Here is a 55,454-nt window from a genome sequence, read left to right as displayed (position 1 = left end):
GGCATCGTGCACTATGTTGGTGACAAGGCCACGCACCCCGGCTTCAGCCTGCCCCTGTTCGGTGCGGCGCTGACGGTCGGCATCGCGCTGATCACCCAGATGGGGGAGCAGGCGGACTACCTGCGGTTCATGCCGGTGCGCACGCCGGCCAACGCGCGGCGCTGGTGGTTCGGCGTGCTGGCCGGCGGGCCGGGCTGGGTGGTGCTGGGCGTGGTCAAGATGCTGGGCGGGGCGCTGCTGGCGTACCTCGCGATCAGCCACATGGTGCCCAAGGAGCGCGCGGTGGACCCGAACCAGATGTACCTGGCGGCCTACGAGTACGTGTTCCCGCACCTCGGCTGGGCGGTGGCGGCCACCGCCGTGTTCGTGGTCGTCTCGCAGCTCAAGATCAACGTGACGAACGCCTACGCCGGCTCGCTGGCCTGGTCCAACTTCTTCTCGCGCGTCACCCACAGCCACCCGGGGCGCGTGGTCTGGGTGCTGTTCAACACGCTGATCGCGTTCATGCTGATGGAGATGAACGTGTTCCAGGCGCTGGGCGAGGTGCTGGGCCTGTACTCCAACCTGGCCATCGCCTGGATCATGGCCGTGGTGGCGGACCTGGTCGTCAACAAGCCGCTGGGCCTGTCGCCGCCGGGCATCGAGTTCAAGCGCGCCCACCTGTACGACATCAACCCGGTGGGCGTGGGCGCGATGGCGTTGGCCTCGCTGCTGTCGATCACCGCCTACCTGGGCGCGTTCGGGCCGCTGGCGCAGGCATTCTCGGCGCTGATCGCGATGGGCACGGCCTTCGCGGCGGCGCCGCTGATCGCCTGGTGCACGCGCGGGCGCTACTACATCGCCCGCCAGGCGCAGGCCGGGCCGGCGCCCGCGCTGCAGCGCTGCGTGATCTGCGAGCGCGACTACGAGGGCCCGGACATGGCCCACTGCCCGGCCTACCAGGGCCCGATCTGCTCGCTGTGCTGCACGCTGGACGCGCGCTGCGGCGACCTGTGCAAGCCGCAGGCCGCGCTGGCCTGGCAGTGGTCGGCCGCGCTGCGCTGGCTGTTGCCGCGGCGCATCTGGCCCTACCTGGACACGGGCCTCGCCCACTTCCTGCTGCTGATGCTGGCGGTGGTGCCGGCGCTGGCGGCGGTGTTCGGCGTGCTCTACAGCCAGGAGACGGCGGCCGCCGGCACCGGCGGCGCCGAGGCGCTGCTGCGCTCGGGCTTCCTCAAGGCCTACCTGGCGCTGCTGCTGGCGGCCGGCATCGTGGCCTGGTGGTTCGTGCTGGCGCACAAGAGCCGCCAGGTCGCGCAGGAGGAATCGAACCGCCAGACCCACCTGCTGATGCGCGAGATCGCGCTGCACCGCGAGACCGACGCCGCGCTGCAGCGCGCGCGCCAGGTCGCCGAGGACGCGCGCCGCCAGGCCGACCAGGCCAACCAGGCCAAGAGCCGCTACATCAGCGCCATCAGCCACGAGCTGCGCACGCCGCTCAACAGCATCCTGGGCTACGCCCAGCTGATGGGCGAGGACGCCGCCGTGCCGCCGCACCGGCGCCATGCGGTGCAGGTCATCCAGCGCGGCGGCGAGCACCTGCTGCAGCTCATCGACGGCACGCTGGACGTGGCGCGCATCGAGGCCGGCCGGCTCACGCTGAACATCCGGCCCATGGCCTTCGCCGACGCGGTGCACGAGGTCGCCGCGATGTTCGAGCTGCAGGCCGCCGCGCGCGGCCTGGCCTTCCACTTCGAGCCCGAGGGCCAGCTGCCCGAGTTCGTGCGCGCCGACGAGCAGCGCGTGCGCCAGATCCTGATCAACCTGCTTGGCAACGCCATCAAGTTCACGGCCGCCGGCCACGTGCGCCTGCGCGTGCGCTACCAGCGCGAGATGGCCACGCTGGAGATCGCCGACAGCGGCCCCGGCATCGCGCCGCAGGCGCTGGAGCGCATCTTCGAACCCTTCGCGCGCGCCGGCGCGCCGGGCCAGCCGGCCGCCGGCGGCGCCGGCCTGGGCCTGACGATCGCCAAGATGCTGACCGACCTGATGGGCGGCGAGCTGACCGCCGCCAGCACCCTGGGCCAGGGCTCCACGTTCAAGGTGCGTCTGTTCCTGCCCGAGCTGTACGGTGCCGCCGCGCGCCCGGCCGCTGGCGCCGCGCCGGTGCGGCGCGGCTACGCCGGCGAGCGCCGCCGCGTCCTGGTCGTCGACAACGAGGAGGCCGACCGCGAGCTGCTGGTGCACCTGCTGGAGCCGCTGGGCTTCGCGCTGCGCACGGCGGCCAGCGGCCACGACTGCCTGGACCTGCTGGTCGCCGGCTACCGCCCGCACGCCATCCTGATGGACCTGGCCATGCCCGGCATCGACGGCTGGGAGACCATCCGCCGCGTGCGCGCGCTGCTGCCCGGCGCGGCGGTCCAGCCGCGCATCGCCATCGTCTCGGCCAACGCCTTCGACAAGGGGCTGGAGAACGACGCCGGCATCCGGCCGGAGGACTTCATGGTCAAGCCGGTGCGCTTCGCCGAACTGCTGGACTGGCTGGGCCGCCAGCTCGGCCTGCAGTGGCTGGAGGCGCCGCCGCCCGCGCCGCCGGCGCCTTCGCCCCCGCCGGATGCGCTGGCCCGCCCCGACGCCGCCGGCCTGGAGGCGCTGCGCCGGGCCGTGGACCTGGGCTTTCCGCGCGGCGTGCTGAACGCGCTGGACGCGATCGAGCGCAGCCAGCCCGAATGCGCCGCCTTCGTGCAGCCGCTGCGCGCGCTGGCCCGACAATTCGACTTCGAGGCCATGAGCCGCCTGCTTGCCGACGCCGATGCCCGCCGACCCGCTTGACCAGACCCTGGACCGCGCCAACAGCGACGTGGTGCTGATCGTCGACGACGTGCCCGACAACCTGGCCATGCTGCACGACGCGCTGGACGAATCCGGCTACGCCGTGCTGGTCGCCACCAGCGGCGAGATGGCGCTGCAGCGCGCGGCCCAGGCCGTGCCCGACGTGGTGCTGCTGGACGCGATGATGCCGGGCATGGACGGCTTCGAGGTCGCGCGGCGGCTGAAGGCCGCGCCGGCCACGGCCCACATCCCCGTGATCTTCATGACCGGCCTGACGGAGACCGAGCACCTCGTCGCCGCGCTGGCGTGCGGCGGCGTGGACTACGTGACCAAGCCGATCCGCCCGAAGGAGGTGCTGGCCCGCATGCAGGTGCACCTGGCCAGCGCGCGCGAGCGCCGCCAGGCCCGCAACGCGCTGGACGCCTTCGGCTACGCCAGCATCACGGTGCGTGCCAGCGACGGCCGGCTGATGTGGCAGACCGCGCTGGCGCGCGAGCTGCTGCAGCGCTACTGCGGCGGCCCGGTGCCGGCCGGCGGCGGCAGCCTGGCGCCGGTGGTGGTGCTGGACTGGCTGCGCGCCCACCTGGCCGCGGCGCAGCAGCAGATCGAGCCGCCGCCGCTGGCCATCGAGCACGGCGCGCGCCGCCTGACGCTGCGGCTGCACCAGCAGACCGGCGACGGCGAGGGCGAAGGCGGCGGCGACTGGCTGATCGTGATGCGCGAGGAATCGGACGCCGCCGTGATCGAGGCGCTGTCGCTCTCGCTCGCCCTGACCGCGCGCGAGGCCGAGGTGCTGTACTGGCTGGTCAAGGGCAAGACCAACAAGGACATCGGCGACATCCTGGGCGCCAGCCCCGCCACCGTGAAGAAGCACCTGGAGCGCGTCTACGTCAAGCTCGGCGTGGAGACGCGCACGGCCGCGGCCACGGTGGCGATGCAGCGGGTGCGGCCGCTGCAGCCGCAGTTCCGGGCCTGAAGCGCGGCTACGACGGCGCGCGCGCGGCGGACTCGCCCCACCAGCGCCGCGCGGCGACGACCACCGGCCCGACCATCGCCAGCGCGCACAGGTAGCCGTAGGCGCGCTGGCCGGGTTCCAGCAGGCCGGCCAGCCGCGCCGGCAGCCCGGGCGTGTCGCCCTGCGGCAGCGCGGCCAGCAGCTGGCCCAGGCCGCCCAGCGCCAGCTGGATGGCCAGCAGGCACAGCAGCAGCGACGACAGCCGGAACAGCGCCAGCAGCGGCACGCGCGAGGCGATGCTGCGGAACGCCAGCGCCACCAGCGCGGCTGCGGCCAGCCCCAGCACCGCGCCCGCGGCGAGCCGCGGCAGGCTTTCGGCCGCGGCGGCGGCGTGCAGGAAGATACCGATCTCCAGCGTCTCGCGCAGCGCCGCCAGCGCCAGGAACACGGCGACGATGGCCGGCGCGGCGGGCGAATCGATCGCGTCCTGCAGCCAGCGCCCCACGTGGTGGTCGATCGACAGCCGCGAGGACAGCATCGCGCTGGCCATGCCCAGCACGGACAGGCCCAGCGCCACCGACAGCACGGCCTGGGTGCGCGTGCTCCAGGAGAACGCGGCCAGCGCCACCGCCAGGGCGGCGCCCAGCACCACGCCGGCCGCCGTGCCGCCGCGCAGCCAGGGCAGCAGGTCGTGCCGCCGCGCGCGCACCAGGCAGGCCCGGGCCGTCCAGGCGATCAGCATCAGTTCGGCGCATTCGCGCAGCACCAGGAAAGCGGGCTCAAGCATGGCGGCGTGCCGGCTCCTCGAATGAAAACGATTCCCAGGAAGTGTATCTGCCGCTCTGCGACACTCGCCCGTTCCTCCGTTGCAACCGCATGCCCGTGAACGATCAGGAAATCTTCGGTGTCATCGACCGCGCGGTCGACAACTTCAACGGCAATCTCGACGAGCTGGAGAGCGCCATCGGCATGCTGATCGTCGGCCGGCAGTACGGCTGGCGCGTGATCATGCTGATCCACAGCCCCGGCACCGTGCGCAAGTACTGCAAGATCCTGAACATCAAGCACCTGCGCGAGCTGCTGCCCGAGGTCGGCGTGCTGGCGCACCGCTCCAACGCCTGGCGCCTGGTCGAGGGGACCGAGAACTTCTGGAAGGCCGTGCGGGGCCAGATCCGCGGCATCCGCACCACGCGCGCCGAGAAGTCCTGACCGGTAGCACTCCAAAGGCCACTCGGGAAGACGAACACCGCGGAATCACGGCTGTTCATCGGGCACATCAGTAGTACTTGACAGTACTACTGATGTGCCCCTACATTGGCGCCCGTCTGAAAATCGTTCTCATTCGAGGTGCCGGTTCGCGGCGCCTCGGACGGGGACGCAGAACGCTGGCGCGGACGACGCGCCGTCCGATTCCCTCCTTCCTTTCGCCGCGTCACCCATGCCTCACCTGCAGCACGTTCCCGTGTCCCGCACGGCCTTGCGCCGACGTCCCGCCGCGCTCGCCGCGCAGTTGCTGCTCGCGGCCGGCGGCCTGGCGCTGCCGCCGTCCTCGGCGCTGGCGCAGGCCGGCGCATCGCTGCCGGCCGTGACGGTCAAGGAAGAGCTCGACAAGGGCTACGCGGCCACGCGCAGCACCACCGCCACCAAGACCGACACGCCGCTGATCGACACGCCGCAGTCGATCTCCGTCGTCACGCAGGAGCAGATCCGCGACCAGGGTTCGCAGGGCCTGGCCGAGGCGCTGCGCTACGTGCCCGGCGTCGGCTTCGCGCAGGGCGAGGGCAACCGCGAGACGCCGATCTTCCGCGGCATCGTCACGACGGCGGACTTCTACATCGACGGCGTGCGCGACGACGTCCAGTACTACCGCGACCTGTACAACATCGAGCGCGTGGAGGTCTTCCGCGGCCCCAACGCCATGATCTTCGGCCGCGGTGCCACCGGAGGCCTGATCAACCGCGTTTCCAAACAGGCCCACTGGACGCCGCGGATCGGCGGCTCCGTGACGCTGGGTTCGGACAGCAACAAGCGCATCGCGGTCGACCTGAACCGGCCGATCGGAGAGAACCTCGCGTTCCGGCTGAACGCCATGCACGAGGACTCGGACAGCTACCGCGACAGCGTCTGGCTGCGCCGCACGGGCGTCAATCCCACGCTGTCGTGGAAGGCCACGAACCGCACGCTGGTGACGGCCGGCTACGAGCATTTCCGCGACGACCGCATCGCCGACCGCGGCATCCCTTCGTTCCAGGGCCGGCCGGTGCGGACCGACGCCTCGACCTTCTTCGGTAATGCGTCCGGCAGCCCGACCTGGTCGCGCCTGGACGCCTTCAACCTGGCGGTCGAGCATGAGTTCGGCGGCGGCGCGGTGCTGCGCAACCGCCTGCGCGTGGCGGACCAGGACAAGTTCTACCAGAACGTATTCCCGGGTGCCGTCGACGCGACCGGCACCACCGTCACGATCGCCGCCTACAACAATGCGACCACGCGCAAGAGCGTGTTCAACCAGACCGACCTGACCTACAACCTGAGCGCCGGCGTCGTCAAGCACAAGCTGCTGGGTGGCGTGGAGCTGGGCCGCCAGGAGACCACGAACTTCCGCGAGACCGGGTATTTCCCCGGTGGCCTGACCAGCGTCGGCGTGCCGCTGGCGAACCCGGTGACGAACCTGCCCATCACGTTCCGGCAGAGCGCCACGGATACCGACAACGAGGGCACCGCCAAGGTCGCGGCGTTCTACCTGCAGGACCAGATCGAGCTCGGCCCGCAGTGGCAGATCATCGGCGGCGTGCGCGTCGACCATTTCTCGGCCGACGTCACCAACCGCCGCAACGGCCAGCGCTTCGAGTCTTCCGACAACCTCGTGTCGCCGCGCCTGGGCGTGATCTACAAGCCCCAGCCGAACCTGTCGCTGTACGCGAACTACAGCATCGCCCACCAGCCGCGCGCGGGCGAGCAGCTGGCGTCGCTGTCGGTGACCAACGCCGCGCTGGCGCCCGAGAAGTTCAAGAACTACGAACTGGGCGCCAAGTGGGAGGTGCGTCCCGACCTGGCGGTGACCGCCGCGCTGTTCCGGCTCGACCGGTCCAACGTCGTGATCCTCGACCCGACCGATCCGACCAACACGCGCACCATCCTCAGCGACGGCCAGCGCACCGAGGGCGTCGAGCTCGGCGTCAGCGGCAAGGTCACCGCGGCCTGGTCGGTGGCTGGCGGCTACACCTACAGCGATGCCCGGTTCATGGGCCGGACCGCGGCCACGTTGCGCCCGGACGGCGCCGTGGCGCTGGTGCCACGGCACACCTTCGCGCTGTGGAACCGCTACGACGTCACGCCGGCCTGGGGATTCGGCCTGGGCGTGATCCACCGCAGCAAATCGTTCGCGGCCAACGAGCTGGCCGTCGCCGCCTCCAACGTCGCGCTGGCGGGCTACACGCGCTTCGACGCCGCGGTGTTCTTCCAGGTCGACAAGAACCTGAGCCTGCAGCTCAACGTCGAGAACCTGTTCGACAAGGCGTACTACGCGAACGCGCACAGCAACACCAACATCACGCCCGGCTCGCCGCGCGCCTTCCGCGTGGCGCTGAACGCGGCGTTCTGACCGTGTCCGGCGAAGCCATGTCGCTCGCGGGCGCCAGAGCCACGCTGGACCAGGCGCAGCTGCGCGCGACGCGCTGCCGGCTGGCCGTGCTGCAGGTGTTCCACGCGGCGCCGCAGCAGCGGCTGACCGTGGACGCGATCGCCGAGCAGCTGCTGCTGCAGGGCGCCTGGATCAGCGTGCCCAGCATCTACAAGACCGTGCGCGGCCTGGTGGCGCGGCAGGTGCTGGAGAAGGACTGGCACGACAGCGGCCGCAGCGTGTTCTGGCTGCGCGGGCACGGCGCCGCGCAGGAGCACCAGATCGCGTGCCGCTGCTGCCAGCGCAGCATCGCCGTGCGCGACGCCGAGCTGGCGCGCGTGGTCGGCCGGATCTGCGACGCGCACGGCCTGCGCCTGGGCGCGGCGGCGCTGCGCATCCAGGTCATCTGCGCCGCCTGCCAGGACGACCCCGGCGCACGGCGCCGCATGGCGCCGTGCGCGTCGATCCATCGTTCATCCTTTGTCCCGGAGATGCCATGAGAATCCCGTTCGTCCCGACCACCCTGGCCGCCTTGCTGCTGGCCGGTACCGCCGCGGCCCAGACGCCCGAGCTGAACCTGTACTCGGCGCGCCACTACAGCACCGACGAGGCGCTGTACGCCGACTTCACCAAGGCCACCGGCATCCGGATCAACCGCATCGATTCGGACGACGCCGGCCTGGTCGCGCGGCTGAAGTCCGAAGGCGCCGCGTCGCCGGCCGACGTGATCCTGCTGGTCGACGCCGCGCGGCTGCACCGGCTGGAGCGCGACGGCCTGTTCCAGCCGATCCGCTCGGCCAGGCTGGAGGAGGCGATCCCGCCCACGCTGCGCAGCCTGCCGGCGGCCGATGGCGGGCTGTCGTGGTTCGGCTTCTCGACGCGGGCGCGCGTCATCGTCTACGACAAGGCCGGCGTCAAGCCCGAGGACGTGGACCGGTACGAGAAGCTGGCCGATCCGCGCAACAAGGGCCGCGTCTGCATCCGCTCCGGCTCGCACCCATACAACCTCAGCCTGTTCAGCGCCGTCACGCAGCACCTGGGCGAGGCCGGGGCCGAGGCCTGGCTCAAGGGGCTGCAGGCCAACCTGGCGCGGCCGCCCAAGGGCGGGGACACCGACCAGATCCGCGGCGTCGCGTCCGGCGAATGCCAGATCGCCGTCAGCAACAGCTACTACGTGGCGCGCCTGATGCGTTCGGACAAGCCCGAGGACAAGGCCGTGGCGGACAAGGTGGCCGTGTCGTTCCCGAACCAGGACAGCTGGGGCACGCACGTCAACATCGCCGGCGGCGGCGTGGCGCGCCATGCCAAGAACCGCGCCAACGCGATCGCCTTCCTCGAATACCTGGCGACGCCGCAGGCGCAGGCCCACTTCGCCAACGGCAACAACGAGTGGCCGGCCGCCAGGGGCATCCGCGTGGACAACCCGGCGCTGCAGGCCATGAGCCCGAACGGCTTCAAGTCCGAGACCATCCCGGTGGCGACCGTGGCCGAGCGCCAGCCGCAGGTGCAGCAACTGCTGGACCGGGTCGGCTTCCCGTAATCGGCGCCGGCCGGCCTGCGCGGGGCCGGCAGCGTTTCAGCGCGCGGACAGCAGCGGCGCGAGTTGCGCCGCCGGCTGCGGCCGGCCGTACAGGTAGCCCTGGGCGCAGTCGCAGCCGCAGCCGGCCAGGAAGCGGGCCTGGGCCTCGTTCTCCACGCCCTCGGCGACCACGCGCAGGTCCAGCCCGCGCGCCAGCGCCACGGTGGCGTGGACGATGGCCGCGTCGTGCCGCGCCTCGGGCAGGGCGGCGACGAAGCTGCGGTCGATCTTCAGCTCGCTGAGCGGGAAGTGCTTCAGGTGCGCCAGCGAGGAGCAGCCGGTGCCGAAGTCGTCCAGCGACAGCGCGATGCCCAGCGCCTGCAGCTCCTGCAGCAGCGCGATCACGTGCTCGCCCTGGGCCATGGCGGTGGTCTCGGTGATCTCCAGCCGCAGCAGCCGCGGCGCGATGCCGGTCTCGCGCAGGGCCTGCCGCACCACCTGCGCCAGGTCGGTGGTCATGCACTGGCGGGCCGAGACGTTGACGGCCACCGGCACCGGTTGCAGCCCGGCGGCCTGCCAGGCGGCGACCTGGCGCGCGGCCTCGCGCACGGCCCAGGCGCCCATGTCGATGATCAGGCCGGATTCCTCGGCCACCGGCAGGAACTCGGCCGGCGGCAGCAGCGCGGCCGGCGTGCGCTGCCAGCGCATCAGCGCCTCCATGCCGACCAGCCGGCCCGAGCCGAGCGCGACCTGCGGCTGGTAGTGCAGCACCAGCTGCGCGTTCTGCAGCGCCTGGCGCAGGTCCACCTCCAGCGCCAGCCGGTCGTGCATGCGCGCGTTGATGTCGTCCGCCCAGATGTGGAAGCTGGCCTTGGGCTGGCTCTTGGCGCGGTACATGGCCATGTCGGCCTTGGACAGCAGGTCCTCGGCCTCGGTGCCGTCGCGCGGCACCAGCACCACGCCCACGCTGCCGGAGCTGGGCAGGCGGCGGTGGTTGAATTCGGCGCCCAGCGCGATGTCCCAGGACAGCGCGTCGACGATCTTGGCCGCGGCCATGGCCGCGCCCTCCGGGCCGCCGATGTCCTCCAGGATCAGCACGAACTCGTCGCCGCCCCAGCGCGCCACGGTGTCGGTGTCGCGGCACAGGTCGCGCAGCCGCTGCCCCATCACGCGCAGCACCTCGTCGCCGGCGCGGTGGCCCAGCGTGTCGTTGATGTGCTTGAAGCGGTCCAGGTCGACGAACAGGATGGCCGCCATGCTGCGCTGGCGCTGCACGCGCGAGAGCGCCAGCTGCAGCCGCTCCTGCAGCAGCACGCGGTTGGGCAGGCCGGTCAGCGCGTCGTGGGTGGCGGCGTGCTCGCGCTCGCGGGTGGCGGCCAGCGCGGCCGTCATGTCGTTGAACACCAGCACCGCGCCTTCGATGCCGCCGGACGGCCCGCGCAGCGGGTTGGCCGTGGCGCGCAGGCTGCGCAGGCCGCCCGGGGCCCGCAGGTACAGCAGTTCGCGCAGGTGCACGCTGACGCCACGGCCCAGGCAGGCGTCGACGGCCGTGCGCAGCGCCTCGTGGCTGTCGCTCTGCAGCGGGTAGGCCTGCAGCGGCCGGCCCTGCAGCAGCTGCGGCGCGGCCTGCAGTTGCGCGGTGGGGTTGGCGAAGCGCACGGTCCGGTGCTGCGCGTCGATGGTGATCACGGCGTCGTCGATGGCGCGCAGCGCGGCCTGCGCGTGCTGGCGCGAGCGTTGCAGCTGGCGCTGCACGGCGCGCAGCTTGGCTGCCTCGCGCACCGTCAGCGCCACGGCCAGCGTGGCCACGGCCAGGCCCGGCGGCAGCCAGCGCTGGTACTGCAGCAGTGCGGCGCTGAGCAGCAGCGGCGCGGCCAGCACGGCGAGGCCGGCCAGCGCCCGCCCGGGCAGCGGCAGCGCGTGGCTATGCCGCGCCGTGGCCAGGCAGGCCGCGCAGACCAGGCTGGTCAGCAGCAGCGCCGTGGCCAGCGACCAGGGCGGGGCCAGCCGCGTGATCAGGCTGCCGTGCTGCAGCGCGTCCAGCACCTGGGCGTGGAACAGCACGGCCGGCATCGGCGCGTGCGGGGCCTGCGCCAGCGGCGTGGCCAGCATGGCGCCCAGGCCGCCGGCGGTGGCGCCGATGAACACCGCGCGCCCGCGCGCCTGCGCCAGCAGCGCCGGGTCGGCCAGCGCCGCCGCGAACGACACCACCGGCACGCCGGCGGTGCGCGGCACGAAGGCCTCGCCCTGGCGGATCCAGGCGTCGTCGCCGCCGGCGCGCGGGGCCATGCCGGCGGCCACCTCGAGCTGGGAGCGGCCGGTGCCGGCCAGCTCGTGCACGGCCAGCGCCAGCGCCGGCACGTCGGCGCGGCCGGGGCCGGCGTACAGGTACTGGCTGCGCGACTGGCCGTCCAGGTCGGTCTCCACGTCCACGTGGCCAAGCCAGGCCTGCGGCGCCGGGCCGGCCAGCCGCGGGCCCAGCAGCTCGGCGCCGATGCGGCCGTCGGCCCGCCGCGCGGGCGCGACGGCCAGCGCCACGCGGCCGTGGCGTGCCAGCGCCGCGGCCAGCGCCGCGTCGCCGGCCGGGTCGCGCTGGTCGGGTTCGGCGAACAGCACGGCGATGCCGACGGCACCGGCGCCGGCATCGCGCAGCGCATCGACCATGCGCGCATGCAGCGTGCGCGGCCAGGGCCAGGCGCCCAGGCGCTCCAGGCTGTCGTCGTCCACCGCGACGACGACCGGCGCCTGCGTGTCGGCGCTGCGCTGCGGCAGCATCAGGTCGTAGGCCAGCAGGTCCAGCCGCTGCAGCCACTGCGGCTGCATCCAGGCCAGCAGCAGCGCGGTGCCCACGCCGACGCACCACCAGCCGGCCCGCTCCAATGCCTGCCGCAGCCGCGCACCGAGGGTCGACGGGGCGGGCTCGCGCGGCGGGAAGAGGGCGTCGGTGCTCAAGCGGTCCGGCGATCGCCGTTTACAGGAACAGCAGCGGCAGCAGCAACAGCAGGCGGGGCCATGTCGGCGTGGGCGGCGCCTCGACGGTGAAGGATTGCGGCGCGCCCCAGGGTTCCGGCGCATCGGCGCTGCCGATCCGCTGCACCCGCGCCAGGTAGCGGCCGGGTGCCAGCGCGGGCAGCGCGGCCTGCGCGTCCCCGGTGCGCTGCTCCAGCAGCGGCGCGGCGAACGAGGCATCCTGCGCCAGCTGCAGCCGGTAGCCGGCGGCGCCGGCCTGCGGGCTCCAGCTCAGCACCAGCCGTCCGTCCTGCGCCGGCGCCGCGAGCTGGGGCACCGGGCCCGGCTCGGTGCGCCGGAAGGCCTGCAGCTCGCCGAACGGGCCCTGGCTTCCGTCGGCGTCGATGCGCGCCACGCGCCAGCGGTAGTGCCCGGGCGGCAGCGCGCGGTCGGCGGGCAGGCTGGCGCTGGCGACCTGCTGGTCCAGCCAGGGCGCGCCGTCCTGGTCCAGCAACTGCAGGTGGTAGCTGCCGCCCGGGGCGTCGGCCTCGGTCCAGCGGAACAGCGGCTGCGCCTCGGTGACGGTGGCGCCGGGCGGCGGCTCGATCTGCATCGGCGGTGGCGGCCGCGCGTGGATGCGCAGCGGCCGCTCGGCGGCCAGGCCCTCCAGGCCCTGCGCGTCGATGGCGCGCAGGCGCAGCACGTAGCGGCCGTCGGCCAGGTGCTCGCCCAGCCGCAGCCGCGGTGCGTTCGACTGCTCGTCCAGCTGCGTCGACGCGAAGCCGGCGTCGCTGGCCAGCTGGGCGCGGTAGCCGCTGGCCCGAGGCAGGCCCTGGAACGCCAGCTCCGTCGGCAGGTGCTGCACCGTGTCCGGCAGCTGCGACAGGTCCGGCGCCGGCAGCAGCGGCACCGGCGTGGCGGGCGCCTGGCCGGCCTGGACGGTGCTGCCGTGGCCGGCCACGGCGAGCACGGCGCCGGCCGGGGTGCTCAGCCGTACCGCGCCGGACAGCGTCTCGGCGTGCGTCACGGTATCGCGGCCGGTGCCCTGGCTCTGCACGCGAAAGCGCGTGCCGCGCACGGCCGCGACCGCGGCCGGGGTGTGGATCTCGAAGCGCCGGCCCGGCGCGGCGGCCGGCGCCACGTCGTTCTCGACGCGGCCGCGCAGCAGCTCCAGCGAGACCGCCGAATTGCCGTCCAGCACGCGCCGGGTGGCGGCGTGGATCTGCAGCTCCGAGTCGCGCAGCAGCAGCACGCGGGCGCCGTCCTCGAAGCCGATGCTGGCGCTGTCGTGCGGGCCGGTCTGCAGCCGCGCCGGCGGCTGCAGGCGGTCGCCGGCGGCCAGGGGGCGCCAGCGGCCGTTGCCGCCGCGCACGCGCGCCGCGCCCTCGGTCGCCACCACCTCCAGAGCGGCCGGCACGCGGCGCAGCCATGCCTGCGGCAGGCGCAGCCGGGTGCCGGGCTGCAGGTGGTGCGGATCGGCGATGCCCTCGCGCTGCACCAGCTGCCAGGCCAGCGACGGCCGCACCAGGTAGCGCTGCGCGATGTTCCAGGGATGGTCGCCGGGCTGGACCACGTAGACCAGGTCCGCCGCGGCGGCCGGCCCGGCGAGCATGGCGAGGCCCAGCAAAACGCCCGCCGTGCGGGACAGACAGGGCGGGCGTGTGCGCATGGTCGTCGGGGACAGAGCGTATTCGTAGGATCGATTCTAAAGAGGATTGAGCGAATCAAAGCGCATTCATGTAGCGGATACCGCGCAAGTGGGCGACCGCCCGGCGGCTGCGCGCCCGCCCCGGCGCCGCCCGCGTACGCCACCTGGCGTATAGGCCCCGGCGGGGCTTGTTCCTAGGATCGATCCCGACCTCAGACGGCGTCCGCAGCGCGGCGCCGCCGGACCCAGCGATCCACCAACCACCGGGAGTTCTTCGACATGCAACCTCGCTTCACCCTGAAGGCCGCCGCCGCGGCCATCGTCCTGGCCGGCATGGCCGGCAGCCTGCCCGCCTTCGCCCAGTCCACCATCAAGGTCGGCGTGCTGCACGCCCTGTCGGGCACGATGGCCATCTCCGAGACGGCGCTGAAGGATATGGCGCTGATGACCATCGAGGAGATCAACGCCAAGGGCGGCGTGCTGGGCAAGAAGCTCGAGCCGGTGGTGATCGACACCGCCTCCAACTGGCCGCTGGCGGCCGAGAAGGCCAAGCAGCTGATCACCCAGGACAAGGTGGCCGTGACCTTCGGCTGCTGGACCTCGGTGTGCCGCAAGTCGGTGCTGCCGGTCTACGAGGAGAACAACGCGCTGCTGTACTACCCGGTGCAGTACGAGGGCGAGGAACTGTCCAAGAACGTGTTCTACACCGGCGCCGCGCCGAACCAGCAGGCCATCCCCGCGGTGGAATACCTGATGGGCAAGGAAGGCGGCAATGCCAAGCGCTGGGTGCTGCTGGGCACGGACTACGTGTACCCGCGCACGGCCAACAAGATCCTGCGCGCGTTCCTGAAGTCCAAGGGCGTGGCCGACGCCGACATCATGGAGACCTACACCCCGTTCGGCCACAGCGACTACCAGACCATCGTCGCCGACATCAAGAAGTTCAGCCAGGGCGGCAAGACGGCGGTAGTCTCCACCATCAACGGCGACTCCAACGTGCCCTTCTACAAGGAACTGGGCAACGCCGGCCTGAAGGCCAAGGACGTGCCGGTGGTGGCCTTCAGCGTCGGCGAGGAAGAGCTGCGCGGCCTCGATCCCAAGCCGCTGGTCGGCCACCTGGCCTCGTGGAACTACTTCATGAGCGTGAAGAACCCCACCAACACCGCCTGGATCAAGCAGTGGACCGAGTACGCCAAGGCCAAGAAGCTGCCCGGCCAGTCCACCAAGCCGCTGACCAACGACCCGATGGAGGCCACCTACGTCGGCATCCACATGTGGAAGCAGGCGGTGGAGAAGGCCAAGTCCACCGACGCCGACCAGGTCATCGCCGCCATGGCCGGCCAGACCTTCGACGCGCCCAGCGGCTTCACGCTGACCATGGATCCCAAGAACCACCACCTGCACAAGCCGGTGCTGATCGGCGAGATCCGCCCGGACGGCCAGTTCAACGTGGTCTGGCGCACCAAGGCCCCGATCAAGGCCCAGCCCTGGAGCCCGTACATCGAAGGCAACGACAAGAAGAAGGACGAGCCCGAGAAGAAGTGAGCCCGTGAGCCGGTTTCCGGCCGCGCCACGGAAAGGGGCCGCGCGCCCCTCCGTTCCATGAGCACGATGCAGATCAGGGGGTTGCCTTGCGAAGTTGGATGAAAGCGCTGGCCGCGGTGCTGGCGCTGCTGCTGGGTGCGGCCGCGTTGCCGGCCCGCGCCTTGACGAACGAGGCCGCGCTGGCCATGGCCTCGGGCACCTCGTCCGAGCGGGTGGAGGCCATCACGGCCGCCGTGATCCAGGCGGTGGAGCAGGGCGACGGCCGGACCGAGGCGTTCCTGCGGGCCATGGCCGACGACGCCGTGCGCGTCACGGCCGACAAGGCCTTCGTGGTGCGGGACGGCAAGGGCTTCGACCCGGCCAGCGGCGCCGAGGTGGCCGTGCCCGAGGACGCCGAGGACGTCGTCAACAACAACCTGATGCGCGGCGAACTGGACGTGGCCATCGCCGCGCTGCAGCTGCGCAGCGCCGATGCGTCGGTGCGCTCCGGGGCCGCGCGCGCGCTGGCCGGCGCGCCGTCGCAGGCGCGGCTGCCGCTGATCGAGAAGGCGCTGGCGGCCGAGCAGGACGCGGCCATCCGCGAGCAGCTCGAACTGGCGCGCGCCGCCAGCCTGCTGTCCAGCGACGACGCGGGCCAGCGCCTGGCCGCCGCCGCCGCGCTGGCCGAGAACAAGCGGCCCGCCACCAAGCTGCTGCTCAACGAGCGCCTGGCCGAGGAGCAGGACCCGGCCGTGCAGAAGGCCATCCGCGCGGCCATCGCGTCCATCGACGAAGGCCTGGTCTGGGGCGAGCGGCTGGGCCAGGCCTTCACCGGCGTGAGCCTGGGCTCCATCTTGCTGCTGGTGGCGCTGGGCCTGGCCATCACCTACGGGCTGATGGGCGTGATCAACATGGCGCACGGCGAGCTGATGATGATCGGCGCCTACGCGACCTACGTGGTGCAGGGCCTGTTCCAGAAGTACCTGCCGGGTGCGTTCGACGCCTACCTGATCGCGGCGATCCCGGCGGCCTTCCTGGCCTCGGCGCTGGTCGGCGCGGTGCTGGAGCGCGGCGTGATCCGCTTCCTGTACGGCCGCCCGCTGGAGACACTGCTGGCCACCTGGGGCATCAGCCTGGTGCTGATGCAGCTGGTGCGCTCGACCTTCGGCGCGCAGAACGTGGCGGTGGAAAGCCCGTCGTGGATGAGCGGCGGCATCCAGTTGCTGCCCAACCTGGCGCTGCCCTGGAACCGCGTGCTGATCATCGTGTTCGCGGCGCTGGTGCTGGCCGCCATGGCCTGGCTGATCGGGCGCACGCGGCTCGGGCTGTTCGTGCGCGGCGTCACGCAGAACCGGCCGATCGCCGCCTGCATGGGCGTGAACACCGCGCGCGTGGACACCTACGCGTTCGCGCTCGGCTCGGGCATCGCGGGCCTGGCCGGCTGCGCGCTGAGCCAGGTCGGCAACGTCGGCCCGGACCTGGGCCAGAACTACATCGTCGACTCCTTCATGGTCGTCGTGGTCGGCGGTGTCGGGCAGCTGGCCGGCACGGTGTACGCCGCGCTGGGCCTCGGCATCCTGAACAAGCTGTTCGAGGGCTGGGCCGGCGCGGTGCTGGCCAAGATCGCCGTGCTCGTCATCATCATCGTCTTCATCCAGAAGCGGCCGCAGGGCATCTTCGCGATGAAGGGCCGCAGCGCGGAGGCCTGAACCCCATGAACGCCACGACTCTTTCCTCGCCGGCGGCCCGCGTCGCGCTGCCGGGCCGCGCGCCGCTGCTGAGCCGGCCCGGCTGGGCCGCCTTCCTGGCCGCGCTGCTGGCCGTCTGCGCGCTGGCGCCGGCGCTGAACCTGCTGGTGCCCCCGGACAGCGCGCTGCACCTGTCGGACTACTCGGTGGCCGTGCTCGGCCGCATCATGTGCTATGCCATCTGCGCGCTGGCGATGGACCTGATCTGGGGCTACACCGGCATCCTGTCGCTGGGCCACGGCCTGTTCTTCGCGCTGGGCGGCTACATGATGGGCATGTACCTGATGCGCCAGATCGGGCTGGAGGGCAACTACAAGAGCGCGCTGCCGGACTTCATGGTGTTCCTGGACTGGAAGGAACTGCCCTGGCACTGGGCCTTCAGCGGCTCCTTCGTGCTGCAGATGGTGCTGGTGGTGGCCGTGCCCGGGCTGCTGGCCTTCGTGTTCGGCTACTTCGCCTTCCGCTCGCGCATCAAGGGCGTGTACTTCTCGATCATCACGCAGGCGCTGACCTTCGCCGCCATGCTGCTGTTCTTCCGCAACGAGACCGGCTTCGGCGGCAACAACGGCTTCACCGACTTCAAGCGCATCCTGGACATCCCGATCGCCACGCCGCAGATGCGCATGACGCTGTTCGTCATCACCGGCCTCGTGCTGCTGGGCTTCTTCCTGTTCGCGCGCTGGCTGGTGGGCAGCAAGTTCGGCCGCGTGCTGCAGGCCATCCGCGACGCCGAGAGCCGGGTGATGTTCTCGGGCTACAACCCGGTGCACTACAAGCTCACGGTCTGGACCCTCTCGGCCATGATGTGCGGCGTGGCCGGCGCGCTGTACGTGCCGCAGGTCGGCATCATCAACCCGACCGAGATGTCGCCGGCCAACTCGATCGAGATCGCGATCTGGGCGGCCGTGGGCGGCCGGGCCACGCTGATCGGGCCCATCGTCGGCGCCTTCCTCGTCAACGGCGCCAAGAGCTGGTTCACCACGGCCTTCCCGGAATACTGGCTGTACTTCCTCGGCGCGATGTTCATCCTCGTCACGCTGTTCCTGCCGCAGGGCGTGGTGGGGCTGGTGCGCAAGGTGGCCGCGCGGGGCAAGGAGGAGCGCGCATGACGCCCGACCTGATGGAAGAGGGCGCGCGCCGCCTGCAGCGCGCCGCCCACCCGGTGGCCACGGGCGCCACCGCGTCCGGCGGCCGCGAGGCCGGCTTCTCGCACATCGCCACGCCCGGCGAGGTGGACGTGACGCACGGCCGCATCCTGTACCTGGAGGAGGTCAGCGTCAGCTTCGACGGCTTCAAGGCCATCAACAAGCTGAGCCTGGACATCGCGCCGGGCGAGCTGCGCTGCATCATCGGCCCCAACGGCGCCGGCAAGACCACGATGATGGACATCATCACCGGCAAGACGCGGCCCGACAGCGGCACGGTGTTCTTCGGCAGCACCATCGACCTGCTGCGCCACACCGAGCCGCAGATCGCGCAGCTGGGCATCGGCCGCAAGTTCCAGAAGCCGACGGTGTTCGAGCAGCTGACGGTGTTCGAGAACCTGGAGCTGGCGCTCAAGACCGACAAGCGCGTCCGGCCGTCGATGGCCTTCCGGCTCGACTCGGCGCAGCGCGACCGCCTGGCCGAGGTGCTGCAGACCATCCACCTGGCCGGCAGCGAGCGCCGCCTGGCCGGCAACCTCTCGCACGGCCAGAAGCAGTGGCTGGAGATCGGCATGCTGCTGATGCAGGACCCCAAGCTGCTGCTGCTGGACGAACCCGTGGCCGGCATGACCGACGAGGAGACGGCGCGCACGGCCGAGCTGTTCCTCACGCTCAAGGGCCGGCACTCGCTGATGGTGGTGGAGCACGACATGGGCTTCATCAAGACCATCTCGGAGATCGTGACCGTGCTGTGCGACGGCGCGGTGCTGGCGCAGGGCACGCTGGACGAGGTCCAGGCCGACGAGCGCGTGATCGAGGTCTACCTGGGACGATGACGATGGCCATCCTGACAGTCGACAACATCAACCAGTACTACGGCGGCTCGCACATCCTGCGCGACGTGGCGCTGCACGCCGAGCTCGGCAAGGTCACGGTGCTGCTGGGCCGCAACGGCGTCGGCAAGACCACGCTGCTGAAATCGCTGATGGGCCTGGTGCCGATCAAGACCGGCACCATCCGGTTCGACGGCCGCGACATCACGCGCGCCACGCCCTACGAGCGCGCGCGCGCAGGCATCGGCTTCGTGCCGCAGGGCCGCGAGATCTTCGCGCGGCTGACGGTCGAGGAGAACCTGCGCATGGGCCTGGCCTACCGCAGCGGCGGCACGCCGGTGCCGGCCGAGCTGTACGAGCTGTTCCCGGTGCTCAAGCAGATGCTGCACCGGCGCGGCGGCGACCTGTCGGGCGGCCAGCAGCAGCAGCTGGCGATCGCGCGCGCGCTGGCGCCCCGCCCCAAGCTGCTGGTGCTGGACGAGCCGACCGAAGGCATCCAGCCCAGCATCATCAAGGACATCGGCCGCGTGATCCGCATGCTGGCCGACCGCGGCGACATGGCCATCCTGCTGGTCGAGCAGTACTACGACTTCGCCGAGGAACTGGCCGACGAATACCTGGTGATGGAGCGCGGCGCCTTCATCGCCCGCGGGCCGGGCAGCGAGATGCAGGCCAAGGGCATCCGGCAGCTGGTGGCGATCTGAGCATCGTCAGGGCGCCGGTACCAGCCGCGGGCAGCGGCGGCGAACGCGCGTGGCCGGGTCGTCGCCCCGGCCACGCTGCCTCGATACTGAGCATGCGGTATCATTAGCGCGTTGCGAAGGCCTCCCGCCTTCGCTTTTTTGCTTGTGACGGATTGCGCATCGCCATGGACCTGCTCGGCATCCTGATCGCCACCCTGGCCGCCGGCGTCGGCAGCGTCTGGCTGGCCGCGCTGCTGCTGCGCTTGGCGCTGCGCCAGCGCCGGCTGGTGGCCGACCGGCGCTACCTGCTCAGCTTCGCGGCCGGCGCGCTGCTGGCCACGGCCTTCGTGCACCTGCTGCCGGAGGCGTTCTTCGCCGGCACCGACCCGGCCGTGCTGTTCGGCGTGCTGCTGGCGGGCCTGGTGGTGTTCTTCCTGCTCGACAAGGTGCAGCTGTGGCACCACGGCCACGAACACGCGCACGAGCATGACCATGGGCACGGCGACCACGGCCACCGGCACCACGACGGCCATCACCACCACGGCCAGGGCGGCGGCTGGGCCGTGCTGGCCGGCGACAGCGTGCACTGCTTCGGCGACGGCATCGTGATCGCCTCGGCGTTCACGGCCAGCCCGGCGCTGGGCGTGGTGGCGGCGCTGGCCGTGCTGACGCACGAAGTGCCGCACCACATCGGCGATCTGGTCGTGCTCGATGCCGGCGCCGGCGCGCCGCGCGCGGCCGTGCTCAAGCTCACGCTGGCCGGCATGGCCACGGTGCTGGGCGGCCTGGCCGGCTGGTGGCTGCTGGATCGGCTGCAGGAATGGCTGCCGTACTTCCTGGTCGTGGCCGGCAGCAGCTTCGTCTACGTCGCGCTGGCCGACCTGATCCCGCAGCTGCAGACGCGGCTGACCAAGCGGCAGACGGTCGCGCAGGTCAGCTGGCTGGCGGCCGGCATCGCGCTGGTGGGCGCGGTCGGCATCGTGGCGCACCACGGCCACGACCATGGCCACGGCCACCACGACCCCGTGCATGCGCATGGGCACGAGGCGCACGACCATGACGAGCACGAGCACGTCCCGGCCGAGGCGCCGGCCGTGCAGTAGGGAACTGCCGCGGCGTCCGGACGGTCCGAGCGGCTTCGACACAGGAACGCAGCATGTCCTCTCTCCGCAAGCATCCGGTCCGCGTCGCCGCCCTGGCGCTGGCCCTGGCCGCGCCGGCGCTGGCCCCGGCGCACGAGGCGCACACGCATGGCCGCATCGAGCTCGATGTCGCCGTCGAGGCGCAGCGCCTCAGCCTGCGCATGGAATCGCCGCTGCACGACCTGCTGGGCTTCGAGCGCGCGCCGCGCTCCGTCGCCGAGCGTGGCCGCGCCACGGCGCTGGCCGAGCGCCTGCGTGCGGCGGACCAGCTGTTCGTGCCCGACGCAGCGGCCGAATGCACGCTGGCCGAGGTCGGCATCGAGGCGCCGGTGCTGGGCCTGGGCACGGCTGCGCCGGCGGCATCCGCGGCTTCCGCGGCGCCCGGGCCGGCGGGCGAGGCCCATGCCGACCTGGTGCTGACGGCCAGCTTCGACTGCCGCCGGACGGCGCAGCACCTGGACGTCCGGCTGTTCGACGCCTTCCCGGGCGTGCGCACCGTGGCTGCGCAGGTGGCCGGGCCCGGTGGCCAGGGCCTGACGTTGCTGCGCAAGGCCGCGGCGCGGCTGCCGCTGGTGCGGTGAGCGCGCCGGCCCTGCAGGTCCAGGGCCTGCGCTTCGCCTGGCCGGGCAGCCGCGCGGACTGCCTGGACATCGACGCGCTCGAGGTCGCGGCCGGCGACACCGTGTTCGTGCACGGCCCCAGCGGCTGCGGCAAGAGCACCCTGCTGGCGCTGGCGGCCGGCGTGCTGCTGCCGCAGCACGGCCGCGTGGCGCTGCAGGGGCGCGACTGGCGCGCGATGGGCCGCAGCGCGCGCGACCGCTGGCGCGTGGACCATGCCGGCATCGTGTTCCAGCAGTTCAACCTGCTGCCCTACCTCAGCGTGCTCGACAACGTGCTGCTGCCCTGCCGCTTCTCGGCACCGCGGCGGCGGGCGGCGGCCGCCCAGGGCGGCTCGGCGCGCGCGCAGGCCGGCCACTGGCTCTCGGCCATGGGGCTGGAGGAGGCGCTGTGGCTGCGCCAGCCCGGCCAGCTGTCGGTGGGCCAGCAGCAGCGCGTGGCGGCGGCGCGCGCCCTGGTCGGCACGCCGGCGCTGGTGATCGCCGACGAGCCGACCTCGGCGCTGGACGAGGACCGGCGCGACGCCTTCGTCGAGCTGCTGCTGGCGGCCTGCGCCGGCGCCGGCAGCGCGCTTCTGTTCGTCAGCCACGACCGCCGCCTGGCACCGCGCTTTCGCCGCCAGGTGGCGCTGCCCGCGCTCAACCGCGCGGCCGGCGGGGGGGCGGCATGAGGCCCTTCCTGGCCATGCTGGCGCTGCGCAGCGCCTGGAACCGGCGCTTCACGCTGGCGCTGACGGCCGCCTCCATCGCGCTGTCGGCCTTCATGCTGCTGGGCGTGGAGCGCATCCGCGGCGACCTGCGCGACAGCTTCGCCTCGGCCGTGTCGGGCACCGACCTGATCGTCGGTCCGCGCACGGGCTCGGTGCAGCTGCTGCTGTACGCGGTGTTCCACGTCGGCAGCCCGCGCAACAACATCGGCTGGGACACGGTGCAGGCCGTCGCCGCGCAGCCGGCCGTGGCCTGGGTCGTGCCGCTGTCGCTGGGCGATTCGCACCGCGGCTTTCCGGTCGTCGGCACCAGCGTGCAGATCTTCGAGCGGCTGCGCCATGGCGAGCAGCAGCCGTTGCGCTTCGCCGCGGGCGGGCCGTTCGTGCAGCTGTTCGACGCCGTGCTCGGCGCCGAGGTCGCCGAACGCCTGGGCTACGGCCTGGGCCAGCGCCTGACGCTGGCGCACGGCAGCGGCGAACTGGAGCAGGACAGCCATGCCGACAAGCCCTTCGGCGTGGTCGGCGTGCTGGCGCGCACCGGCACGCCGATCGACCGCAGCGTGCTGATCAGCCTGCAGGCCATGCAGGCGCTGCACGCGGACTGGGTCGGCGGCATGCGGCTGCCGGGCGCCGCGCCGGCCGCGCTGCCGGCCGACCTGACGCCCCGGTCCGTGACGGCCGCGCTGGTCGGCCTGCAGCGCCGCGCGCAGGTGTTCTCGGTGCAGCGCTGGATCAACGACTACCGCGGCGAGCCGGTCATGGCGATCCTGCCCGGCGTGGCCATGGACGAGCTGTGGGACGTGATCGGCCCCGGCGAGCAGGCCCTGCTGGCCATGTCGGGCCTGGTCGCGCTGGTCAGCATGGCCGGCCTGGTGGCCGTGGTGCTGGCCGGCCTGAACGAGCGCCGGCGCGAACTGGCCGTGCTGCGCGCCGTCGGCGCCGGGCCGCTGCAGATCGTGGGGCTGCTGGCGCTGGAAGGCCTGTGGGTCACGCTGGCCGGCCTGGGGCTGGGCCTGGCCGCGCTGTGGGCGGTGATCGCCGCCGCCGGCCCCTGGCTGCAGTCGGAGTTCGGCCTCGGCCTGCGGCTGGCCTGGCCCAGCGCCGCACAATGGGGCCTGCTGGCCGCCTTGCTGGCGGCCGGCGTGCTGGCCAGCCTGGTGCCGGGCTGGCGTGCCTACCGCCTGTCGCTGGCCGACGGCCTGACCCCGAGGACTTGAGATGCCCACAGAGTTTCGTGCCATGCCGCGCCGCCGCACCGTCCTGGCGGCCGGCGCCGCGGCGCTGCTGGCGCCGCTGGCGGTGCGGGCCGCCGGCTTCCGCGAGATCACCTGGGACGAGCTGGTGCCGGCCGGCTGGGACCCGATGAAGGACCTGGGCGAGCTGCCGGCCGGCCTGCAGGACAGCGATCCGCGCGCCAAGGCGCTGATGGACAAGCTGCGCGAGATCTGGGACAACGCGCCCACGGTGCCGGCGATGAACGGCATCGACGCCAAGCTGCCCGGCTACCTGGTGCCGCTGGAGGAAGGCAAGCAGGGCATCCGCGAGTTCCTGCTCGTGCCGTACTTCGGCGCCTGCATCCATACGCCGCCGCCGCCGTCCAACCAGATCCTGCTGGGCCGCGCGGCCAAGCCGTTCACCGGCCTGCGCACCATGGACGCGGTCTGGGCCTACGGCCGCCTGGAGATCGAGCGCGCGCCGTCGTCCATGGGCGTGGCCGGCTACACCATGCGCGTGGCCCGGGTCGAGAAGTACCGCGGGAAATAGCGTGGAGCGCAGCACCCGCCAGCGTGACGCGATCCGCCAGGCCCTGGCCGAGGCCGGCCGCCCGCTGCTGCCGGCCGAGATCCTGGCGCTGGCCCAGGCCGAGGTGCCGGCGCTGGGCATCGCCACTGTCTACCGCAACCTGAAGCAGCTGGCCGAGGCGGGCGAGGTGCAGGCGGTGGAGCTGCCGGGCGAGGCGCCGCGCTTCGAGCTGCACGGCCACCCGCACCACCACCATTTCCGCTGCACCGCCTGCCAGCGCGTGTTCGACGTGCATGCCTGCCCCGGCGACATGGGCCAGCTGGCGCCGGCCGGCTTCACGGTCGAGCGGCACGAGCTGACGCTGTACGGCCGCTGCCGCGACTGCGCCGCGCGCCGACGTTGAGAAGGCGTGGACGAACCGCCCACGCCCACGCGCGGCCCGATGACCACCTGCTTCTCGCGCCGCCGACGCTCTTCGGGCTTCGCCCTTCGGGCCGGGACATGCCCGACGGCAGGCGGGCGTTGCAATCCTTGCCCTGGCACCCGCCAGGGCGGCGGCCTGCGGCCCGCCGCGCCCCGTCGTGGCCGCGATCGGTTCATCGACACCTGTGCCGAGCGGGCAGTTGTTCCACAATGGCATGACGGGCCGGCGGCGGCGATCGGAGGCCCCTGGCCGGTTCGGTTTCCAGGAGGACGTATGAACAGCTTGCGTATGCATGCGGCGCTGGCCGCGGGCCTGCTGGCATGTGGCACGGCCCTGGCCCAGTCGGCCAATCCGAACTACGACCTGGGGCGCAGCGGTAGCGCCTGGGCGCCCGGCGCGGGCGCCTATGCCGGCGCCAGCCTGGGCCGACCGAGCTACCGGCTGGACTGCGCCGGCAGCTGCGACCAGCCCAGCCTGTCCGGCCACGTCTATGTGGGCAGCATGTTCACGCCCAACCTCGGCGCCGAGCTGGGCCTGCTGTACCTGGGCGAGGCCGAGCGCGGCGGCGGCGACACGCGGGCCGAGGGCGTCAACTTCAGCCTGCTGGGGCGGGCCGATATCGGCGCCGGCTTCGGCGTGTTCGGCCGCGTCGGTGCCACCTGGGGCCGCACGCGGGTCGATGCGGCGCCCGGCAGCGGCCTGGCCACGGGCCGCGCCAGCGGCTGGGGCCCGGCCTATGGCCTGGGCGTGGACTGGGCCTTCGCGCGCAACTGGTCGGCCGTGCTGGACTGGCAGCGCCACCGCTTCGACTTCGCCGGCGGCGAGGACGGCTGGGTGCGCGCGACCAGCATCGGGCTCAAATACCGTTTCTAGGAGAACCTGCGACGCCATGGCCGATCCCATCCGCATCCTGTACGTCGAGGACAACGACGATCTGCGCGATTCCATCGCCATGCTCCTTGAAGAGGATCCGGCGCACCGGCTCGCCGTGTGCGCCAGCGGGGAGGAGGCGCTGGCGCTGATGGAGCAGGACGGCGAATGGGACGTGCTGGTCACCGACGTCGGCCTGCCGGGCCTGTCCGGCGTCGACCTGGCCCGTCAGGCCACGCAGCGCAGGCCGCAGCAATGGGTGGTGCTGTGCTCCGGCTACGACATGGCCGGCGAACTGGCGTCGATCGGCCCGAACGTGCGGGCGCTGAACAAGCCCTTCGAGCTGCAGGCGCTCGAAGACCTGCTGGCCGACATCCGCGGCGCGCTGCGCCCGCAGGCCTGAGCCTGCCCGTCAGCCGGGGTGCTCGATGCAGGCGCGCGCCTCTTCGCGCAGGCGCGCGATGGGCCACCAGCTGAGGCACAGGCGGGCATAGGCGCGCAGCACGCCCGCGTCGACGATGGGGTCCTCGGCCGCCGAGGACGCCACGGCGTGGCAGCCCTCGGCCGCGGTCTCGAACGCGCTGGAGGCCGCCTGCCAATCGTCCGCGAGTTCCCCGTAGCCGGAATCGTGGAGGATGGCGCAGACGGCATCCGGCCGGTTCTGCTCCAGCTCCGCCAGCGTGCGCGCCTGTGCGACGTCCATGGTCCGCCTCCTGTCGCTGCCGTTCCAAGGTGGAACGGCGTCGGCGGGGAGCATGGGCGGCGCCTGTCGCGCCGCGTGTAGGAGGGTGGCGCGTCACGCTGTGCGCCACCGTGCCACGGTCCCGCGGCTTGCCCGGCCGTGCCGGGCGTCACGGTGTCGGCGGCAGCGGCGATCCCAGGCGGACCAGCGCCTCGATCAGGTGCTCCAGCTGGGTCGACTTGTCGTACACGGCGTCGACGCGCAGCTGCGCGCAGCGTTCGCGCATGTCGTCCGTCGCGTAGTTGGTCACGACGAACACGTGCTGGTGCGCGGCCCGGGCCTGCAGCGCTCGTGCCACGCCCAGGCCGGAACCGGTCTTCAGGAACAGGTCGACGATGGCGACGTCCCAGCCGTCGCCCAGGTCCAGCAGCGCCCGGATGCTTTCGGCCTGGTCGGCGCCCCAGCCGACGAATTCCCCTCCACCGACGAGGTCACCAATGGTTTCGGCCATCGCCTGGCGAATGAGGGGGTTGTCTTCCACCAGGAAGATGCGGAGTGGCATGCACGGCCCCTGTTTGCGGGGATCGTAGCCCCGGCACCGGGCGCCCTCTGTAGGACTGAGCGCTGTCGGCGGGAGGGTGGTTGTGCCCGCCGGCCGTGGGCAAGGCTGTGGACAACCGCGGGGGCATCTTCGCGAAGCCTTGCCTGGCGCGGCCTGCGGCGCGGTGCCCGGAAAATGGGCAGCAGGTCGTCTGGGGTGGTGGTGATCGGGCCGCGCCCTGCGTTGCGGGCCGGCCGCGGCCGGAGCCCGCGCTGGCGCACCGCGTGGCCAGCCAGCGTTGCCGTCCATCGCGGCGGTGCGGTGCTCACCAGCCGTAGAAGCGGGGCCACGCCTCGATGCGGCCGTCGGGCCGGACGGCCTGGTACGCCGGGTGCTGCGCCCCGGTCGCGCAGGCGTGGTTGGGCAGGATGCGCAGCCGCGTCCCGATCGGGAACCGTTCCGCGATGCGGCGGTCCGGCGCGCCGGTGTGCGACAGGATCCCGTGCTCCTGGTTGGCGCCGCTCAGCAGGTAGCCGTCCAGCACCGTCCCGTCCTCGGTGCAGGCCTGGCCGAAGCCGAAGTCCTGCCGCTGCTTCTGCGTGCCGCGGTCGCGGCTCATCGCCATCCAGCCGGCGTCCACGATCGCCCAGCCCTTCTCCTCCTGGTGGCCGATCACGGTCGTCAGGACGCTCAGCGCGATGTCGTCCGTCGTGCACACGCCGATGTTGCGCATCACCAGGTCGAAGAACACGTAGACGCCGGCGCGCACCTCGGTCACGCCTTCCAGGTGCTCGGCCGTCAGCGCCGTCGGCGTGGACCCGATGCTGACCACGGGGCAGGGCAGGCTGGCGTCGCGCAGCCGCTGCGCCGCCCGCACCGCGCCCGCGCGCTCCTGCTCGGAGATGGCCAGCAGCGCGGCATGGTCGTCGTGGTCGTAGCTGGACCCCGCGTGGGTCATGACGCCGCCCACGCGCATGCTGGCCTCGTGCAGCGTGCGCGCGACCTGCAGCAGCGCCTCGTCCTCCGGCCCGATGCCGGAGCGGTGGCCGTCGGTGTCGATCTCGATCCACGCTTCGAACACGGCGCCGTGCGCGGCGCCGAAGCGGCCGATCTCCCGCGCGGCCGCGGCGTTGTCCGTGATGATCTTTAGGTCGCAGCCGCGGCGCATCAGCGCCAGCGCCTGGGGCAGCTTGCCCGGTGCCATGCCCACCGCGTAGAGGATGTCGGAGATGCCCGCGTCGAAGAACTGCTCGGCCTCCTTGAGGGTGGAGACCGTGATGCCCCGGGCCCCCGCCGCGACCTGCGCCTGCACGACGGGCAGGCACTTGGTGGTCTTGACATGGGGCCGGAAGCGCACGCCGAGCGCCGTCATGCGCTCCTGCATGCGCTGGATGTTGCGCTGCATGCGCTGCGTGTCGATCAGGGCGGCGGGGGTGTTCAGGTCGTGGAGGGCGGTCATGGTCGCGACGGCGGAAGAGGGTGGGGGCGGGAGCTCAGGGCCGGGACCCGAGCAGGCTGGCGAAGCGGGCCATGTCCACGTTGCCTCCGCTGAGGAGCACGCCCACGCGCTGGCCCTTCAGCGCGGCCTTCATCTGCCGCGCGGCGGCCAGGCCGAGGCAGCCGGTGGGCTCGACGACGAGCTTCATGCGGGTGGCCATGAACGCCATGCACTCGACCAGCTCGTCATCCGTGGCGGTGAGCACGTCCGTCACGTCGCGCTGGATGATGGGGAAGGTCAGGTGGCCCAGGTGCTGCGTCTGGGCGCCGTCGGCGATCGTCTGCGGCGTGTCGATGTGGACGATGGAGCCGCTGCGGAACGAGCGCTGGCCGTCGTTGCCGGCGTGCGGCTCGACGCCGTAGAGCCGGCAGTCCGGCGCGAGGGCGCGCGTCGCCAGCGCGCAGCCGGACAGCAGGCCGCCGCCGCCCAGCGGGACGAAGAAGGCATCGAGCGGGCCGACCTCCTCGAACAGTTCCAGCGCCGCCGTCCCCTGCCCGGACAGGACGTCGGGATGGTCGTACGGCGGTACCAGCGTCAGGCCGTGGCGGTCGGCCAGGTCGCGCCCGATCCGTTCGCGGTCTTCCGTGTAGCGGTCGTAGAGGACGACGTTGCCGCCGTAGCCCTTGGTGGCGGCGACCTTGGCGGCCGGCGCGTCGTGCGGCATCACGATGGTGGCGGGAATGCCCAGGATCCTCGCGGACAGCGCGACCGCCTGGGCATGGTTGCCGGAGGAGAAGGCGACCACCCCCGCCTTGCGCTGTTCGGGCGAGAACCTGGACAAGGCGTTGAATGCGCCGCGGAACTTGAAGGCGCCCATCCGCTGGAGGTTCTCGCACTTGAAGAACACCCGGGCGCCGAGTTCCTCGTCGAGGGTGCGCGAGGTCATCACCGGGGTACGGTGCGCCTGGCCCTTGATCCGGCTGGCGGCCACGACGACGTCGGTGAAGGTGGGCAGGGTGTCCATGGGGTTCCTTGGTGGTTGGCCGGGCCGGGTGCCGGCGTGTCCCGCGCCTCGCGGCGCGGCGTTCTGGGAAATGGGGCCGGCGGCGTCACCGCGCATCGCTGTACACCGTGGCACGGGACACGCCCAGGTGCGCCGCCACGGTCTCCATCGAACGGCGGATGTCGAGGGCGCCGGAGGTCTTCAGCGCCTTGACCAGGGCGCGGCGGTCCTGTGGCTTCAGCGCGCGCGGCGTCGTGGCCAGCCGCGCCGCGAACTGGTCGATGCGCGCCCGGATCAGCTCGGCGCCCGCGGGGTCCAGGCTTTCGTCGGCGGCGGCGTCGGGCTGGACCGACACGAACTGGTCGATGACCCGCTGGAAGCCCTGGAACATCGTCAGGTCGATGTTCAAGCACAGCGCCGCGATGTAGCGGCCCTCGGCGTCCTTGATGCCGATCGACGTGCTCTTGGCCTGGCGGCCGTCCGCGAACCGGTTCGGATAGTTGGCGATCACCGGCTCGAACCCGGGATCGAGGATCCGGGCCAGCCCCAGTTCCGTCGCCGGGTGGCCCGCCTGCCTGCCCGACAGGTTGTTGTGGATCGCGAGGACGGCGTGCGCGGGATCGAGCAGGTCGTGCACCACCACCTCGCAGAACGGCGCGAAGGTCCGGGCAAGGCCTTCCGCGATGTGTTCGACCTGCTGGAGCAGCAGGCGCTGCTCGGGCGTACGCGCTGTCATGGATGGACAGTTTGTACAGCTATGGACTTTCTGTCAATCGACAGACGGGGAATGCCGTGGCGGCACGGCCGGCAACGCGGCTCGGCGCGCAGAAAAGAAAAAAGCCCAAGTGGACGGACCACTTGGGCTGATTCTTTGGCGGAGTGGACGGGGCTCGAACCCGCGACCCCCGGCGTGACAGGCCGGTATTCTGACCAACTGAACTACCACTCCTGGTAGGTAGCTTCGACTGCCTTTCGGCAATCCAAGCGCTACTGACTTGGCGACCCTACGGGGATTCGAACCCCGGTACTCACCGTGAAAGGGTGATGTCCTAGGCCTCTAGACGATAGGGTCATAACCTGGACGTTCGACACTTTGGTGGAGGTAAGCGGGATCGAACCGCTGACCTCTTGCATGCCATGCAAGCGCTCTCCCAGCTGAGCTATACCCCCTTCGATTCAGTCGCTCATCAAGTTGTCTTGATGTTTACGTCTTCGTCGGTGTCGAGCCTCGCAGTATATACCGGTTTTCAGAAACTGCTCAACTTCTCGACGACTTTTTTTCGAGTGAACAGCGCGAGCACGGCATCGAGCGACGGCGTCTGCGGCGTGCCCATCACGAGCACGCGGACCGGCATGGCCAGCGCGGGCATCTTCAGCCCGTGGGCCGCGAGGGTTTCCTTGATCGCTGCGGCGATCGAGGCCTTGTCCCAGGCAGCGCTCTCCAGGCGCCTGGCCAGGTCCGCGACCGCGGGGCGCACGGCGTCGGTCAGGTACTGCGCGCGGTCGGCTTCGCTGGGCTGCACGTCGGCATAGAAGGCGCGGGCCCAGCCGGCCAGCGCCACCGTGGTGTCGCAGCGGTCCTTGAACAGGCCGCAGATCGCGCCCAGGCGCTCGTCGGCCTCGATGCCCTGGCGCTGCAGCTGCTCGGCCACCAGCGGCGCCAGCGCCTCGTCGGCCATGGCCTTCAGGTGCTGGGCGTTGACCCAGCGCAGCTTGGCCTCGTCGAACTGCGCGGCGCTGCGGCCCAGGTGGTCCAGGTCGAACCATTCCAGGAACTGGGCGCGGCTGAAGATCTCGTCGTCGCCATGGCTCCAGCCCAGGCGGGCGAGGTAGTTGACCATGGCGTCGGGCAGGAAGCCCTCGTCGCGGTACTGCGTGACGGGCTTGGCGCCATTGCGCTTGCTCATCTTCTCGCCCTGTTCGTTCAGCACGGTGGGCAGGTGGGCGTAGACCGGCGGTTCCTTGCCGAGCGCGCGGAAGATGTTGATCTGCCGCGGCGTGTTGTTGACGTGGTCGTCGCCGCGGATCACGTGCGTGATGGCCATGTCGATGTCGTCGACGACGACGCAGAAGTTGTAGGTCGGCGTGCCGTCGGGCCGCGCGATGACGAGGTCGTCCAGCTCGTCGTTGCGGATCTCGATGCGGCCCTTGACCTTGTCGTCCCAGGCGACCACGCCGTCTGGCGGGTTCCTGAAGCGCAGCACCGGCCGCACGCCCTCGGGCACCGGCGGCAGCACCTTGCCGGGCTCGGGGCGCCAGGTGCCGTCGTAGCGCGGCTTTTCCTTGCTGGCCATCTGGCGATCGCGCAGCGCGTCGAGCTCGGCCACGCTCATGTAGCAGGGGTAGACCAGCCCTTCGGCCTGCATCTGCGCCAGCACTTCCTTGTAGCGCGCCATGCGCTGCATCTGGTAGAAGGGGCCTTCGTCGTGGTCCAGGCCGAGCCAGCGCATGCCTTCGAGGATCACGTCGACCGCGGCCTGGGAGGAGCGTTCCAGGTCGGTGTCCTCGATGCGCAGCACGAACGTGCCGCCGGTGCTGCGCGCGAATGCCCAGGGGTACAGGGCCGAGCGGATGTTGCCGAGATGGATGAAGCCGGTCGGCGACGGGGCGAAGCGGGTGCGGACTTGGGTCATGGGGTCGAAGAGGTTCAGGCGGCTTCCGGGGCGTTGGGCAGGGCCAGGCGGGACGAGTCGGCATCGTCCTCGCTGCCGCCGACGCGGCGTTCGCTGAGGCGCGCGATGTCGCCCTCGGAGATGTCGCCGGTCACGTAGACGCCGTCGAAGCAGGACGCGTCGAAGCCCGCGATGGCCGGGTTCAGCGATCCGACGGCCTTCTTCATGCCCTCGACGTCCTGGTAGATCAGCGCGTCGCAGCCGATGATGGCGCGGATCTCCTCCACGCTGCGGCCGTGCGCGACCAACTCGTCCTTGGTCGGCATGTCGATGCCGTAGACGTTGGGGTAGCGCACCGGCGGGGCGGCGCTGGCCAGGTAGACCTTGCGGGCGCCGGCGTCGCGCGCCATCTGCACGATCTCCTTGCTGGTCGTGCCGCGCACGATGGAGTCGTCCACCAGCAGCACGTTGCGGTCCTTGAACTCGCTGGCGATCGCGTTGAGCTTCTGGCGCACGGATTTCTTGCGCACTTCCTGGCCGGGCATGATGAAGGTGCGGCCGACGTAGCGGTTCTTCACAAAGCCCTCGCGGTACGGCAGGCCCAGCAGCTGGGCCAGCTGCATCGCGCTCGGCCGGCTGGACTCGGGGATCGGGATCACCACGTCGATGCTGTTCGGCGGCAGCGTGGACACCAGCCGCTTGGCCAGCGCCTCGCCCAGGTTCAGGCGCGCCTGGTAGACCGAGATGCCGTCCAGGACCGAATCCGGCCGGGCGAGGTAGACGTATTCGAAGATGCAGGGGTTGAGCCGCGGCGCCTCGGCGCACTGCTCGGCGTGGACCTGGCCGCCGAGGTCGATGAACACGGCCTCGCCGGGCTGCAGGTTGCGCTCGAAGTCGTGGCCCGTGCCCTCCAGCGTGACCGATTCGCTGGCCAGCATCACGGTGTCGCCGCTGCGGCCCAGCGCCAGCGGGCGGATGCCGTACGGGTCGCGGAAGGCCAGCAGCCCGTAGCCGGCGATCGAGGCGATGACGGCATACGAGCCGCGCAGCCGCCGGTGCACGTTGCGCACGGCCGCGAACACGTCGGCCGGCTTGAGCGGCACGCCGCGCGTGGCGTGCTCCAGCTCGTGGGCCAGGATGTTCAGCAGCACTTCCGAATCGCTCTCGGTGTTGGTGTGCCGGTGGTCGGTGCTGAACAGCTCGGCCTTCAGCGCATGCGCGTTGGTGAGGTTGCCGTTGTGCACCAACACGATGCCGAACGGCGCGTTCACGTAGAAGGGCTGGGCCTCTTCCTCGCTGTAGGCGTTGCCGGCCGTGGGGTAGCGCACCTGGCCCAGGCCGCAGTTGCCGGGCAGCGCGCGCATGTTGCGCGTGCGGAACACGTCGCGCACCATGCCCTTGGCCTTGTGCATGTAGAACTTGCGGTCCTGCTGGGTCACGATGCCGGCCGCATCCTGGCCGCGGTGCTGCAGTAGCAGCAGCGCGTCGTAGATCAGCTGGTTGACCGGGGCGTTGCTGACGACACCGACGATTCCGCACATAGGTAGTTCTCGCAGGGTTGTGGCGCGGCTTCAGGGGCAGGCCGCGCGCATCGAGGAAAGGATCACGGCAGGTACCGGGCCAGGCCGGGCGGCAGCGCCTGCTTGAACGCATGCAGCACCGACACCGTGATGCCGGCCCCGGTGGATTCGCGCCACCAGGCTTCGCGCTGGAGCGCCGTGTTGGTGACGATGACGCCGGCCGCCAGCAGCAAGATGGCGCCGCGCAGCAGCCCGAACACCATGCCCAGTACGCGGTCCACCGGCCGCAGGCCCACGGCCTGGATCAGCCGCTTGCACAGCGTCGCCGCCAGCCCGCAGGCGAACGCCGCCAGCACGAACACCAGCACGAATGCCGCCACGTAGCGTACCGTGGACGAGGCATCGCCCAGCGGCAGCTGTGGCGCCACGCCCGGCGCCAGCCACTGGGCCAGCACGAAGGCCGCGATCCAGCCCAGCACGGACAGCACCTCGAACACCAGCCCGCGCGAGGCTCCCAGCAGCAGGGAACAGGCCAGCACCGCCAGCATCACCCAGTCGAGGATCGGCATGCACGAACGTCGGTCAGAGCGACAGGACCGAGGCCTGCAGGCCCAGGCCCTTGAGGCGTTCGACCGCCTTGTCGGCTTCGGCGCGCTGCGAGAACGGCCCGACGCGGACACGGATGCGCTTGCCGTCCTTGGTGTCGACTTCCTGCGTGTAGGTCTTCAGGCCGGCGCGTTCCAGGCGCTGGCGCGTCTCGCGCGCCTTGTCGGCATCGGCGAACGCGCCGACTTGCACGACGAAGCGGCCGGCCTGGTCGGCCGCAGCGACGGCGGGCGCCGCCGCCGCCGGCGTCGGCGTGGCCTTGCCGTCCAGCAGCGCGCGGGCGCGGGCGCCGTCGTCGGGCGCCTTGCGTTCAGGCTTCGGCTCGGGCTTCAGTTCGGGTTTGGGCTCGGGCTTCTTCGGCTCGGGTTTCGCTTCGGGTTTCGGTTCGGGCTTCGGCGCCGCCGGCTTCGGTTCGTGCTTCGGCTCGGCGCCGGCCTTGGCGGGGGCCGGCGGCGCAGCGGCCGGCGCGTGGTCCGGCACCACTTCCTCGCGGGCGCCCAGGCTGGCATCGGCGGTCACGGTCGGCGGCGGTTCCGGGCGGGCCGGCGGCGCGGCCGCCTCGGGCTCGGCCGGCGTCACGCGGCCGGCGGCTGCGGCGGTCGGCGGGCGCGTCTTGTCGCGGTCGGGGATCTCGATCGGGATGTCGACCTGCACCGGGCGCGGCTGGGTGTCGAACAGCAGTGGAAAGCCCAGCACGCCGATCGCCACCAGCACCGCCGCGCCGATCAGCCGGTGGCGCGCGCGGCGGCGCATGTCGTCGATGGATTCCGCGGGACTGGCCGGCGGGTCGTCGCCGTGCTGACCACGTGCGCGGAACTTGAAGAAAGCCATGGAGATGAGTTCAGGTACCGAGGTGCTTGGCGTGCAGCTTGGGCAGGCCGTGCTCCAGCACGCCACCTACGGTCAGGAACGACCCGAAGACGAGGATTCTATCAGCGGGGTCCGCCTGCGACAGGGCCGTCTGGAGCGCTGCCATGGGGCCGTCGCAGGCCGCGGCGGTGACGTCCTTGCGCGTGGTGTTCAGCGCCTGCCAGCGCGCCAGCAGGTCGGCCGCGCGTGCGGCGCGCGGGCCCGGCAGGTCGCAGAAGTACCAGTGGTCGACCACGGGCGCCATGCGGCGCAGGATGCCGTCCAGGTCCTTGTCGCCCATGGCGCCGAAGACCGCATGCGTGTCGGGGAAAAAGCCCATCGCATCCAGGTTCGCGGCCAGTGCCGCGGCGGCGTGCGGGTTGTGCGCCACGTCCAGCACCAGCGTGGGCTGGCCCGGCACGATCTGGAAGCGGCCCGGCAGTTCCACCAGCGCCAGGCCGGCCCGCACGGCCTGGGCCGGGACCGGCAGGCGATCGCGCAGCGCCGTCAGCGCGGCCAGCACGCCGGCGGCATTGACCAGCTGGTTGGCGCCGCGCAGCGCCGGATATGCCAGGCCGCTGTAGCGCTTGCCGCGCCCGGCCCAGGACCACTGCTGCTGGTCGCCCGAAAAGCGGAAGTCCACGCCCGAGCGCCACAGGTCCGCGCCGATGTCCCGTGCGTGCTGCAGCACGCTGGCCGGCGGCATCGGGTCGCTGACGATGGCCGGGCGGCCGGGGCGCATGATGCCGGCCTTCTCCCGGCCGATGGCTTCGCGGTCCGGGCCCAGGAACTCCATGTGGTCCAGGTCGATGCTGGTGATCACGGCGCAGTCGGCGTCGACCACGTTGACCGCGTCCAGCCGGCCGCCCAGGCCGACTTCCAAGATCGCCAGGTCCAGGCCGGCCGCGGCCATGCAGGCGAGGATGGCCAGCGTGGTGAACTCGAAGTAGGTCAGCGCCTCCTCGCCGCGCGCGGCCTCCACGCGCGCGAACTGCGCCAGCAGGTCCTGCTCGGCCACCGGCACGCCGGCGATGCGGCAGCGTTCCTCGAAGCGCACCAGGTGCGGCGAGCTGTAGACGCCGGTGCGCCAGCCGGCCTGGCCGGCGATGGATTCCAGCATCGCGCAGGTCGACCCCTTGCCATTGGTGCCGGCCACGGTGACCACGGGGCAGTCGAAGCGCAGCTGCAGGCGTTCGGCCACCGCGCGCACGCGCTCCAGGCCCAGGTCGATCGGCCGGCCGTGCAGGCGCTCGCAGTGCGCCAGCCAGTCGGCGAGGCTGCGGGCAGGACTTGGAGGACTTTGCATAGGGCGCGGATTGTCGCAAAGCCCCCGCCATAATCGCGGGCCATGACCACGCTGTACGGCATTCCGAACTGCGACACTGTCAAGAAGGCGCGCGCCTGGCTCGACGGGCAAGGCATCGCCTACGCCTTCCACGACTTCAAGAAGGCCGGCGTGCCGCCGCAGCTGGACGACTGGATCGCCGCGCTGGGCTGGGAAGCCCTGCTGAACCGCAAGGGCACGACCTGGCGCAGGCTCGACGCCGCCACGCAGGCGGCCGTGCACGATGCCGCCAGCGCCGCCGCGCTGATGCGCGCGCATCCCAGCGTGATCAAGCGGCCGGTCGTCGAATGGAGCCGGGGGCCCGCGACCGTGGGCTTCTCGCCCGAGGCCTGGGCGGCACGGCGCCACTGATTTCTCCACTCCAACTGTTCAGAGCATGACCACCAGCAGCATCGCCGGCGTGACCGTCACGACCCAGGCCAACGTGTATTTCGACGGCAAGTGCGTGAGCCACGGCATCACCTTCCCCGACGGCACGAAGAAGAGCGTCGGCGTGATCCTGCCGGCCGAGCTGACCTTCAGCACCGGCGCGCCCGAGATCATGGAATGCGTGGGCGGTCGCTGCGAATACCGGCTGGCCGGCAGCGATGCCTGGGTGCAGTCCGGCCCCGGCGAGACGTTCAGCGTACCCGGCAACGCGAAGTTCGACATCCGCGTGACGGCCGAGGGCGGGCCGTACCACTACATCTGCCACTTCGGCTGACGGCGGTCAGACGACCACCGGCTCCGGCTCCAGCCGGATGCCGAAGCGCTCGTACACGCTGGTCTGGATCGCGCGCGCCAGCGTCATGACCTCGCCGCCCGTGGCGGGGTGCGCGTCGCCGCCGCGGTTGACGAGCACCAGCGCCTGCTTCTCGTACACGCCGGCGTTGCCCACGCTCTTGCCCTTCCAGCCGCAGGCGTCGATCAGCCAGCCGGCCGCCAGCTTCACGTTGCCGTCGGGCATCGGGTAGTGCACCACGCGCGGCTCGCGGCCGATGATGTCGGCGCATTGCTCGGGCGTGACCGTGGGGTTCTTGAAGAAGCTGCCGGCGTTGCCCAGCACGCGCGGGTCCGGCAGCTTGCTGCGCCGGATCTCGCAGACCCAGTCGAACACCTGCCGGGCGGTCGGCTCGGCGATGCCGGCCTCGGCCTGCCGGCGCGCCAGGTCCAGGTAGCCCAGCTCGGGCTTCCAGGCCTTGGGCAGGCGCAGCCGCACGCGCGTGATCAGGGCCCGGCCCGCCAGGCCGAAGTCCGACAGCTCGGCCGCCGCGTGCTTGAACACCGAGTCGCGGTAGCCGAACGCGCATTGCGCGGCATCCAGCGTGAAGGGGCGGCCGGTGGCCAGGTCGATGCCGTCCAGCGCGTCGAAGCGGTCCTGCAGCTCCACGCCGTAGGCGCCGATGTTCTGCACCGGCGCGGCACCCACGGTGCCGGGAATCAGCGCCAGGTTCTCCAGGCCGGGCCAGCCCTGCGCCAGCGTCCAGGCCACGAAGTCGTGCCAGTTCTCGCCGGCGCCGGCCTCGACGATCCAGGCCTTGTCGGTCTCCCGCACCAGCCGGCGGCCCGGCACCTCGACCTTCAGCACCAGCGCATGCACGTCGCCGGTCAGCACGATGTTGCTGCCCCCGCCCAGCACGAACCGCGGCAGCGCCGCCAGCGCCGGATCGGCCAGCACCGCCGCCACGTCGGCATCGCTCGCCACGCGCACCAGCGTCTGCGCGCGCGCGACGATGCCGAAGGCGTTGTAGGCCCGAAGCGGGACATTCTTCTCGACTAACATCCGGGAATTGTCGCATCGCATGCCGGCCCGGCGCCCCTGCCCACGGGTCGGCGCAACCTCCAGGAAACCGTCCCATGCCCTCTTTCGACACCGTCTGCGAAGCCGATCTGGTCAAGGTCCGCAACGCCGTGGACAACAGCGCCAAGGAGATCGGCACCCGCTTCGACTTCAAGGGCACGTCCGCCGCCATCGAGCTGAAGGACAAGGAGATCACCGTCACCGGCGACGCCGACTTCCAACTCGACCAGATCATCGACGTGCTGCGCAACAAGCTGACCAAGCAGGAAGTCGACGTGCGCTTCCTGGACATCGGCGCGGTGCAGAAGATCGGCGGCGACAAGGTCAAGCGCGTCATCAAGGTGCGCAACGGCATCGAGGCCGAACTGGCCAAGAAGATCCAGCGCCTGGTCAAGGACAGCAAGCTCAAGGTGCAGGCCGCGATCCAGGGCGAGTCCGTGCGCGTGACCGGCGCCAAGCGCGACGACCTGCAGGCCGCCATGGCGCTGATCCGCAAGGACGTGGCGGACGTGCCGCTGTCCTTCAACAACTTCCGGGATTGATGAAGCGGCGCCCGGCCCTGGCCGCCGCGCTGGCGGCCGCGACGCTGGGCTGGGCCGGGGCCGCCCGGGCCCAGGCCGTCGCGCTGACCGGCGTGCTGGGCCGGCGCGCGCTGCTGGTGGTCGATGGCGAAGGCCCGCGCAGCCTGGCCGTCGGCGAGCGCTGGCGCGGCGTGACGCTCGTCTCCGTGCAGGGCGACCAGGCCGAGCTCGACATCGGCGGCCGGCGCGCCAGCGTGCGGCTGGGCGAGGCTCCCGCCAGCGTGGGCCCGGCCGGCGGCGCGCAGCGCATCGTGCTGCAGGCCGACGGCCGCGGCCACTTCACCGGCCAGGGCCGCATCAACGCCCAGCTCGTGCAGTTCATGGTGGACACCGGCGCGAGCACCGTGGCGCTCGGCGCGGCCGAGGCCGACCGCCTGGGGCTGGCCTACCGCGAGGGGCAAAGCGTGCGGCTGTCCACGGCCAACGGCACCGTGCAGGGCTGGGCGGTCCGGCTCGCGACGCTGCGCCTGGGCGAGGCCGAGCTGCATGGCGTGGATGCCGTCGTCGTGCCCGTGGCCATGCCCTACGTGCTGCTCGGCAACAACGTGCTGGGCCGCTTCGAGATGACGCGCAGCCAGGAGCGGATGGTGCTCCAGCAGCGCTACTGACGCCATGGAGCCCACCGCCGTTCCCCACCCGCAGGAGGCCGAGTACGACGACCTGCTGGGCCTGTGGGCGGACCTGGAGGCCGGCCTCTCGACGCTGCTGCTGCGCCCGCGCCGGGTGGCCGAGTTCCCGCGCAAGGTGCGCCAGTACGATCGCTGGATTCAGGACCTGCTGCAACACGACATGGACACCGGGCTGTACCTGCTGGTGCAGCTCGCCTCCAACCGCTCGCTGGGGTACAGCAGCGCGCATGCGCTGGTCTGCGCCGTGCTGTGCCACGTGGCGGCCGCCGAGCTGGCCCTGCCGGCGCACGAGCGCGAGAGCCTGGTCGGCGCGGCCCTGACCATGAACCTGGCCATGACCGCGCTGCAGAACCAGCTGGCCGAGCAGGCCGGGCGCCCCAGCGCGGCGCAGCAGGTACAGATCGACACGCATGGCCGGGTCGGCAGCCTGCTGCTGCGCGAACTGGGGGTGGACGACACGGCCTGGCTGCAGGCCGTGGCGGCGCACCACGAGCGCACGGCGCCCGGGCCGCTGCAGGAGCTGGCGCCGGCGCAGCGGCTGGTCCGCGTGCTGCAGGTCGTGGACCGCTACGGGGCGCTGCTGAGCCCGCGCCGCACGCGCGCGGCGTGCAGCGTGGTCGAGACCGTGCGTGCGCTGCTGTCCCGCGACGACGGCGCGCGCGAGCCGGTCGGCATGGCGCTGGTGCGGGCCATCGGCCTGTGCCCGCCGGGCAGCTTCGTGCGGCTGGACTCGGGCGAGGTGGCGCTGGTGCTGCGCCGCGGTTCCCGGCCCAGCCAGCCGCTGCTCGCCATCGTGCTCGGCCGCGGCGGCGAGCGGCTGCGGGTGCCGCGGCTGCGCCGCGCGGCCTGCGGCGGCCCGTCGATCCGCTCGGCCATCACGCCGGACCTGCTGCGCGACCGCGTGCGCCTGAACCACCAGGCCCTGCTGCGCCAGGCGCTGCAGGCCGATCGCGAGCACCGCCTCTGACGGCTACTTCTTGCGGCCCTGCCCCAGCTTCGACTCGCGCCCCTGGACCAGGCGCCCGATGTTCTCGCGGTGCCGCCAGAACAGCAGCAGCGCCATCACGCCCAGCGCCACGGCGATGCGCCTGTCCGCATACCAGGCCAGGCCGTCGCCGAACAGGTAGTACGTCGGCGCGAACACCGCCGCCACCAGCGAGGCCAGCGAGGAATAGCGGAAGAAGAAGGCGATGATGATCCAGGTCAGCGCCGCCGCCAGGCCCAGCCCCCAGTGCACGCCGAACAGCACGCCCAGCGCCGTGGCCACGCCCTTGCCGCCCTGGAAGCGGAAGAACACCGGGTACAGGTGGCCCAGGAAGGCCGCCAGCCCGACCAGCGCCACGGTGCCGCCGCGCAGGCCGAAGCGCTCGCCGTACCAGGCCACCAGCGCCACCGGCAGCCAGCCCTTCAGCGCGTCCAGCAGCAGCGTGACGGCGGCCGCGGCCTTGCTGCCCGAGCGCAGCACGTTGGTCGCGCCCGGGTTCTTGCTGCCGTAGCTGCGCGGGTCGGCCAAGCCCATGGTCCGGCTCACGATCACGGCGAAGGACAGCGACCCCAGCAGGTAGGCCGCGAGGGTGGCGAGGAGGGGATTCAGGTCTTGCATGGGTCAGGCGCGGGGCGCGCGGATTGTGCCAGCGGGCATCACAGCGGCAGCGCGCACTGCACGGGCCGGGCGTCCAGCAGGCGTACGCAGGCCTGCGGGTCGATGCCGACCAGGTAGCCGCGCCGCCCGCCGTTGATCGCGATGCGCGGCAGCGCCAGGATGCTCTCCTCGATGTAGACCGGCATGCGCCGCCTGGTGCCGAACGGCGAGGTGCCGCCGACCAGGTAGCCGCTGTGCCGGTTGGCGACCTCGGGCGCGCAGGCCTCGACCGACTTGGCGCCGATCTGCCGCGCCAGGTTCTTGGTCGAGACCTTGCGGTTGCCGTGCATCAGCACCAGCAGCGGCCGGCCGTCCTGGTCCTGCATGACCAGCGTCTTGACCACGGTGAACGGGTCCAGGCCCAGCACCTCGGCGCTGTGCTGGGCGCCGCCGTGCTCCAGGTACGCGTAGGGATGCTCGGTGAAGGCCACGCCGTGCGCCCGCAGCAGCTGCGTGGCGGGCGTTTCCGACACATGCTGCTTGCCCACGGCCTAGATCGCGGGGTCGCCCAGCTCCAGGCGCAGTTCGTCGAGCGCCGCCGGCACGCCCTCGGGCAGCGCGGTGGCGTAGGCCGCCACGTCCTCCTCCAGCTGGGCCACGCTGGTCACGCCCAGGATGGTGCTGGCGACCTGCCACTTGCTGCGGCAGAAGGCCAGCGCCAGCTGCGTGGGCGTGAGGCCGTGCTCGCGCGCCAGCGCGCTGTAGCGCCGCGCCGCCTCCAGCGCGGCCGGCCGGCCCCAGCGCCCGCTGCGCACCGAGGCGTAGCGCGCGATGCGCGCCTGCGCCGGCGCCTGCGGGCCGCTGGTGCCGCCGGCGTCGTACTTGCCGGTCAGCAGGCCGAAGCCCAGCGGCGAGTAGGCCAGCAGCGCCACGTCCAGCCGGTGCAGCGTCTCGTCCAGCGCGTTCTCCACGCTGCGGTTGATCAGGCAGTAGGCGTTCTGCACGGTCGCCACGCGCGGCAGGCTGTGGGCCTCGGCCAGGCGCACGAACTCGTGCACGCCCCAGGGCGTCTCGTTCGACAGGCCGATCGCGCGCACCTTGCCGGCGCGCACCAGGCTGTCCAGCGCGTGCAGCTGCTCCTCGACCGACGGCGCCGGGCGCTCCTTGGCCGGGTCGTAGTAGCGCTCGCCGAAGGACGGCACGTTGCGCGCCGGCCAATGGATCTGGTAGAGGTCGATCACGTCGGTGCGCAGGCGCTTCAGGCTGGCCTCGCAGGACTCGACGATGTCGCTGGCCTTGAAGTCCGGCCGGCCGTGGCGGATCCACGGCATGCCGCGCGGCGGGCCGGCGGCCTTGGTCGCCAGCAGCACGCGCTGGCGTGCGCCGGGGCGGGCCGCGAACCAGTCGCCGAGGATGGTTTCGGTCGCTCCATAGGTCTCGGCGCGGGCCGGCACGGCGTACATCTCGGCCGTGTCGATGAAGCCGATGCCCAGGTCGAGCGAGCGGTCCAGGATGGCATGGGCCGACGCCGCGTCGACCTGCTCGCCGAAGGTCATGGTGCCGAGGCAGAGTTCGGTGGCCTTCAGGCCGCTGCGGCCCAGGGGAACGGTGCGCATGGTGGGACGTCCAGGAACGGTGGAGGCTGGCGAGTGTGCCACTTCGGGCGCAGGCCCTGGCTACCATCGCCGCCATGTACCAGCCGATCCGCCCGTCCCGCAGCGACTTCGTGCCGATCCGCCTGCACGACTACCACGTGCGGCTGTGGGGCGAGCCGGCGCCCGGCCGCACGCCGCTGGTGCTGCTGCACGGCTGGATGGACGTGTCGGCCTCCTGGCAGTTCGTCGTCGATGCGCTGCCGGGCGAGCCTTTCGTCATCGCGCCGGACTGGCGCGGCTACGGCCTGACCACGGCCGCACCGGTGGACAACTACTGGTTCGGCGACTACCTGGCCGACCTGGACTTCCTGCTGGACCACTACGCGCCGGACCGCCCGGTGCACCTGGCCGGCCACAGCATGGGCGGCAACGTGGCCATGCTGTACGCCGGCATCCGCCCGCAGCGCATCCGCCGGCTGGTGAACCTGGAGGGCTTCGGCCCGCCGCCCGCCGGCAGCGCGGACGTACCGGCCCGCTACGCGCGCTGGATGGACGAGCTCAAGCAGTTCCACGGCGGCCGGATGGCGCTGGCGCGCTACGACAGCGTGGACGGCGTGGCGCGCCGGCTGATGAAGACCAACCCGCGGCTGCCGCGCGACCAGGCCGACTGGCTGGCGCGCCAGTGGTCGGCCGAAGTCGCGCAGCCCGACGGGCGCCGCGCCTGGCGCATCCTCGGCGACGAGGCCCACAAGATCGTCTTCGCGCAGCCGATGCGCGTGGACGACGTGCTGGCGCTGTACCGCGCGATCACGGCGCCGGTGCTGGCCATGGAGGCCGCGGACGACAGCCTGGCGAAATGGTGGCCGGGCCACTACACGCTGGACGACTACCACGCGCGGCTGCGCGAGATCGCCGACTGCACCGTGGTGCGCATCGAGGACGCCGGCCACATGCTGCAGCACGACCAGCCCGGCGCCGTGGCGGCGCGGATGGCGCAATTCCTGGACCGGTAGCCGCGCGCGCCGCGGCCGGGCCGCCGCCCGCCCGGCGGGCGCACGCATGAGAAAATCGCCGGTTTCGCCGCAAGGCGCCACCGACCACACGAGCACGCACCATGGACGCAGAACGCATCAACCAGATCGGCACCCAGCTGGCGGACCTGGCCGCAAGGACCCAGGACCTACGGGGGTATCTTTGACTTCGATGCCAAAGCCGAACGCCTGAGGACCGTCAACGCTGCGCTGGAAGACCCGGCGGTCTGGAACGACCCGAAGAAGGCCCAGGAACTCGCCAAGGAAAAGAAGACCCTGGAAGACGTGGTCGTGACGCTGGAGCGCCTGGGCCGCGAGCTGGCGGACAACGCCGAGCTGTACGAGATGAGCCGGGACGAGGGCGACGACGCCGGCCTGGCCACGATCGAGACCGAGAGCGGCAAGCTCGCCAAGGAAGTCGAGGCGCTGGAGTTCCGACGCATGTTCGGCAACCCGGCCGACCCGCTGAACTGCTTCGTCGACATCCAGGCCGGCGCCGGTGGCACCGAGGCCTGCGACTGGGCCAGCATGCTGCTGCGCCAGTACCTCAAGTACGCCGAGCGCAAGGGCTTCAAGACCACGGTCGAGGACGAGTCGCCCGGCGACACCGCCGGCATCAAGAGCGCCACGATCAAGGTCGAGGGCGAGTACGCCTTCGGCCTGCTGCGTACCGAGACCGGCGTGCACCGGCTGGTGCGCAAGTCGCCGTTCGACAGCTCGGGCGGGCGCCACACCAGCTTCGCCAGCATCTTCGTGTACCCGGAGATCGACGACTCCATCGAGATCGAGATCAACCCGGCCGACGTGCGCGTGGACACCTACCGCGCCAGCGGCGCCGGCGGCCAGCACATCAACAAGACCGACTCGGCCGTGCGCCTGACGCACATGCCGACCGGCATCGTCGTGCAGTGCCAGGACAGCCGCAGCCAGCACAGCAACCGCGACGTGGCCTGGCGCCGCCTGCGCTCGCGCCTGTACGACCACGAGATGCGCAAGCGCATGGAAGAGCAGCAGAAGCTGGAGGAAGGCAAGACCGACGTCGGCTGGGGCCACCAGATCCGCAGCTACGTGCTGGACAACAGCCGCATCAAGGACCTGCGCACCAACGTCGAGATCTCGGCCACGCAGAAGGTGCTGGACGGCGACCTCGATGCGTTCATCGAAGCCTCGCTGAAGCAGGGCATCTGATGAGGACCGAGGCGCTGATCTTCGACATGGACGGCACCATCGTCGATTCCCTGCCGTTCCACGAACGCTCGTGGGTGCACTTCTGCCGCCACCACGGCCTGGCGCTGGACGCCGCCGACATCATGGCCCGCACCAACGGCCGCACCGGCGTCGAGTGCATGGCCGAGGTGTTCGGCCGCGCCCTGCCGCCGGCCGAGGCCCAGGCCCTGGTGCGCCAGAAGGAAGCGATCTACCGCGCGCTGTTCGCCGCGGACTTCCGCGAGATCGCCGGCTTCTCGGCCTTCGCCGCCGCTGCCGCCGCGCGCGGCCTGAAGCTGGGCATGGGCACGGCCGGCGACCGCGACAACATCGACTTCGTGCTCGGCCGGCTGGCCTGGCGCCAGCGGCCGCAGGCCGTCGTCGGCGGCGACGAGGGCCTGTCCGGCAAGCCCACGCCCGCCATCTTTCTCGAAGTCGCGCGCCGGCTCGGCGTGGCGCCCGCGCACTGCATCGTGTTCGAGGACGCGCCCTTCGGCATCGAGGCCGCGCGCCGCGCCGGCATGCGCGCCGTCGCCGTGTGCAGCACGCACGCGCCCGAAGAGCTCGCCGGCCCGCACGTGGTCGCCGCCGTGCGCGACTACCAAGAACTCGCCCATTCGAAATTTCTGGAGATGCTCGATGTTGCACATGCGTGATGCGCAGAGCCAACCGCCCGTGGCCATCCGCCGCGAGGACTACCAGGCCCCGGCCTTCTGGATCGACACGGTCGACCTGACCTTCGACCTGGACCCGGCCAAGACCCGCGTGCTGAACCGCATGGTGCTGCGCCGCAACCCGGACGTGCCGGCCCAGCCGCTGCGCCTGGACGGCGAGGAACTGAACCTGGCGCGCGTGCTGGTCGACGGCCAGGGCGCCTCGTTCCGCATCGAGGGCGACCAGCTGGTGCTGGAGGACCTGCCCGCGGCCGAGGCGGGCCCGTTCACGCTGGAGATCTTCACCACCTGCGCGCCGGCCAAGAACACCAAGCTGATGGGCCTGTACGTCAGCAACGGCTCGTTCTTCACGCAGTGCGAGGCCGAGGGCTTCCGCCGCATCACCTACTTCCTGGACCGTCCGGACGTGATGGCCAGCTACACCGTCCTGCTCCGTGCCGACAAGACGCTCTACCCGGTGCTGCTGTCCAACGGCAACCTGGTCGAGCACGGCCCGCTGGCCGGCGAGGGCAACGAGAACCGCCACTACGCCAAGTGGGTCGACCCGCACCGCAAGCCCTGCTACCTGTTCGCCCTGGTGGCCGGCAAGCTGGTCGCGCGCGAGCAGCGCATCCGCTCGCGCCTGGGCGGCGACCACCTGCTGCAGGTCTACGTGCGCCCGGGCGACCTGGACAAGACCGAGCACGCGATGCGCTCGCTGATGGCCTCGGTGGCCTGGGACGAGGCCCGCTTCGGCCTGGCGCTGGACCTGGAGCGCTTCATGGTCGTCGCGACCAGCGACTTCAACATGGGGGCCATGGAGAACAAGGGCCTGAACATCTTCAACACCAAGTACGTGCTGGCCAGCCAGGCCACCGCGACCGATGTGGACTTCGCCAACATCGAGTCGGTGGTCGGCCACGAGTACTTCCACAACTGGACCGGCAACCGCGTGACCTGCCGCGACTGGTTCCAGCTGAGCCTGAAGGAAGGCCTCACGGTGTTCCGCGACCAGGAGTTCAGCCAGGACCTGTGCGCCGAGCCCTCGGCCCGCGCCGTCAAGCGCATCGAGGACGTGCGCGTGCTGCGCACCGCGCAGTTCCCCGAGGACGCCGGCCCGATGGCCCACCCGGTGCGGCCCGACAGCTACGTCGAGATCAACAACTTCTACACCGTCACGGTCTACGAGAAGGGCGCCGAGGTCGTGCGCATGATGCAGACCCTGGTCGGCCGCGAGGGCTTCGCGGCGGGCATGAAGCTGTACTTCGCGCGCCACGACGGCCAGGCCGTGACCTGCGACGACTTCGCGCAGGCCATCGCCGACGCCAACCCGGACTCCGAGCTCGCGCGCCGGCTGCCGCAGTTCAAGCGCTGGTACGGCCAGGCCGGCACGCCGCGCGTGCAGGCCGCGGGGCGGTTCGACGCCGCCACCGGCCGCTACGTGCTGCAGCTGTCCCAGAGCTGCCCGCCCACGCCGGGCCAGCCGCACAAGGAGCCCTTCGTGATCCCGGTCGCGCTGGGCCTGCTCGCCGCCGACGGCCAGGAACTCGCCACCGGCCAGCCGGCGCTGTTCGTGATGACCGAGCCGCACCACGAACTGGTGTTCGAGGGCCTGGCGGCCGAGCCCGTGCCCTCGCTGCTGCGCGGCTTCTCGGCGCCGGTGATCCTGGACATCGACTACACCGATGCCCAGCTGCTGACCTTGCTGGCGCACGACAGCGACCCGTTCAACCGCTGGGAGGCCGGCCAGCGCCTGGCCCTGCGCCGCGCGCTGCGGGCGATCGGCGACGCGGGCTGGACCCCCGCGCAGCCGCCGCTGGACGCCGCCTTCGTGGACGCCATGCGCGCCGTGCTGCGCCACCCGGCGCTGGACGCGGCCTTCAAGGAGCTGGTGCTGACGCTGCCCTCCGAGGGCTACCTGGCCGAGCAGCTGGAGGAGGTCGACCCGCAGCGCATCCACGCCGTGCGCGACGCCATGCGCGAGCAACTGGCCACGGCCCTGTTCGAGGACTGGCAGTGGGCCTACGAGGCGCACCGCGACAACGGCGCCTACCGGCCCGATCCGGTCTCTAGCGGCCGGCGCGCGCTGGCCGGCCTGGCGCTGGCCCAGCTGTGCCTGGCCGCCCGTGCCAGCGGCGATGCGGTCTGGCCCGGCAAGGCCTACCAGCGCTTCAAGGACGCCGGCAACATGACCGACCGCTTCAACGCGCTGTCGGCCCTGGTCGGCAGTGCGCACCCGCTGGCCGCGCAGGCGCTGGCGCGCTTCCACGCGATGTTCAAGGACGAGGCCCTGGTGCTGGACAAGTGGTTCGCGCTGCAGGCCGGCGCGCCGGACCGCGACGGCAACGTGCTGCCGGCCGTCAAGCAGCTGATGGCGCACCCGGACTTCCAGCTGCGCAACCCCAACCGCGCGCGCAGCCTGATCTTCAGCTACTGCAACGCCAACCCGGGCGGCTTCCACCGCCGCGACGCGGCCGGCTACGTGTTCTGGGCCGAGCGCGTGATCGAGCTGGACGGCATCAACCCGCAGGTCGCGGCGCGGCTGGCGCGTGCGCTGGACCGCTGGCGCAAGCTGGCCGAGCCCTACCGCACGGCCGCGCGCGAGGCGCTGGCCCGGGTGGCGGCCAAGCCCGACCTGTCCAACGACGTGCGCGAGGTCGTCACCCGCGCGCTCGACTGATCTTTCATTTCCACGAGGAATCCCCATGACCCAGAGAGTCTCCCTGACCCGCTACCTGGTCGAGCAGCAGCGGGTGGACGGCCACATCCCGGCGCAGCTGCGCCTGCTGCTGGAGGTGGTCGCGCGCGCCTGCAAGCGCATCAGCTTCGCCGTCAACAAGGGCGCGCTCGGCGACGTGCTCGGCGCGGCCGAGACGCAGAACGTGCAGGGCGAGCTGCAGAAGCAGCTCGACATCATCGCCAACGAGGTGCTGATCGAGGCCAACGAATGGGGCGGCCACCTGGCCGCCATGGCCTCGGAGGAGATGGAAGGCATCTACGTGGTGCCGAACCGCTATCCCCAGGGCGAATACCTGCTGCTGTTCGATCCGCTGGACGGCTCGTCCAACATCGACGTGAACGTCAGCATCGGCACCATCTTCAGCGTGCTGAAGAAGCCCGAAGACCATCCCGGCGTGCAGGAGTCCGACTTCCTGCAGGCCGGCTGCAAGCAGGTCGCGGCCGGCTACTGCATCTACGGCCCGCAGACCACGCTGGTGCTGACGGTCGGCGACGGCGTGGCCATGTTCACGCTGGACCGCGAGCAGGGCTCCTTCGTGCTGACGCAGGAGAACCTGCGCATTCCCGAGGACACCAAGGAATTCGCGATCAACATGAGCAACATGCGCCACTGGGACGCCCCGGTGAAGCGCTACATCGACGAATGCCTGGCCGGCAAGGAAGGCCCGCGCGGCAAGGACTTCAACATGCGCTGGGTCGCCAGCATGGTGGCCGACGTGCACCGCATCCTGACGCGCGGCGGCATCTTCATGTATCCCTGGGACAAGCGCGAGCCCGAGAAGCCGGGCAAGCTGCGCCTGATGTACGAGGCCAACCCCATGGGCTGGCTGGTCGAGCAGGCCGGCGGCGCCGCCACCAACGGCCGCGAGCGCATCCTGGACGTGCAGCCGGCCAAGCTGCACGAGCGCGTGAGCGTGATCCTGGGCTCGAAGAACGAGGTCGAGCGCGTCACGCGCTATCACCTGGAAAAGTAAAGCTATAATCGCGGGCTTCGCCGGAGCAGGCTTTGCCTGCTGCCAGCGGCAGGCAGTTTCGGTTTCGGCCGGCATAGCTCAGTTGGTAGAGCAGCGCATTCGTAATGCGAAGGTCGGGGGTTCGACTCCTCTTGCCGGCACCACTCGATGTTGAAAAGGGCAGCCCATGCGGGCTGCCCTTTTTGCTTTCCGGGTGGTCGTGGAATCGTGTGGAGGACCGCGGCGCTTGCTGCGCGGACGCCCCGCCGGCAGGCGGCGGAGCGTGGAATTGGCGCCCGGGTTTCGCTCCGGGCGAGCGGGAGAGGCCCAGTCTCCTTTGCCCATGTGTTCGCATGGACAGGCGGGGTTGGAGAATACCGGGCGCGTATGAACGTGCCGTGAGCGAGTTCACGCTGGCGCCTGCCGGGGCATCGGGGATATCCCGGGTCTCCCCGGCATGCCGGTCGTGCGTCAGTGCCGGTGGCCGGCGCCTGCGGCCGCCTGCGCCGGCGCGCTGCGCACGGGCAGCTCGACTTCCAGGCGGGCGTCGGCGCCCGCCGCGTCCTTGAAGCGCAGCGTCAGCGGTACCGTGCTGCCGGCGGGCAGCGCTTGCTTCAGGTCCATCAGCATCACGTGGTAGCCGCCTGGCTTCAGTTCGACGGTCTGCCGCGGCGGCAGCGGCAGGGCGTCGACCGCGCGCATGCGCATGACGTCGCCTTCCAGCTTCATCTCGTGCACCTCGGCCACGCCGGCGGCCGGCGACTCGACGGCCACCAGGCGGGCGCCGGCCGGGGCCTGCAGCTTCATGAAGGCGCCGGTGCCGCGCTGGCCGGGCACGCTGGCGCGCACCCAGCCGTCCTGCACGTGCACGGCGGCCACGCCGGGCGGCAGCACGTCCAGCCGTGCGGCCGGCAGGGGCAGCTTCTCGCCGGCCGCGCCGCTGGGCAACTGGGCCCAGTCGGTGCTGCCGGTGTCGCAGTGCTGCAGCACCTTGAAGTACAGCGGGCCGGGCGTGCTGCCCAGCCTGCCGCGCAGCACGAATTCGGCGGGCTGGTCCGCGGGCAGGGCGCTGGCCGCGCTGTCGGCGGTCCAGCGCACGGTGCCGGCGTCGCGTTCGATCTTCCAGCCGGTGCGTGCGGGCACGTCCAGCAGCGTGAAGCCCTGGGGCGGCAGGCGGACGGTCAGGCCGGTGGTGGCCTTGGCGCCCTGGCAGGCATGGCCGACGCGGAACGCGGCCTCGTAGTCGCTGCCGGCGGTGGCGCCGCCCGGCGGCAGTGCGACGTGGGCGAAGGCGCTGGCGCCGCAGAGCAGGGCGCCGGCGGCGATGCAGCGGGCGATCGGGTGGGCGGAGGTCGGCATGGTGTCGTCCTTTTGGGGAAAGAGGGGGCTCGGGTCTCGGCTCCGCGGTGCGCGTGTCTATGCGCTGCGGGCCGGAGGAAATTCCGGTACGGGTCGTCGTCCAGTCGTCGACGCCACTGGCGGCGACGGGCGTGCCGAGCGGCCACCGTGCGGCCGCCAGGCGGAGCGCAGTCGGCCCGGGCGTCGCGGGGGCGCCGTGCGATGCGCGGCCGCGGCGACGGACGGACGGTGCGCGAAGCTCAGGCCGCGGGCGGCCCGCGTGCCGGCAGCGGCGCGGCCGCGGCCGACGCGGTGCGCGCAGCTACGATGGGTCGCAGCGCGTGGCCGGGCGGCGCCGGCGGCGGCCATCGCAGCGCGGCGGGTGCCGGTGGCGCGCCACCGGCCGGCAGGCAGGCCGCGCAGTCCAGGTGCGAGGCGCCCATCTCCTGCACGCCGTCGTCGGTGTGCACGAGCAGCTTGACGCTGCCGCCGGCCGAGCAGACCAGCTCCATCGCCTGCGGATGCACCAGCGGCGACGCGGCGGCGGCCAGCAGCGCCAGCCCGAACCACAGCAGCGCCGCGCGGCCGATCAGGCCGTGGGCGAGCGAACGGAAGCGGGCGGCGCAGCGCATGGTCGCCGGGATTATCAGCGGGGCTACGGCTTCGCGGCGCCGATCCAGCGTGCCGGCCAGGTGCCGCCGGCCACCATCTCCTGCAGCACCCGCTGCACCAGCGCGTTCACGGCCGTGGCCGCCGCGGTGGGCGGGCGCGAGAGGTTGGTCGCGCACAGCACGCGGCGCGCCATGCGCGGGCTGTCGATGGCGGCGGCGCACAGCGTGCCGGCCGCCACCTCCTCGGCCACCGCGCCCATCGGCAGCACGGTACTGCCGATGCGCGCCTGCACCGCCTTCTTGACGCTGGGCAGGGACTCGATCTCGGCCACCACGTGCAGCGCCAGGCCCAGCGGAGCGCAAGCCTCGTCGATGATGCGGCGCAGCCCGTGCTCGCTGCCCGGCAGCACCAGCGGCCAGTCCTGCAGCGCCGGCAGCGGCAGCGCCTCGGGCAGCGGGGCGCTGCGCGGGGCGGTGACGAGCGCCAGCCGGTCCTCCAGCAGCGGCTGCTTGGCCAGCATCACGTCGGACGGGTCGCCGTACAGCAGCGCCAGGTCCAGCCGGCCTGACAGCAGCCATTCGCGCAGGAAACCGCTGTAGGCTTCCACCACCTTGAGCCGCACCTGCGGCAGCTCGCGCCGGCAGGCCTGCAGGATCGGCGTGGTGGCGATCAGCGCCACCGTGGTCGGCAGGCCGATGGCGACCTCGCCGCAGACGATGGCGGAGGACGCCCGCACCGCCATGCGCGCGCGCTCCACGTCGGCCAGTACCACCTGCGCGTGCTGCAGGAACACCTTGCCGGCCTCGGTCGGTTGCATGCCGCGGCTGGAGCGGTCGAACAGCCGGCTGCCCAGCTCGTGTTCCAGCGCGGCGATCTGCTGCCCCAGCGCCGGCTGGGCCACGTGCAGCCGCGCCGAGGCCTTCAGCAGGCTGCCGGCCTCGCTGACGGCGACGAAATAGCGCAGTTGCCGCAGTTCCATGGTCGATGTAGATGGGATCCAGCTAGCTGTTAGCCGCACAAAGTATTTCACAGATAGCTGCGCGGCTTGCAGAATGCGCAACCATCGCACAACGAGGAGACACTGGATGGCATTGGACATCGACCACCTGCGCGGCTGGATCGGCCGCACCGAGACGCTGGAGGACGTGGCCACGGCCGCGCCCGTGCGCGCGCTCGCCGCGACGCTGGACCGCGACGACGCGGCGCCCAGGCCCGGCGACGTGCTGTCGCCCTGCTGGCACTGGCTGTACTTCCTGCCGGTGGCGCGCCAGTCGCAGGTCGGGCCCGACGGCCATCCGCAGCGCGGCGGCTTCCTGCCGCCGGTGCCGCTGCCGCGGCGCATGTGGGCCGGCAGCCGCATCGAGTTCCCGGCGCCGCTGCACGTGGGCCAGGTGCTGTCGCGCACCTCGCGCATCCTGGACGTGCGGCTCAAGGAAGGCCGCACCGGCCCGCTGGTGTTCGTGAACGTGCGCCACGAGGTGCGCGGCGACGGCCAGCTCGCGATCCTGGAAGAGCAGGACATCGTCTACCGCGACATGCCGGCGCCCGGCGAGCCCGTGCCGGCCGGCGTGGCCGCGCCCGCCGACGCGCAGTGGGAGCGCCGCATCGTGCCCGACCCCGTGCTGCTGTTCCGCTATTCGGCGCTGACCTTCAACGGCCACCGCATCCACTACGACCGCCAGTACGTCACCGAGGTCGAGGGCTACGCCGGCCTGGTCGTGCACGGCCCGCTGATCGCCACGCTGCTGCTGGACCTGCTGCGCCGCCAACTGCCCGAGGCGCGCGTGAAGACCTTCCAGTTCCGCGCCGTCAAGCCGCTGCTGGACACCGCGCCGTTCGCCGTCTGCGGACGGCAGGACGGCGACACCGTGAAGCTGTGGGCCCGCACCGAAGACGGCCTGCTGGCGATGGACGCCACCGTCACCCTGTACTGAATCCGAATCCCGCAAGTCCAACCCCCAGACCCCAGGAGACCGAACCATGTTCAACGAGAGCGACGACCACCAGGAGATCCGCGACGCCGTGCGCCAGCTGTGCCGGCAGTTCCCGGACGAGTACTTCCGCAAGATCGATGCCGACGACGCCTATCCCGAGGCCTTCGTCGACGCGCTGATCCAGGCCGGCTGGCTGGCCGCGATGATCCCCGAGGAGTACGGCGGCACCGGCCTGGGCCTGACCGCCGCCTCGGTGATCATGGAGGAGATCAACCGCTCCGGCGGCAACGCCGGCGCGGTGCACGGCCAGATGTACAACATGGGCACGCTGCTGCGCAACGGCTCCAAGGCGCAGAAAGACAAGTACCTGCCCGGCATCGCCGCCGGCAAGCTGCGCATCCAGTCCATGGCCGTCACGGAGCCGACCACCGGCACCGACACCACCAAGATCAAGACCACCGCCGTCAAGAAGGGCGACCGCTACGTCGTCAACGGCCAGAAGGTCTGGATCAGCCGCGTGCAGCACTCCGACCTGATGATCCTGCTGGCGCGCACCACGCCGCTGGCCGAGGTGAAGAAGAAGTCCGAGGGCATGTCGATCTTCATCGTCGACCTGCACCAGGCCACCGGCAACGGCCTGACCGTGCGGCCGATCCCCAACCTCGTGAACCACGAGACCAACGAGCTGTTCTTCGAGAACCTGGAGATTCCCGAGGAGAACCTGATCGGCCAGGAAGGCCGGGGCTTCAAGTACATCCTGGACGGGCTGAACGCCGAGCGCACGCTGATCGCCGCCGAGTGCATCGGCGACGGCTACTGGTTCATCGAGCGGGCGCGCAAGTACGCCAGCGAGCGCGTCGTGTTCGACCGGCCGATCGGCCAGAACCAGGGCGTGCAGTTCCCGATCGCCGACGCGCTGATCGAAGTCGAGGCGGCCAACCTGATGCGCTTCGAGGCCTGCAAGCGCTACGACGCGCACCAGAACTGCGGCGCGCAGGCCAACATGGCCAAGTACCTGGCGGCCAAGGCCAGCTGGGAGGCGGCCAACGTCTGCCTGCAGACGCACGGCGGCTTCGGCTTCGCCAAGGAATACGACATCGAGCGCAAGTTCCGCGAGACCCGGCTGTACCAGGTGGCGCCGATCTCCACGAACCTGATCTACTCGTTCGTGGCCGAGCACATCCTCGGGCTGCCGCGCTCGTTCTGACGCAGGAGGCCGCGCCATGACCCGCCCCCTGGACGGCATCACCGTCGTCACGCTGGAACACGCGATCGCCGCGCCGTTCTGCACGCGCCAGCTCGCCGACCTGGGTGCGCGCGTGATCAAGGTCGAGCGCCCCGGCGCCGGCGACTTCGCCCGCGCCTACGACGAGCGCGTGCGCGGCCTGGCCTCGCACTTCGTCTGGACCAACCGCTCCAAGGAAAGCCTCACGCTGGACGTCAAGCATCCGCAGGCGCAGCAGGTGCTGGCCCAACTGCTGGAGCAGGCCGACGTGCTGGTGCAGAACCTCGCGCCCGGCGCGGCCGCGCGGCTGGGCCTGTCCTTCGAGGCGCTGCACGAGAAACACCCGCGGCTGATCGTCTGCGACATCTCCGGCTACGGCGACGCGCCCGGCAACCCCGGCCCCTACCGCGACAAGAAAGCCTACGACCTGCTGATCCAGAGCGAGTCGGGCTTCCTGTCCGTGACCGGCACGCCCGACGAACAGGCCAAGGCCGGCTGCTCGATCGCCGACATCGCCGCCGGCATGTACGCGTACAGCAGCATCCTCGCAGCGCTGATCCAGCGCGGCAAGACCGGCCAGGGCAGCCGCATCGACGTGTCCATGCTGGAGAGCATGGTCGAGTGGATGAACTTCCCGCTGTACTACGCGTTCGACGGCGCGGCGCCGCCGCCGCGCGCCGGCGCCGCGCACGCCACCATCTACCCCTACGGGCCGTTCCCCGCCGGCGACGGCGCCACCATCATGCTGGGCCTGCAGAACGAGCGCGAATGGGCCAAGTTCTGCGACAAGGTCCTGCGCCAGCCGGCCCTGGCCACCGAGGAACGCTTCGCCGCCAACTCGCGCCGCGTGGCCAACCGCGAGGCCCTGCGGGCGCTGATCGTCGACAGCTTCGCCAAGCTGACGGCCGACGAGGTGCTGCAGCGGCTGGACGAGGCGCAGATCGCCAACGCGCGCGTGAACACCATGCACGACGTCTGGCAGCACCCGCAGCTCAAGGCGCGCGGGCGCTGGACCGAGGTGGAGACCTCGACCGGCCCGATCCCCGCGCTGCTGCCGCCCGCCAGCACCAGCAGCTTCGCGCCGCGCATGGATTCCGTGCCCGACCTGGGCCAGCACACCGACGCCATCCTGAACGAGCTCGGCTGGACGTCCGAATCGATTGCACAACTGCGCGCCGAGCGCGCCATCTGAGGAGAGAGCCCATGAAGATCCTGGTCCCCGTCAAGCGCGTGGTGGACTACAACGTGAAAGTCCGGGTGAAGTCGGACGCGAGCGGGGTGGACATTGCGAACGTGAAGATGTCGATGAACCCGTTCGACGAGATTGCGGTGGAAGAGGCGGTGCGCCTGAAGGAAAAAGGCGCGGCCACGGAAGTGGTGGCGGTGTCCTGCGGCGTGGCGCAATGCCAGGAGACGCTGCGCACGGCCATGGCCATCGGCGCGGACCGCGCGATCCTGGTGCAAAGCGACGCCGAACTGCAGCCGCTGGCGGTGGCCAAGCTGCTCAAGGCCCTGGTGGACAAGGAACAACCCGGGCTGGTGATCCTGGGCAAGCAAGCCATCGACGACGACTGCAACCAGACCGGCCAGATGCTGGCGGCGCTGGCCGAACTGCCCCAGGCCACCTTCGCCAGCAAAGTCGAAGTGGCCGGCGACAAAGTCAAGGTGACCCGCGAAGTCGACGGCGGGCTGGAGACGCTGGAACTGGCCACGCCGGCCGTCATCACCACCGACCTGCGCCTGAACGAGCCGCGCTACGTCACGCTGCCCAACATCATGAAGGCCAAGAAAAAGCCGCTGGAGACCGTCAAGCCCGAAGACCTCGGCGTAGACGTGCAAAGCAAGCTCAAGACCCTCAAAGTCAGCGAACCGCCCAAACGCTCGGCCGGCATCAAAGTCCCCGACGTCGCCACCCTGGTGGCCAAGCTCAAGAACGAAGCCAAGGTCATCTGAAGAAAGACACGCCATGAGCATCCTCGTCATCGCCGAACACGACAACGCCAGCCTCAAAAGCGCCACGCTGAACACCGTCACCGCCGCCCAAGCCTGCGGCGGCGACGTCC

54 protein-coding genes and 4 tRNA genes (2 of these 58 running past the window's edge) are annotated in these 55,454 nt (G+C 71.7%); 35 read left to right on the top strand and 23 right to left on the bottom strand.

The window, feature by feature from the left end:
• Together QM782_RS02660 and QM782_RS02655 are read left to right on the top strand one after the other, a co-directional pair.
• A protein-coding gene (locus QM782_RS02660; protein WP_415201390.1) for an ATP-binding protein crosses the window boundary here: on the top strand, positions 1-2,811 show its 3' portion. It extends 639 nt beyond the left edge of the window; the window shows 2,811 of its 3,450 coding nt (coding positions 640-3,450); the start codon falls outside the window, past its left edge; its stop codon occupies positions 2,809-2,811.
• A complete protein-coding gene (locus QM782_RS02655) occupies positions 2,792-3,787 on the top strand; it encodes a response regulator (protein ID WP_415201389.1) in 996 nt (331 codons plus the stop codon). The genes QM782_RS02660 and QM782_RS02655 overlap by 20 nt, the downstream gene beginning before the upstream one ends.
• Before the next feature lie 7 nt (positions 3,788-3,794).
• On the opposite strand, the gene QM782_RS02650 is transcribed toward QM782_RS02655, so the two are convergent.
• Complete coding sequence (locus QM782_RS02650; protein ID WP_415201388.1) at positions 3,795-4,553, bottom strand: FTR1 family protein; 759 nt, start codon at positions 4,551-4,553, stop codon at positions 3,795-3,797.
• A gap of 89 nt (positions 4,554-4,642) precedes the next feature.
• Between QM782_RS02650 and QM782_RS02645 the strand changes: the two genes are divergently transcribed.
• The 4 genes from QM782_RS02645 to QM782_RS02630 all read left to right on the top strand — a co-directional run bounded on the left by QM782_RS02645 (position 4,643) and on the right by QM782_RS02630 (position 8,925).
• Positions 4,643-4,975 (top strand): hypothetical protein, encoded by a 333-nt coding sequence (locus tag QM782_RS02645; RefSeq protein WP_415201387.1) that lies wholly within the window; start codon positions 4,643-4,645, stop codon positions 4,973-4,975.
• Positions 4,976-5,243: 268 nt separating this feature from the next.
• Positions 5,244-7,367, top strand: a complete 2,124-nt coding sequence (locus tag QM782_RS02640; protein WP_415201386.1) for a TonB-dependent receptor — start codon at positions 5,244-5,246, stop codon at positions 7,365-7,367.
• A 2-nt stretch (positions 7,368-7,369) separates the two neighbouring features.
• Positions 7,370-7,885, top strand: a complete 516-nt coding sequence (locus QM782_RS02635; protein WP_415201385.1) for a Fur family transcriptional regulator — start codon at positions 7,370-7,372, stop codon at positions 7,883-7,885.
• Positions 7,882-8,925 (top strand): extracellular solute-binding protein, encoded by a 1,044-nt coding sequence (locus QM782_RS02630; RefSeq protein ID WP_415201384.1) that lies wholly within the window; start codon positions 7,882-7,884, stop codon positions 8,923-8,925. The genes QM782_RS02635 and QM782_RS02630 overlap by 4 nt, the downstream gene beginning before the upstream one ends.
• 36 nt (positions 8,926-8,961) lie before the next feature.
• On the opposite strand, the gene QM782_RS02625 is transcribed toward QM782_RS02630, so the two are convergent.
• Positions 8,962-11,856, bottom strand: a complete 2,895-nt coding sequence (locus tag QM782_RS02625; protein ID WP_415201383.1) for an EAL domain-containing protein — start codon at positions 11,854-11,856, stop codon at positions 8,962-8,964.
• Between the two features lie 19 nt (positions 11,857-11,875).
• Positions 11,876-13,522, bottom strand: coding sequence for a FecR domain-containing protein (locus tag QM782_RS02620; RefSeq protein ID WP_415201382.1), 1,647 nt, complete (start codon positions 13,520-13,522; stop codon positions 11,876-11,878).
• 258 nt (positions 13,523-13,780) lie between these two features.
• On the opposite strand from QM782_RS02620, the gene urtA reads away from it, so the two are divergent.
• The 13 genes from urtA to QM782_RS02555 all read left to right on the top strand — a co-directional run bounded on the left by urtA (position 13,781) and on the right by QM782_RS02555 (position 25,340).
• On the top strand, positions 13,781-15,046 hold the full coding sequence (urtA, locus tag QM782_RS02615) for an urea ABC transporter substrate-binding protein (protein WP_415201381.1): 1,266 nt from the start codon (positions 13,781-13,783) through the stop codon (positions 15,044-15,046).
• Between the two features lie 98 nt (positions 15,047-15,144).
• Positions 15,145-16,734: an urea ABC transporter permease subunit UrtB gene (gene urtB / locus QM782_RS02610; protein WP_415201380.1), complete on the top strand. Its 1,590-nt coding sequence runs from the start codon at positions 15,145-15,147 to the stop codon at positions 16,732-16,734.
• Between the two features lie 5 nt (positions 16,735-16,739).
• Positions 16,740-17,882: an urea ABC transporter permease subunit UrtC gene (gene urtC / locus QM782_RS02605; protein ID WP_415201379.1), complete on the top strand. Its 1,143-nt coding sequence runs from the start codon at positions 16,740-16,742 to the stop codon at positions 17,880-17,882.
• Positions 17,879-18,754, top strand: coding sequence for an urea ABC transporter ATP-binding protein UrtD (urtD, locus tag QM782_RS02600; RefSeq protein ID WP_415201378.1), 876 nt, complete (start codon positions 17,879-17,881; stop codon positions 18,752-18,754). The genes urtC and urtD overlap by 4 nt, the downstream gene beginning before the upstream one ends.
• Positions 18,755-18,762: 8 nt before the next feature.
• A complete protein-coding gene (urtE, locus tag QM782_RS02595) occupies positions 18,763-19,455 on the top strand; it encodes an urea ABC transporter ATP-binding subunit UrtE (protein ID WP_415205568.1) in 693 nt (230 codons plus the stop codon).
• A 164-nt stretch (positions 19,456-19,619) separates the two neighbouring features.
• Positions 19,620-20,537: a ZIP family metal transporter gene (locus QM782_RS02590; protein WP_415201377.1), complete on the top strand. Its 918-nt coding sequence runs from the start codon at positions 19,620-19,622 to the stop codon at positions 20,535-20,537.
• Positions 20,538-20,590: 53 nt separating this feature from the next.
• A complete protein-coding gene (locus tag QM782_RS02585) occupies positions 20,591-21,157 on the top strand; it encodes a ZrgA family zinc uptake protein (RefSeq protein WP_415201376.1) in 567 nt (188 codons plus the stop codon).
• Positions 21,154-21,864 (top strand): ATP-binding cassette domain-containing protein, encoded by a 711-nt coding sequence (locus tag QM782_RS02580; protein WP_415201375.1) that lies wholly within the window; start codon positions 21,154-21,156, stop codon positions 21,862-21,864. Before QM782_RS02585 ends, QM782_RS02580 begins: the two co-directional genes overlap by 4 nt.
• Complete coding sequence (locus tag QM782_RS02575) at positions 21,861-23,117, top strand: ABC transporter permease (protein WP_415201374.1); 1,257 nt, start codon at positions 21,861-21,863, stop codon at positions 23,115-23,117. The genes QM782_RS02580 and QM782_RS02575 overlap by 4 nt, the downstream gene beginning before the upstream one ends.
• Before the next feature lies 1 nt (position 23,118).
• On the top strand, positions 23,119-23,664 hold the full coding sequence (locus QM782_RS02570) for a DUF3299 domain-containing protein (RefSeq protein WP_415201373.1): 546 nt from the start codon (positions 23,119-23,121) through the stop codon (positions 23,662-23,664).
• A 1-nt stretch (position 23,665) separates the two neighbouring features.
• A complete protein-coding gene (locus QM782_RS02565) occupies positions 23,666-24,046 on the top strand; it encodes a Fur family transcriptional regulator (RefSeq protein ID WP_415201372.1) in 381 nt (126 codons plus the stop codon).
• A gap of 294 nt (positions 24,047-24,340) precedes the next feature.
• Positions 24,341-24,940 (top strand): outer membrane beta-barrel protein, encoded by a 600-nt coding sequence (locus tag QM782_RS02560; protein WP_415201371.1) that lies wholly within the window; start codon positions 24,341-24,343, stop codon positions 24,938-24,940.
• 16 nt (positions 24,941-24,956) lie between these two features.
• Entirely contained in the window at positions 24,957-25,340 is a 384-nt protein-coding gene (locus tag QM782_RS02555) for a response regulator (protein WP_415201370.1), read from the top strand.
• 9 nt (positions 25,341-25,349) lie between these two features.
• Here the strand turns inward: QM782_RS02555 and QM782_RS02550 are convergent, their stop codons facing one another.
• The 13 genes from QM782_RS02550 to folC all read right to left on the bottom strand — a co-directional run bounded on the left by QM782_RS02550 (position 25,350) and on the right by folC (position 35,494).
• Entirely contained in the window at positions 25,350-25,640 is a 291-nt protein-coding gene (locus QM782_RS02550) for a hypothetical protein (RefSeq protein WP_415201369.1), read from the bottom strand.
• Between the two features lie 148 nt (positions 25,641-25,788).
• On the bottom strand, positions 25,789-26,181 hold the full coding sequence (locus QM782_RS02545; RefSeq protein ID WP_415201368.1) for a response regulator: 393 nt from the start codon (positions 26,179-26,181) through the stop codon (positions 25,789-25,791).
• 304 nt (positions 26,182-26,485) lie between these two features.
• Positions 26,486-27,619 (bottom strand): DSD1 family PLP-dependent enzyme, encoded by a 1,134-nt coding sequence (locus tag QM782_RS02540; RefSeq protein ID WP_415201367.1) that lies wholly within the window; start codon positions 27,617-27,619, stop codon positions 26,486-26,488.
• Positions 27,620-27,653: 34 nt separating this feature from the next.
• Entirely contained in the window at positions 27,654-28,622 is a 969-nt protein-coding gene (locus QM782_RS02535) for a threo-3-hydroxy-L-aspartate ammonia-lyase (protein WP_415201366.1), read from the bottom strand.
• Between the two features lie 85 nt (positions 28,623-28,707).
• Positions 28,708-29,337, bottom strand: coding sequence for a helix-turn-helix transcriptional regulator (locus QM782_RS02530; protein ID WP_415201365.1), 630 nt, complete (start codon positions 29,335-29,337; stop codon positions 28,708-28,710).
• Between the two features lie 136 nt (positions 29,338-29,473).
• Positions 29,474-29,550: transfer RNA gene (locus QM782_RS02525), tRNA-Asp, on the bottom strand.
• 47 nt (positions 29,551-29,597) lie between these two features.
• Positions 29,598-29,673 (bottom strand) — tRNA-Glu (locus QM782_RS02520).
• Between the two features lie 22 nt (positions 29,674-29,695).
• A tRNA-Ala gene (locus tag QM782_RS02515) sits at positions 29,696-29,771 on the bottom strand.
• A gap of 77 nt (positions 29,772-29,848) precedes the next feature.
• On the bottom strand, positions 29,849-31,234 hold the full coding sequence (gene gltX, locus QM782_RS02510; RefSeq protein WP_415201364.1) for a glutamate--tRNA ligase: 1,386 nt from the start codon (positions 31,232-31,234) through the stop codon (positions 29,849-29,851).
• Between the two features lie 14 nt (positions 31,235-31,248).
• Positions 31,249-32,754, bottom strand: a complete 1,506-nt coding sequence (gene purF / locus QM782_RS02505; RefSeq protein WP_415201363.1) for an amidophosphoribosyltransferase — start codon at positions 32,752-32,754, stop codon at positions 31,249-31,251.
• Between the two features lie 62 nt (positions 32,755-32,816).
• Positions 32,817-33,302 carry a CvpA family protein gene (locus QM782_RS02500; protein WP_415201362.1) on the bottom strand — a complete coding sequence of 162 codons (486 nt, stop codon included), beginning with the start codon at positions 33,300-33,302 and terminating at the stop codon, positions 32,817-32,819.
• Positions 33,303-33,315: 13 nt separating this feature from the next.
• Complete coding sequence (locus tag QM782_RS02495) at positions 33,316-34,170, bottom strand: SPOR domain-containing protein (RefSeq protein WP_415201361.1); 855 nt, start codon at positions 34,168-34,170, stop codon at positions 33,316-33,318.
• Between the two features lie 10 nt (positions 34,171-34,180).
• Positions 34,181-35,494, bottom strand: a complete 1,314-nt coding sequence (gene folC / locus QM782_RS02490) for a bifunctional tetrahydrofolate synthase/dihydrofolate synthase (RefSeq protein ID WP_415201360.1) — start codon at positions 35,492-35,494, stop codon at positions 34,181-34,183.
• 42 nt (positions 35,495-35,536) lie between these two features.
• On the opposite strand from folC, the gene QM782_RS02485 reads away from it, so the two are divergent.
• Together QM782_RS02485 and QM782_RS02480 are read left to right on the top strand one after the other, a co-directional pair.
• A complete protein-coding gene (locus QM782_RS02485) occupies positions 35,537-35,884 on the top strand; it encodes an ArsC family reductase (RefSeq protein WP_415201359.1) in 348 nt (115 codons plus the stop codon).
• Positions 35,885-35,909: 25 nt separating this feature from the next.
• On the top strand, positions 35,910-36,236 hold the full coding sequence (locus QM782_RS02480) for a pyrimidine/purine nucleoside phosphorylase (RefSeq protein ID WP_415201358.1): 327 nt from the start codon (positions 35,910-35,912) through the stop codon (positions 36,234-36,236).
• Between the two features lie 6 nt (positions 36,237-36,242).
• Here QM782_RS02480 and murB read toward each other — a convergent pair whose 3' ends face one another.
• Positions 36,243-37,295: a UDP-N-acetylmuramate dehydrogenase gene (murB, locus tag QM782_RS02475; RefSeq protein ID WP_415201357.1), complete on the bottom strand. Its 1,053-nt coding sequence runs from the start codon at positions 37,293-37,295 to the stop codon at positions 36,243-36,245.
• A 74-nt stretch (positions 37,296-37,369) separates the two neighbouring features.
• Here murB and QM782_RS02470 point away from each other — a divergent pair, with 74 nt between their 5' ends.
• From QM782_RS02470 to QM782_RS02460, 3 genes are read left to right on the top strand one after another with little or no spacing between them, the layout of a single operon-like run.
• Entirely contained in the window at positions 37,370-37,855 is a 486-nt protein-coding gene (locus QM782_RS02470; RefSeq protein WP_415201356.1) for a YajQ family cyclic di-GMP-binding protein, read from the top strand.
• On the top strand, positions 37,855-38,502 hold the full coding sequence (locus QM782_RS02465) for a TIGR02281 family clan AA aspartic protease (RefSeq protein WP_415201355.1): 648 nt from the start codon (positions 37,855-37,857) through the stop codon (positions 38,500-38,502). The genes QM782_RS02470 and QM782_RS02465 overlap by 1 nt, the downstream gene beginning before the upstream one ends.
• 4 nt (positions 38,503-38,506) lie before the next feature.
• Positions 38,507-39,490 (top strand): HD-GYP domain-containing protein, encoded by a 984-nt coding sequence (locus QM782_RS02460; protein WP_415201354.1) that lies wholly within the window; start codon positions 38,507-38,509, stop codon positions 39,488-39,490.
• 3 nt (positions 39,491-39,493) lie between these two features.
• Here the strand turns inward: QM782_RS02460 and plsY are convergent, their stop codons facing one another.
• The 3 genes from plsY to QM782_RS02445 are packed head-to-tail and all read right to left on the bottom strand — an operon-like array spanning position 39,494 to position 41,721.
• Positions 39,494-40,126, bottom strand: coding sequence for a glycerol-3-phosphate 1-O-acyltransferase PlsY (gene plsY, locus QM782_RS02455; RefSeq protein ID WP_415201353.1), 633 nt, complete (start codon positions 40,124-40,126; stop codon positions 39,494-39,496).
• A 38-nt stretch (positions 40,127-40,164) separates the two neighbouring features.
• A complete protein-coding gene (locus tag QM782_RS02450) occupies positions 40,165-40,653 on the bottom strand; it encodes an aminoacyl-tRNA deacylase (protein WP_415201352.1) in 489 nt (162 codons plus the stop codon).
• Between the two features lie 3 nt (positions 40,654-40,656).
• Positions 40,657-41,721: an aldo/keto reductase gene (locus tag QM782_RS02445; RefSeq protein ID WP_415201351.1), complete on the bottom strand. Its 1,065-nt coding sequence runs from the start codon at positions 41,719-41,721 to the stop codon at positions 40,657-40,659.
• Positions 41,722-41,795: 74 nt separating this feature from the next.
• Between QM782_RS02445 and QM782_RS02440 the strand changes: the two genes are divergently transcribed.
• The 6 genes from QM782_RS02440 to QM782_RS02415 all read left to right on the top strand — a co-directional run bounded on the left by QM782_RS02440 (position 41,796) and on the right by QM782_RS02415 (position 48,446).
• A complete protein-coding gene (locus QM782_RS02440) occupies positions 41,796-42,713 on the top strand; it encodes an alpha/beta fold hydrolase (protein ID WP_415201350.1) in 918 nt (305 codons plus the stop codon).
• A gap of 101 nt (positions 42,714-42,814) precedes the next feature.
• Positions 42,815-43,919 (top strand): peptide chain release factor 2 gene (gene prfB, locus QM782_RS02435; protein WP_415201349.1). Its coding sequence is split into 2 segments (ribosomal slippage): positions 42,815-42,895 and positions 42,897-43,919, totalling 1,104 coding nucleotides; the frame shifts between segments, so codons are not numbered across the junction.
• On the top strand, positions 43,919-44,593 hold the full coding sequence (locus tag QM782_RS02430) for an HAD family hydrolase (protein ID WP_415201348.1): 675 nt from the start codon (positions 43,919-43,921) through the stop codon (positions 44,591-44,593). Before prfB ends, QM782_RS02430 begins: the two co-directional genes overlap by 1 nt.
• On the top strand, positions 44,577-47,270 hold the full coding sequence (gene pepN, locus QM782_RS02425; RefSeq protein WP_415201347.1) for an aminopeptidase N: 2,694 nt from the start codon (positions 44,577-44,579) through the stop codon (positions 47,268-47,270). The genes QM782_RS02430 and pepN overlap by 17 nt, the downstream gene beginning before the upstream one ends.
• A gap of 25 nt (positions 47,271-47,295) precedes the next feature.
• A complete protein-coding gene (locus tag QM782_RS02420; RefSeq protein ID WP_415201346.1) occupies positions 47,296-48,303 on the top strand; it encodes a class 1 fructose-bisphosphatase in 1,008 nt (335 codons plus the stop codon).
• 67 nt (positions 48,304-48,370) lie between these two features.
• Positions 48,371-48,446: transfer RNA gene (locus QM782_RS02415), tRNA-Thr, on the top strand.
• A 307-nt stretch (positions 48,447-48,753) separates the two neighbouring features.
• On the opposite strand, the gene QM782_RS02410 is transcribed toward QM782_RS02415, so the two are convergent.
• The 3 genes from QM782_RS02410 to QM782_RS02400 all read right to left on the bottom strand — a co-directional run bounded on the left by QM782_RS02410 (position 48,754) and on the right by QM782_RS02400 (position 51,211).
• Entirely contained in the window at positions 48,754-49,641 is an 888-nt protein-coding gene (locus tag QM782_RS02410) for a copper chaperone PCu(A)C (protein WP_415201345.1), read from the bottom strand.
• Positions 49,642-49,880: 239 nt separating this feature from the next.
• The gene (locus tag QM782_RS02405; RefSeq protein WP_415201344.1) at positions 49,881-50,252 is read right to left on the bottom strand and encodes a DUF2946 family protein; all 372 of its coding nucleotides are present in this window, start codon (positions 50,250-50,252) and stop codon (positions 49,881-49,883) included.
• 23 nt (positions 50,253-50,275) lie between these two features.
• Positions 50,276-51,211, bottom strand: coding sequence for a LysR substrate-binding domain-containing protein (locus QM782_RS02400; RefSeq protein ID WP_415201343.1), 936 nt, complete (start codon positions 51,209-51,211; stop codon positions 50,276-50,278).
• Positions 51,212-51,317: 106 nt separating this feature from the next.
• Here QM782_RS02400 and QM782_RS02395 point away from each other — a divergent pair, with 106 nt between their 5' ends.
• The 5 genes in view from QM782_RS02395 to QM782_RS02375 are tightly spaced (at most 46 nt apart) and all read left to right on the top strand, a layout consistent with a single transcriptional unit that may run on beyond the window.
• Complete coding sequence (locus QM782_RS02395) at positions 51,318-52,166, top strand: MaoC family dehydratase N-terminal domain-containing protein (protein WP_415201342.1); 849 nt, start codon at positions 51,318-51,320, stop codon at positions 52,164-52,166.
• Between the two features lie 46 nt (positions 52,167-52,212).
• On the top strand, positions 52,213-53,373 hold the full coding sequence (locus tag QM782_RS02390; RefSeq protein WP_415201341.1) for an acyl-CoA dehydrogenase family protein: 1,161 nt from the start codon (positions 52,213-52,215) through the stop codon (positions 53,371-53,373).
• A 16-nt stretch (positions 53,374-53,389) separates the two neighbouring features.
• Positions 53,390-54,583 carry a CaiB/BaiF CoA transferase family protein gene (locus QM782_RS02385; protein ID WP_415201340.1) on the top strand — a complete coding sequence of 398 codons (1,194 nt, stop codon included), beginning with the start codon at positions 53,390-53,392 and terminating at the stop codon, positions 54,581-54,583.
• Between the two features lie 11 nt (positions 54,584-54,594).
• The gene (locus QM782_RS02380; protein ID WP_415201339.1) at positions 54,595-55,344 is read left to right on the top strand and encodes an electron transfer flavoprotein subunit beta/FixA family protein; all 750 of its coding nucleotides are present in this window, start codon (positions 54,595-54,597) and stop codon (positions 55,342-55,344) included.
• Positions 55,345-55,357: 13 nt separating this feature from the next.
• Positions 55,358-55,454, top strand: partial view of an electron transfer flavoprotein subunit alpha/FixB family protein gene (locus QM782_RS02375; protein ID WP_415201338.1) — the start only. Its footprint extends 836 nt past the window's final position; 97 of the gene's 933 nt are visible here — the first part of the coding sequence; it begins with the start codon at positions 55,358-55,360; its stop codon lies off the right edge, out of view.

This window comes from Pseudorhodoferax sp., from assembly GCF_047601025.1.
Taxonomy (GTDB): domain Bacteria; phylum Pseudomonadota; class Gammaproteobacteria; order Burkholderiales; family Burkholderiaceae_C; genus Pseudorhodoferax.
Note: the sequence above shows the minus strand (reverse complement) of the source record. Positions and strands in the feature narration are given on the sequence as shown.

Excerpts from the sequence above, each read along its gene's own strand:
- QM782_RS02380 (WP_415201339.1), top strand. The coding sequence starts at position 54,595 with ATGAAGATCCTGGTCCCCGTCAAGCGCGTGGTGGACTACAACGTGAAA.
- urtB (WP_415201380.1), top strand. The coding sequence starts at position 15,145 with ATGAAAGCGCTGGCCGCGGTGCTGGCGCTGCTGCTGGGTGCGGCCGCG.
- urtC (WP_415201379.1), top strand. The coding sequence starts at position 16,740 with ATGAACGCCACGACTCTTTCCTCGCCGGCGGCCCGCGTCGCGCTGCCG.
- QM782_RS02535 (WP_415201366.1), bottom strand. The coding sequence starts at position 28,622 with ATGGACACCCTGCCCACCTTCACCGACGTCGTCGTGGCCGCCAGCCGG.
- QM782_RS02650 (WP_415201388.1), bottom strand. The coding sequence starts at position 4,553 with ATGCTTGAGCCCGCTTTCCTGGTGCTGCGCGAATGCGCCGAACTGATG.
- QM782_RS02385 (WP_415201340.1), top strand. The coding sequence starts at position 53,390 with ATGACCCGCCCCCTGGACGGCATCACCGTCGTCACGCTGGAACACGCG.
- QM782_RS02405 (WP_415201344.1), bottom strand. The coding sequence starts at position 50,252 with ATGCGCTGCGCCGCCCGCTTCCGTTCGCTCGCCCACGGCCTGATCGGC.
- QM782_RS02485 (WP_415201359.1), top strand. The coding sequence starts at position 35,537 with ATGACCACGCTGTACGGCATTCCGAACTGCGACACTGTCAAGAAGGCG.
- QM782_RS02400 (WP_415201343.1), bottom strand. The coding sequence starts at position 51,211 with ATGGAACTGCGGCAACTGCGCTATTTCGTCGCCGTCAGCGAGGCCGGC.
- QM782_RS02480 (WP_415201358.1), top strand. The coding sequence starts at position 35,910 with ATGACCACCAGCAGCATCGCCGGCGTGACCGTCACGACCCAGGCCAAC.
- QM782_RS02540 (WP_415201367.1), bottom strand. The coding sequence starts at position 27,619 with ATGACCGCCCTCCACGACCTGAACACCCCCGCCGCCCTGATCGACACG.
- QM782_RS02495 (WP_415201361.1), bottom strand. The coding sequence starts at position 34,170 with ATGGCTTTCTTCAAGTTCCGCGCACGTGGTCAGCACGGCGACGACCCG.
- QM782_RS02530 (WP_415201365.1), bottom strand. The coding sequence starts at position 29,337 with ATGACAGCGCGTACGCCCGAGCAGCGCCTGCTGCTCCAGCAGGTCGAA.
- QM782_RS02470 (WP_415201356.1), top strand. The coding sequence starts at position 37,370 with ATGCCCTCTTTCGACACCGTCTGCGAAGCCGATCTGGTCAAGGTCCGC.
- QM782_RS02645 (WP_415201387.1), top strand. The coding sequence starts at position 4,643 with ATGCCCGTGAACGATCAGGAAATCTTCGGTGTCATCGACCGCGCGGTC.
- pepN (WP_415201347.1), top strand. The coding sequence starts at position 44,577 with ATGTTGCACATGCGTGATGCGCAGAGCCAACCGCCCGTGGCCATCCGC.
- QM782_RS02390 (WP_415201341.1), top strand. The coding sequence starts at position 52,213 with ATGTTCAACGAGAGCGACGACCACCAGGAGATCCGCGACGCCGTGCGC.
- QM782_RS02430 (WP_415201348.1), top strand. The coding sequence starts at position 43,919 with ATGAGGACCGAGGCGCTGATCTTCGACATGGACGGCACCATCGTCGAT.
- QM782_RS02420 (WP_415201346.1), top strand. The coding sequence starts at position 47,296 with ATGACCCAGAGAGTCTCCCTGACCCGCTACCTGGTCGAGCAGCAGCGG.
- QM782_RS02410 (WP_415201345.1), bottom strand. The coding sequence starts at position 49,641 with ATGCCGACCTCCGCCCACCCGATCGCCCGCTGCATCGCCGCCGGCGCC.
- purF (WP_415201363.1), bottom strand. The coding sequence starts at position 32,754 with ATGTGCGGAATCGTCGGTGTCGTCAGCAACGCCCCGGTCAACCAGCTG.
- QM782_RS02570 (WP_415201373.1), top strand. The coding sequence starts at position 23,119 with ATGCCCACAGAGTTTCGTGCCATGCCGCGCCGCCGCACCGTCCTGGCG.
- QM782_RS02560 (WP_415201371.1), top strand. The coding sequence starts at position 24,341 with ATGAACAGCTTGCGTATGCATGCGGCGCTGGCCGCGGGCCTGCTGGCA.
- QM782_RS02465 (WP_415201355.1), top strand. The coding sequence starts at position 37,855 with ATGAAGCGGCGCCCGGCCCTGGCCGCCGCGCTGGCGGCCGCGACGCTG.
- QM782_RS02655 (WP_415201389.1), top strand. The coding sequence starts at position 2,792 with ATGCCCGCCGACCCGCTTGACCAGACCCTGGACCGCGCCAACAGCGAC.
- folC (WP_415201360.1), bottom strand. The coding sequence starts at position 35,494 with ATGCAAAGTCCTCCAAGTCCTGCCCGCAGCCTCGCCGACTGGCTGGCG.
- gltX (WP_415201364.1), bottom strand. The coding sequence starts at position 31,234 with ATGACCCAAGTCCGCACCCGCTTCGCCCCGTCGCCGACCGGCTTCATC.
- QM782_RS02620 (WP_415201382.1), bottom strand. The coding sequence starts at position 13,522 with ATGCGCACACGCCCGCCCTGTCTGTCCCGCACGGCGGGCGTTTTGCTG.
- murB (WP_415201357.1), bottom strand. The coding sequence starts at position 37,295 with ATGTTAGTCGAGAAGAATGTCCCGCTTCGGGCCTACAACGCCTTCGGC.
- QM782_RS02575 (WP_415201374.1), top strand. The coding sequence starts at position 21,861 with ATGAGGCCCTTCCTGGCCATGCTGGCGCTGCGCAGCGCCTGGAACCGG.
- QM782_RS02395 (WP_415201342.1), top strand. The coding sequence starts at position 51,318 with ATGGCATTGGACATCGACCACCTGCGCGGCTGGATCGGCCGCACCGAG.
- QM782_RS02445 (WP_415201351.1), bottom strand. The coding sequence starts at position 41,721 with ATGCGCACCGTTCCCCTGGGCCGCAGCGGCCTGAAGGCCACCGAACTC.
- QM782_RS02630 (WP_415201384.1), top strand. The coding sequence starts at position 7,882 with ATGAGAATCCCGTTCGTCCCGACCACCCTGGCCGCCTTGCTGCTGGCC.
- QM782_RS02590 (WP_415201377.1), top strand. The coding sequence starts at position 19,620 with ATGGACCTGCTCGGCATCCTGATCGCCACCCTGGCCGCCGGCGTCGGC.
- plsY (WP_415201353.1), bottom strand. The coding sequence starts at position 40,126 with ATGCAAGACCTGAATCCCCTCCTCGCCACCCTCGCGGCCTACCTGCTG.
- urtA (WP_415201381.1), top strand. The coding sequence starts at position 13,781 with ATGCAACCTCGCTTCACCCTGAAGGCCGCCGCCGCGGCCATCGTCCTG.
- QM782_RS02585 (WP_415201376.1), top strand. The coding sequence starts at position 20,591 with ATGTCCTCTCTCCGCAAGCATCCGGTCCGCGTCGCCGCCCTGGCGCTG.
- QM782_RS02500 (WP_415201362.1), bottom strand. The coding sequence starts at position 33,302 with ATGCCGATCCTCGACTGGGTGATGCTGGCGGTGCTGGCCTGTTCCCTG.
- QM782_RS02440 (WP_415201350.1), top strand. The coding sequence starts at position 41,796 with ATGTACCAGCCGATCCGCCCGTCCCGCAGCGACTTCGTGCCGATCCGC.
- QM782_RS02545 (WP_415201368.1), bottom strand. The coding sequence starts at position 26,181 with ATGCCACTCCGCATCTTCCTGGTGGAAGACAACCCCCTCATTCGCCAG.
- urtD (WP_415201378.1), top strand. The coding sequence starts at position 17,879 with ATGACGCCCGACCTGATGGAAGAGGGCGCGCGCCGCCTGCAGCGCGCC.
- QM782_RS02460 (WP_415201354.1), top strand. The coding sequence starts at position 38,507 with ATGGAGCCCACCGCCGTTCCCCACCCGCAGGAGGCCGAGTACGACGAC.
- QM782_RS02550 (WP_415201369.1), bottom strand. The coding sequence starts at position 25,640 with ATGGACGTCGCACAGGCGCGCACGCTGGCGGAGCTGGAGCAGAACCGG.
- QM782_RS02555 (WP_415201370.1), top strand. The coding sequence starts at position 24,957 with ATGGCCGATCCCATCCGCATCCTGTACGTCGAGGACAACGACGATCTG.